A 54,331-nucleotide genomic window follows, 5' to 3' on the forward strand; every position below is an offset into this window, starting at 1 on the left:
AGGTCGCGCAGACGCTGATGGAGGTCGCCTCGGGCGTCGCCACGCGGGCGCGCCGGATCCTGCTGGCGGCGCGCGAAGGCCGGCCCCATGCGGCCGTCGCCTGCACGCGCAAGCACCTGCCCGGCACCAAGGACGTCATGCTCAAGGCCATCATGGCCGGCGGCTGCGCACCGCACCGCCTGGGGCTTTCGGACAGCGTCGTTGTCTTTCCCCAGCACCGCGCCTTCCTCGGCCGCAAGCCGCCCTATCTCTGGGTCGCAGACCTCCGCGCCAGCCAGCCGGAGCGCAAGATCACCGTCGAGGCCGAGAGCGTCGACGAGGTGACCTGGTTCGCCTCCGCCGGCGTGGATTGCGTGCAGGTGGACAAGCTCTCGCCCGAGCAGATCGCCGAGGCGGTCCGCGCCATGGCCGGCATGTCGAAGCGCCCGATGATCGCGGCGACGGGCGGCGTGAACGAGACCAACGCCCGGGCCTATGCCGAGGCTGGGGCGGATCTTCTGGTGACCTCAGCGCCCTATTCGGCGCCGCCGGCCGATATCTCGGTCCGGATGACCAGCGCCTGAAAGGGCCGGCTGGCTTCGGCTCATGCCGCAGCCAGCAGCTTCTCGATCTCCTGGCGCAGCTGCTCCGGCCGATAGGGCTTGATCAGGCGCGGCAGCTCGCTGTCGCCGCCGTCGGGCAGCTGGGAATAGCCGCTCGCGATCAGGACGGGCAGGCCGGGCCGCAGGGCGCGGGCGGCCTTCACCAGCTCGCCGCCCGTCATCCGGGGCATGCTGTAATCGGTGATGAGCAGGTCCACCGGCGTGTCGCTGGCCAGCACCTTCAGCGCCTGGCTGCCCGAGCCCACCTCGATGACCCGGTAGCCGAGGTCGGTGATCATCTCCCCCGCGATCATGGCGATGAGCACCTCGTCCTCGACGAAGAGGATGGTGCGCGGCCCGGAATCGGCCGCCGTCGTCTCCTGAGGGATGGGAACGGCGGCGGGCATCGGGTCTCGTGGGCTCCTGGGGCAGGGCGGAAGCGGCGGAGGCCAGGGTATGACGTCCCCCGATGCGGCTTTCAAGCCGCACCGGCCGCCCCGCCGAGGAAGGCCCCGGCGCTCCGGTAGAGGACATAGGCGGCCACGACGAAGATCACGCCCGCGAAGATACGGGTGAGCGCGTTCTTTCCCGCCGAGAGCCGGTTCGCCAGCCTCATTCCCAGCAGGCCGCCGATCACGCCGCCCGCGATGAACTGGAAGGCCACGGCCCAGTCGACCAGGCCGGAGGCCGCGTAGTTCAGGGCGGTGGCAAGCCCGAAGCTGCCGACGGCGAGCAGCGAGGAACCGATGGCCGAGATCATCGGCATCCCGGTCGCGAGGACCAGCCCCGGCACGATCAGAAAGCCGCCGCCGATGCCGAAGAAGCCTGAGGCCATGCCCGTCCCGAGGGCCACCGCCGCCGTGATCAGCCCGGTGCGCAGGTTCATCGGCCGCTCGACGGCTGCGAATTTGGGCTTCGGCCGTAGCATCACGACGCCGACGAGGATCATCACCAAGCCGAAGAGGAAGAGCAGCCGTTCCCCGTCCACGAGCTTGCCCAGGGTCGAGCCGGCCAGCGCGCCCAGCGTTCCCACGCCGGCGAAGATGAAGGCGCAGCGCCAGCGCACATTGCCGCTGCGCGCATGGCCCAGGAAATTGGCGAAGGCGTTCATCGAGACCGCCAGCGCGCCCGTGCCGATCGCGACATGCGGCTGCGGGACGCCGATGACATAGAGCAGCAGGGGCGTGGCGAGGATCGATCCGCCCCCGCCGATCAGGCCGAGCGAAAAGCCGACCAGCCCGCCCGACAGGAGCGCCGAGATCATGCGGGCTTCCCCGGCATGGCGAAAGGAATGTCCCGGCCGACGAGCATCCTCGCGCGCCCATCCGGCCCGCGGCGGCGCTGTTCCTCCTGGCCGGCAATGCGGGCACAATTCCGCGGGCGCGTATCGGCCGGCGCGGCGATGACGCCTCGGCGTGAGGGAACGGCCAATGCGCGGTCTCCTTTCCGGGCCGGGGCCGAAGGGCACCCGATCGGTCGGCGATCCACGCCCGCCACCTTAAGGCCAGCTTAAGGCCGGCGTTCCACCACCGCCGAAGAACCGAAGGATGGCGAGAGCGACATGAAGGTGCTGGTGGTCGAGGACGACGCGATCCTGCTGAACGGCCTGCAGGTCGGTCTCGGCCTGGCGGGCTTCGCGGTCGATGCCGTGGCGAGCCGCGCCGAGGCCTCCGCCGCCCTGCTCGCCTCGGCCTTCGACGCCGTGGTGCTGGACCTGATGTTGCCGGATGGCTCCGGCCTCGACCTGCTGGCCGAGTTGCGCGCCCGGCGGAGCCCGGTCCCCGTGCTGCTCCTGACCGCACGGGACAGCGTGGCCGATCGCATCGCGGGGCTGGATGCGGGCGCAGACGACTATCTCGGCAAGCCCTTCGACCTGGACGAGGTCGCGGCGCGGCTGCGGGCGCTGACCCGCCGCGCCGCCGGCCATGCGGGCGCGACCCTCTGCTGGCGCGACATCGTCCTGGATCCCGCCAGCATGGCGGTGACCCAGGGCGGCCGCCCCGCGCGCCTGTCGCGCCGCGAATTCTCGATCCTGCACGCGCTGATCGAGCGGCCGGGCCAGATCCTCTCAAAGTCGCAGCTCGAGGAGCGGCTCTACGGCTGGCAGGAGGATGTCGAGAGCAACACGATCGAGGTGCATGTCCACCACCTGCGCGGCAAGCTCGGCGCCGGTGTCATCGAGACGGTGCGGGGCGTGGGCTACCGCCTGCCGGAGGACGGCGCATGAGGTCGATCCGCGCGCGCCTTTTCCTGATCCTGATGGCCATCACCGGCATAGTCTGGCTGTCGGCGATCGGCTGGATCTATCTGAGCACGCGGGCCGAGGTCGAGCGCGCGTTGGATGCGCGGCTGACCGAGGCGGCGCGCATGGTGAACTCGCTGATCGCCAGCCAGGAGATCGACCCCGGCAGGACCGTGGCGATCCCCTCCGGCTCGCCTCCCCTCCACACGCCCTACGACCGGCAGCTCTCCTGCCAGATCTGGGCCCTGGATGGACGGCTGGTCGGCCGGTCCGAGGGGGCGCCCGGACAGCCCCTGACCGCGAGCCGGGCGGGCTTCTCCGAGACCGTGATCGAGGGCGAGACCTGGCGGGTCTATGCGGTGGAGAATGCGGCGCTGGGGATGCGCGTCCTCGTCGGCGACAACCTGCGGGTCCGCGACCGGCTGGTGGCCGACGTGATCCGCGGTCTGGCCCTTCCCGCCCTGCTCATCCTGCCCGCCCTTGCCGGGCTGATCTGGCTCAGCCTCCGCCAGGGACTGGCGCCGCTGAGCGCCATGGCGCGTGCCCTGGAGACACGGCCGGCCTCCGACCTCAGCCCGCTGCCGGAAGGCCGGGGGCCGTCGGAGATCAGGCCGATGGTCCGCTCCCTGAACGGGCTATTCGCCCGGGTGAATGCCGCGCGCGAGCGCGAGCGCGACTTCACGGCCTTCGCGGCGCATGAGCTCCGCACCCCCATCGCGGGCCTGAAGACGCAGGCCCAGGTGGCGCTGAGGCACACCGACGACGCCATCCGCGACAATGCCCTGCGCCAGATGGTCGTGGGGGTGGACCGGACGGCGCGGCTGGTACGGCAGCTCACCGATCTCACCAGCGCCGAAAGCGGCGAGCCCGCCCCCGATGAGCGAGAGGTCGATCTCGGCCGGCTCCTGCGTACCCTCGCCGAGGATATCCGGCAGCATCACCCCAGGGCGGCCGGCATCGACATCGGCAACGCGCTGGACGGCGCGGCGCTTCCCGTCAGCTCTTCGCTCTTCGCGCTCGCGGCACGGAACCTGCTGGAGAATGCGGTGCTGCATTCGCCGCCGGAACGGCCGGTCCAGTGCCGGCTCCGGCGGGAGCGGGACGCCATCGCCGTCGTGATCGAGGATGCGGGCCCGGGCATTCCCGAGAGCGAGCTGCCGAAGGTGCGCGACCGCTTCTTCCGCGGCAGCAACCGGACGACGGTCGGCAGCGGGCTGGGCTTGGCCATCGCGGATTTCGCCCTACGGCGGATGGAGGGCGAGCTGCGCCTGGCCAACCGCGCGGAAGGCGGGCTGCGGGCCGAGATGCGGTTTCCCTCCCCTTCGGCCTCCTGAGCGGCGAAGGATTCATCTCCTTCGGCGATCGGTTCGATCCGATTCATCCGTTGGACCGCGGCGGCCGATCGCCCGATCTATGACGCGACCAAGGAGCCACCCGTCATGGACCGCAGGACCCTGCTTCTCGCCGCCGGCATCATCGCCTCGGCCCAGGCCGCCTCCGCCGCCGAGCCGCTGAATGTCTACGGCCCCGGCGGGCCGCTGCCCGCGATGCGCGAGGCCGCGGCGGCCTTCGGGCGCGCCGAGGGGCTCGAGGTCCGCGTCACCGCCGGCCCCACCCCGGCCTGGATCGAGCGCGCCCGCGCCGATGCCGACCTCGTCTTCAGCGGATCCGAAGTGATGATGTCGGATTTCATCGCGGCCCTGCCCGAGATCGATCCGGCCAGCGTGGTGCCGCTCTACCTTCGCCCCTCGGCCATCCTCGTCCGCCCGGGCAATCCCGGCCGCATCGGCGGCGTCGCGGATCTGCTGCGGCCGGGGCATCGCATCCTGGTGGTGAACGGCGCCGGCCAGCAGGGCCTCTGGGAGGATGTGGCCGGCCGGCTGGGCGATATCGCCAGCGTCCGGGCCTTCCGCGCCAATATCGCGGTCTTCGCCCGCAACAGCGCCGAGGCACGCGACGCCTGGGTGCGGGATCCGAGCCTGGATGCCTGGCTGATCTGGAACATCTGGCAGGTCTCGAACCCCAGCCTGGCCGAGACCGTGCCGATCGAGCCCGAATACCGAATCCACCGCGACACCGGCATCGCCCTCACCCGCCGCGGCGCGGCACGGCCCGAGGCCAAGCGCTTCGCCGAGTTCCTCGCCGGGCCTGAGGGCGCGCGCATCTTCGCCCGCTGGGGCTGGATGACCGGCCCGTCACCCTAGGCCCCGACCTCCTTCCCCTCACCGCGAATACCCAGGCCGGCACCGCGCCGGCCCCGCAGACGCTCGTCCTCCGGACGGCCGAGGCCCTTGCCATGACCCATTCCCTTCCCCGTCTCACACGCCTCCTGCCAGGGCTGCTGCTGTGCCTGGCCGTTACCGCCGCCGCCATGGGCCTCGAGCACCTGGAGGCCGCGCTCTTCGGGCGCGCCTGGCTGGAGGCGCTGGTGCTGGCCATCCTGCTGGGCACCGCCGTCCGCACCGCCTGGACGCCCGGGGAGACGTGGCGCCCGGGCATCGCCTTCGGCGCGAAGTTCCTGCTGGAGGTCGCGGTGGTGCTGCTCGGCGCCTCCATCAGCGTGGCGGCGATGCTCGCCGTCGGGCCCGCGCTGCTGCTGGGCATCATGCTGCTGGTCGCCGTCGCGGTGAGCGGCGGCTACGCGCTTTGCCGCCTGCTGGGGCTGACGCCGCGTGCGGCGCTGCTGGTCTCCTGCGGTAATGCCATCTGCGGCAACTCCGCCATCGCCGCCGTCGCCCCGGTGATCGGCGCCGAGGGCGAGGAGGTCGCCTCGTCCATCGCCTTCACCGCGGTGCTGGGCGTGCTCGTGGTGCTCGCCCTGCCGCTGCTGGCGCCGCTGCTCGGCCTCTCCGCCCTGCAATTCGGCGCGCTGGCGGGCATGACGGTCTATGCCGTGCCGCAAGTCCTCGCCGCCACGGCCCCGGCCGGCGCCCTCGCGGTCCAGATCGGGACGGTGGTAAAGCTGGTCCGCGTGCTGATGCTGGGCCCGGTGGTGCTGGCGCTCTCGCTGCTGGCGCCGCGCCTCGGTGGTCACGCCGGGGGCGCCTCTTCTCAGGCGGCACCGAAGCGGCCGCCGCTGCATCGCCTCGTCCCCTGGTTCATCCTGGGCTTCCTCGCGCTGATGGCAGCGCGGTCGCTCGGCCTGCTGCCGCCGGCGATGCTGGAGCCGACACGCTCGGTCGCAACGGCGCTGACCGTCGTCTCCATGGCCGCGCTCGGCCTCGGCGTGGACATCCGCTCGGTGGCGCGGGCGGGCGGGCGCGTGACGCTGGCGGTCAGCCTCTCGCTGCTGGGCCTGGCCGCCTTCGGCCTCGCGCTGATCCTGGTGCTCGGGATCGCCTGAGCCTTAAAGCCCCGGCGGCCCGTCGATCAGCGCCAGCAGCGCCGCCGCCACGGGGCTGGGCACGCGATCGCGGTGATGCAGCACCTGGAAGGCCCGCTCCGGCAGCGGGAGCTTCACAAGATGAAGCAATCCGGCCTCCAGGCTCGGCGCCGCGACCGAGGCGGAGATCACCGTCGCGCCCAGCCCGGCCTCGACGGCGGCCCGCACCGCCTCGTTCGACGGCAGCTCCAGCACCTTGCGCAGATCACCGGGGCGGAGACCCTCCGCCAGGAGCACGGCCTCGAAGACTGATCGCGTTCCCGAGCCGGTCTCGCGCAGCACCCATTCGCCTTGGAGTGCGGCCTCGCGCAGGGTCGGCGCCTCGCCGCGGGCCCAGGGGTGGTCGGGCGCCACGACCAGCACGAGCTGATCCTTGGCCACCATGGCGCTGGCCAGGCGCTCATCCTCCACCGCGCCCTCGACGAAGCCGAGCTCCGCCAGCCCGTCATGCACCGCGGCCGCGACCTGGGCGGTATTGCCGATGGTCAGACGGATCTCGATGCCGGGACAGGCGCGCCGGAACGCCACGAGATGGCGCGGCAGCCAATAGCTCGCGATGGTCTGGCTGGCCTGCACCGCCAGCACGCCGCGCCGCCCGCCTGCCAGCTCCGTCAGAGCGAGGTCCGCTGCCGCGGCGCGCAGCAGCACGGCGCGTGCTTCCACGAGAAAATTCCGCCCCGCCTCGGTCAGCTCGATGCGGCGGCCGACACGGTTGAACAGATGGACGCCATAGGCGCCCTCCAGCGCGGCGATCGCGCTGCTCACCGCCGACTGCGCGAGATGCAGGGCTTCGGCCGCGCGCGTGACATGCTCGCGCTCGGCGACCTCCACGAAGACGCGGAGCTGTTCCAGGGTCATCTTCATCGTCATCGCGCGGCGGCGCTTCCCCGAACGTGCCCGCACGGGTCGCGCCGGCATCGGCCCACAGGATAGGCGGAAATCGCCACAGCGCGATCCGCGACGCGCGGCTGCGCTTATTGGCGGATAATTCCAATCATCGCGGATCGCCCGGCGACCTTTGGCATCATCTGCCCCGCCTCCCGCGCGACACTCCGGCCGATCGAACAGGAAGCGTCCCATGGACCCAAACCGCCCCGCCGGCTTTGCTACCCGCGCCATCCATCTCGGCTACGACCCGCAGGATCATGAGGGGGCGCTGACGCCCCCGCTGCACCTGACCTCCACCTTCGCCTTCGAGACGGCCGAGGCCGGCGCCGCCATCTTCGCGGGCGAGCGCCCCGGCCACTTCTATTCGCGCATCTCCAACCCGACGCTCGACCTACTGGAGCGCCGCTGCGCCGATCTGGAAGGTGCCGAGGCCGGCCTTGCTCTGGCTTCCGGCATGGGCGCCATCAGCTCGGTGCTCTGGACCTTCCTCGCCCCGGGCGACGAGATCGTCACGGACAAGACGCTCTATGGCTGCACCTTCGCCTTCATGCGCCACGGGCTGGCGAAGTTCGGCATCACCATCACCCATGCGGACATGACCGATGCGGCCGCGGTCGCGCAGGCGATGTCGGACAAGACCCGCATCGTCTATTTCGAGACGCCGGCCAATCCGAACATGCGGCTGGTGGACATCGCCGCCATCAGCGCCATCGCGCGGCAGCGGGGCGTGAAGGTCGTGGTGGACAACACCTATGCGACGCCTGTCCTGACCCGACCGATCGAGCTCGGCGCCGATATCGTCGTGCATTCGGCGACGAAGTACATGGGCGGCCATGGCGACCTGATCGGCGGCATCGCGGTCGGCCGCGCGGAGGACATGACGCAGGTCCGCCTCTTCGGCATGAAGGACATGACCGGCGCGGTCATGGCGCCCTTCAACGCCATGCTGGTGCTGCGCGGGCTCAAGACGCTGAAGCTCCGCATGGAGCGGCACTGCGCCAGCGCGATGGAGGTCGCGCACATGCTAGAGGCGCATCCCGCCGTGTCGCGGGTCCATTACCCGGGCCTGGAAAGCTTCCCGCAGCACGCGCTGGCGGCCCGGCAGATGCCGGGTTTCGGCGGCATGATCGCCTTCGAGCTGGAGGGCGGCCTGGCCGCCGGCGCGGCGATGATGAACCGCCTCCGGCTCATCCGCCGCGCGGTCTCCCTCGGCGATACCGAGAGCCTGATCCAGCACCCCGCCTCCATGACGCATTCGACCTACACGCCCGAGGAGCGCGCGGCGCATCACATCGCCGAAGGCCTGATCCGCCTCTCGGTCGGGCTCGAGGAGGTCGAGGATATCCTCGCCGACCTGGAGCAGGCGCTTCCCTCGCGGCTTTCCGCCGCCGCCTGATGGAAGGGGCTTCCGCGGATCGCCAGTCGGGCGATCCGCGGCGCCCTCACCCGCGTCGCAGCTTCGGGAAGACCGGCGACCGCTTGACGACGCCGTAGGCGAAGCTCGTGTCGATCGAGGCGATGCCCGGGATGGGATGCAGGCGCGAGCGCACGAACTGCTCGTAGTCCTGCAGGCTCTCCACCAGGACGCGCAGCAGGTAGTCGTCGCTGCCGGTCATCACATAGCAGTCGAGGATGGAATCGACCCGCTGGATGGCGGCCTCGAAGGCGGCGACGGCGTCGCTGCTGTGCTTCTGCAGCCGGACGCGCACGAAGGCCGTCACCGGGAGGCCATAGGCGCCCTCATCGATGATGGCGGTGTAGCCGCGGATGACATTGGCCTCTTCCAGCATCCGCAGGCGGCGCAGGCAGGGCGAGGGCGAAAGGTTGATCCGCTCGGCGAGGTCCTGATTGGTCAGCCGGCCATCGGCCTGCAGGGCCGCGATCAGCTGGCGGTCCTTCTCATCCATCCTGTGCGCCTTCCTGCGGGAAGCGCCAGCATGCCATCCCGCACGGCCTGTTCACAACGCGCCCCCTGCTACGGCACGATCGTCCGCACGAGGCTGGCGTCGAGCTCCTCGTACTTGTGGTAGCCGATGGTCTCGTAGAGCTCCGCGCGGGTCTGCATCCGGTCGACGGCGTTCTGCGCGCCGCCATCCTTGGCGATCTGCGTGTAGAGCTGCTCCCAGGCCTTGGCCGCCACGCGCAGGTGCGAAACCGGCCAAATCACCATGGAATAGCCCAGCGCCTGGAACTCCTCCGCCGTCAGGAAGGGCGTGCGGCCGAATTCCGTCATGTTCGCCAGCAGCTTCACGCCCGGCATGCGCGCGGCGAACTCCTTGAACATCTCGGGCGTCGTCAGCGCCTCGGGGAAGATCGCATCCGCTCCGGCCTCGAGGTAGCGCTTCGCGCGCGCCACGGCGCCGTCCATCCCCTCGCTGGCCGCCGCATCGGTGCGGGCGATGATGTAGAGGTGCCGGCGCGCCCGATGGGCGGCGGCGACCTTGGCGCACATCTCATCGGCCGAGGCGAGCTTCTTGTCGTTCAGGTGGCCGCACTTCTTGGGCAGCAGCTGGTCCTCGAGATGAACGGCGCCCGCGCCCGCATCCTCGAAGGAGCGGACCATGTGCATGACGTTCAGCGCCTCGCCGTAGCCCGTGTCGCCGTCCACCAGCAGCGACAGGCCGGTGGCGCGCGCCACCTGGCGGATGAAGAAGCAGACGTCCTCGATGGTGATCATGCCGAGGTCGGGCAGGCCCATCGTGGCCGACATGGCGGCGCCCGAGAGGTACAGCGCCTCGAAGCCCTGCTTCTTGGCCAGCAGCCCGGCAAGGCCGAGATGGGCACCCGGCATGCCCAGGATCTCGGGCCGGTCCAGCAGCGCGCGGAAGCGCTCGCCGGCGGGAGCGCTGGGGAGGTCGACACCGATCACGTAAGGCATCAGGCACTCTCCCCCTCGCGCTGCGTCAGCGCCACGAAGGGCCGCGGCTCCGGCCCCACATAGTTCGCGGTCGGGCGGATGATCTTGCCGTCCTGGCGCTGCTCGATGACATGCGCGCTCCATCCCGCCACGCGCGCGATGACGAAGATCGGCGTGAACATCGCCGTCGGGATGCCCATCATGTGGTAGGCGACGGCGCTGAACCAATCGAGGTTGGCGAACATCGACTTGGCGTCGGCCATCACCTCCTCGATGCGCTCGGCGATGCCGAACATCTTCATCGAGCCCGCTTCCCCGGACAGGTGGCGCGCGACCTCCCGGATCACCTCGTTGCGCGGATCGGCGATGGTATAGACCGGATGGCCGAAGCCGATCACGACCTCCTTCGCCGCGACGCGCCGGCGGATGTCCGCCTCCGCCTCGTCGGGCGTCGCGTAGCGCTTCTGCACTTCGAAGGCGACCTCGTTGGCCCCGCCATGCTTGGGCCCACGCAGCGCGCCTATGCCGCCGGCGATGGCCGAATGCATGTCCGACCCCGTGCCGGCGATGACGCGGCAGGTGAAGGTCGAGGCATTGAACTCGTGCTCCGCGTAGAGGATCAGCGAGGTGTGCATGGCGCGCACCCAGCTCTCGGCCGGTGCCGTGCCGTGCAGCAGGCGCAGGAAATGCCCGCCGACGGTCTCGTCGTCCGTCTCCACCGCGATCCGGCGGCCGTTCTGGCTGAAGTGGTGCCAGTAGAGCAGCATCGAGCCCAGCGAGGCGATCAGCCGGTCCGCGATGTCCCGCGCGCCGGCGGTGCTGTGGTCGTCCTTCTCCGGCAGGACGCAGCCCATCGCCGAGACGCCGCTGCGCATCACGTCCATCGGATGCGTCGCCGCAGGCAAGGCTTCCAGCACCTGTCGGACTGCCGCCGGCAGGCCGCGCAGGGACTTCAGCTTCGCCTTGTAGGCCGTGAGCTCCGCCGCGGAGGGCAGCTGACCATGCACGAGGAGATGGGCGATCTCCTCGAACTCGCAGCGCTCGGCGATCTCGAGGATGTCGTAGCCGCGGTAATGCAGGTCGTTGCCGCTGCGCCCGACGGTGCAGATCGCGGTATTGCCGGCCACGACGCCGGACAGCGCAACCGCCTTCTTCGGCTTCGGCGCGAGATGGGTGTCGTTCATGCGATCAGGCCTTCTCGTGGATCCGCCGGACAACCTCGCGATGGCGCTCGGCGGCGGCGTGATTGTTGGGACGCAGGCGGACCCGTTCGGCCAGCAGCAGACGCGCCTGGCCCAGGCGATCGGCGCGGATGCTCGCCTCGATCAGGTACTGGTCCACGATGTCCCGCTGCGCATGACTCGCGCCGATCGGCCCGTCGTCATTGTGCAGCGGCGCGAAGCTGTCGGCCGCCGCTGCGTAGTCTCCCTGCTCGAAGGCGAGGATGCCGCGGCAGAGCGGGAGCCCCAGCCTGCGGATGACCGAGGACGCGTCCGTCGTCTCGTCCATGGCGTAGTCCTCCATGGATTCCAGCAGGCGCTCCGCCGCGCCGAAGCGCCGCTGCCGGGCAAGCGCCATCATGTAGTGGAGGTCGGTGAAGATCAGCCCGTGATCGCCGATGCTCTTCTCCGCGAAATCGGCCAACGATTCCCACCGCGTCCCGACATCGACGCCCCGGAGATCGAGGCGCGCGAGAAGCGAGGCGGCGTTCTGGATGTCGAGATAGAAGGTCGAGCCGTCGTTCTGCACGGAGCGATCGTAGAGCGCGAGCACCTGGTCATACTGGCCGTTCTCCAGGTGGAAGAGCGCCAGGTGCCACCAGAGATGCCCCTTGAACGGATTGCGATCCGACCAGGCATCGGCAGGACGTGCCAGCCAGGCGATGCCCTCCTCCTGCCGGTCCTCCATCTCGAGCACATGGGCGACGGCGTGGATGGCCCAGAGGTCGTTCGGGTTCCGCTCGACAGCCATGCGGCCGAAGCGCTCGGCCTCCCGGTACTGGCCGCATTCCTCATGGCCGAAGGCCAGCATGCCGAGGACATTGCCGTAGCCCGGCACCTCCTCCGACCACGCCTCCAGCACCGCCGCCGCGCCGCCGCGCAGCGAATGCTGCCGGCCCGACCAGAAGCAGCTGAAGTGATGCAGGCGCAGCGCGACGATGTCGAGCGGACTGTCGGCGAGCAGCTGTTCCCACAGCGTGATGGCGCGGCCGACCCGGCCCTCCACCCAGGCGCGAAGGGCCGCGATGTGCTGCCTTTCGCGCGACGTCGCGCCGGCGGCATTCGCCTCCGCCGCCTCCAGCGCCGATCGGGCCGCCTTCAGCACGGAGAAGGAGCCGTACATCATGAACTGATAGCCGCGCAGGCAATGCCCGAGCGCGAAGGCGGGATCGGCCGCGATCACCTCCTTGATCGTCGCCATCGTGCTCAGGCGGTATTCGAGCAGGCTCTGCTGCGCGAGGTTGTAGAGCCTCGCCGCCTCTGTGCTCGACGTGGTCAGACGGTATCCCTGGGGATCCTGCATCCGGCTTTTCCTCCCGGCGACGCGACAGCCGGATCGCGGCGCATCATGTGTTCGATATCGGCCGCGCCACCCGGCGCGCGCCTCACTCGGCGGCGAGCTTGGCCGCCTGGCGCTGATAGCCGTCGCGCGCCTGCGGCAGCTTCCAACCGAGGAGCCGGCTCGCAATCTGCGTGCGCAGAACCTGCGCCGTGCCGCCGCCGATGGTGAACATGCGCGCGTCACGCGTCATGCGCTCCAGCGGCAGGTTCCGCGAATAGCCCCGCGCCCCGAAGACCTGCAGCGCATCGGTGGTGACCTTGATGGCCATCTCCGAGGCCAGCACCTTCGCCTGCGCGGCAAGCAGCGGATCGGGGAAGGGATCGGCGCTCGCCGCCGCGTTGTACAGCGCAAGGCGCGCGGCGCTGAGCTGCACCGACATGTCGGCCAGCATCCATTGCAGGCCCTGAAACTCGGCGATCGGGCGGCCGAACTGCTCACGCTGCTTCGCATAAGCAAGGGCATGCTCGAAGGCGCCCTGCGCGATGCCGAGCGCCACCGTGCCCGCGCCGACGCGCTGACTGTTATAGGCGTTCATCAGCTCCGCGAAGCCGCGGTGCCACCCGCCGGGCGGCTGCAGCGCCATGGCGGCGGGCACCTCATGGTTCTCCATGATGACCTCGCTCTCGGGAATGCCGCGCAGGCCCATGGTCGGCTCGCGCTTGCCGATGCGGAAGCCTCGCGCCTCCAGCGCCTTCTCGTCGTCGCGATGGACCAGGAAGCCGCCGATGCCCTGCTCCCGGCCTGCCTCGTCGAAGACGCGCGCGAAGACGAGATGCAGCTTCGAGACGCCAGCACCGGTGATCCAGTGCTTCTTGCCGTTGAGCACATAGACGTCGCCGCGCTTCACGGCGGAGGTCGTCATCTCGGTCGCGGCCGAGCCGGCCTCGGGCTCCGTGATGCAGATAGCGGGCTTGTCGCCGGCGAGGACGATCCCGGCGGCCATCTTCTTCTGCGCCTCGGTGCCGTAGCGCATGACGGCCGAGATGGCGCCCATATTGGCTTCCACCGCGATGCGACCGGTGACGCCGCAGACGCGCGCCATCTCCTCGATGATCAGCACGGCATCGAAGAAGCTGCCGCCGGCGCCGCCATATTCCTTGGGGATCGTGTAGCCGATCAGCCCCGCCTTGGTGAGCTCGCGGACATTGTCCCACGGATAGGCTTCCGAACGATCGGTCTCTGCGGCGCGGGCACTGACGAAGCCATCCGCGACTTCGCGGGCCAGCCCCTGCAGGCGGATCTGCTCCGGGGTGAGGTTGAACAACATGGCAGATCCCTCCTGAACTTGGCCCGGAAAATGAAGCTTCCCTTCAAAAGGTAAAGCGCTAAAATTTTGCAAAGATCATCATATTTTCTTATGATACCCCATGGCCATCCGACATCTGAAAACGCTGATCATGATCGCGGAATGCGGAGGATTCAGCGCCGCGGCGGAACGGCTCTTCATCACCCAATCCGCAGTCAGCATGCAGATGAAGGCGCTCGAGGAGGAATGGCGCGTCACGCTCTTCGACCGCTCCACGCGCCCGCCGGTCCTGAACCGGCACGGCTGGACGCTGCTGCCCCGCGCGAAGGAACTGGTCGACCAGTACGACGCCCTGAAATCCGCCGCGGGCGCGACGGCGCGGGAGCTCATCGGCTCGCTGCGGATCGGCGTGGTCCCGTCGGCCGCCACGACCCTCCTGCCCGAGGTGCTGTTGCGGCTGCGGCGTACGCATCCCGGCCTGGCGATCCGCGCGGAGAGCGGGCTTTCGGCCGATCTCCTCTTCAAGGTCTCCCAGGGCCGCCTTGAAGCAGCGGTAGTCACGGAGCCGGACCAGCTCGACGTCGGCATGACGGCCGAGACGGTGCGGGTCGAGGAGCTGAAGCTCTTCATCCGCAAGGACCTCGTCCTGCCCAGCATCGAGGAGATGCTGGCCGAGCGCCCCTTCATCCGCTTCAGCAGCGCCATGGGCGTGGGCCGCATCGTCGACGAGGCCCTTCGCGCGCGCGGGATCAAGGTGAACGCCGTGCTGGAACTTGATTCCATCGAGGCGATCCTCGGCATGGTGCAGCTGGGGCTCGGCATCTCCATCGTTCCCGAGCATTCGACGACGCGCCGCCTGGACCGGCGCCTGCGAGCGCTGTCCCTCACCCCGCCGGTGAAGCGGAACCTCGTGATGGTGACCCGGCGCGGCTACAGCGAGCTGCCGGCCGTGCGGATCCTCGTCGATACCTTCCGGGTCTCGGCCGGCGCCGGAATTCAGCCCGATCCCCGCCCCGCGAAGTAGCGTGCCGGCGGCTGGCCGAGGGCCTTCTTGAACATGGCGATGAAGGCTGTGACCGACTCGTAGCCCAGGTGCTCGGAGACGCGCTGCACCGTCATCCCGCCCGCGAGCTCGCGCAGCGCCACGATCAGGTGCAGCTGCTGGCGCCAGCGCCCGAAGGTCAGGCCCGTCTCCACCACCATCAGCCGCGAGAGCGAGCGCTCGCTGAGCGCCAGTCGTTCCGCCCATTGGGCCAGCGTGCTGCGATCGTCCGGGCGGGCCGTCAGCGCCCCGGCGATGCGGCGGATCTTCGGGTGATCGGAGACCGGGAGGTGCAGCTGTTCCCTCGGCATCCGCGCCAGCTCGTCGAGCAGGACGCGCAGCAGGCGCGCCATGTGGTCGTCGGGCGCGCCGTCCTGTGGCGCGGCGGCGACGTGCCGGATCATCTCGCGCAGCATCGGCGAGATGGAGAGCGTGCAGCACTCCTCCGGCAGTGCGGCGGCCTCCGGTTCGATGAAGAGGTAGGACAGGAGCGCATTGGCGGTCGCGCGATTGCTGTGCGGCACGCCGCCCGGAATCCACACGCCGCAATGCGGCGGCACCATCCAGAGCGAGCCGGACACCTGGCACGTCACCGCGCCATGCAGCGCGAGGACGAGCTGCCCCTTGCGGTGCCGGTGCATCGGCACCTCCGCCTCATAGGCCCCGAAGTCCAGATCGAAGGCGACCGCCGGCCGGTCGAGACCGTCCGGATCGAAGGCGCAGATGGCAGAGGGGCGCGGCATGCCTTGGCCAGATTCAGTGATTATTTGTCATGATAGCTGAATTCATGCGCCCCGCAATTCGGTAGAGCCCAGGCAGGACAGAACGGACTCCCGCCCGATGACTTCCACGCCGGCCCGCCGAGCGCTTCTGATCGCCGGCATCCTCCTGATCGCCGCCAATCTGCGCGCCCCGATCACCGCCATCGCGCCGGTGCTCGGCATGATCGGCGACGCCTTCGGGCTCGGCGCGGTCGAGGCCGGCGTGCTGACGACCCTGCCGCTCCTCGTTTTCGCGGTCGTCTCCCCCTTCAGCGCCCTGCTCGCCCGGGAATACGGGCTGGAGCGGAGCCTCTTCGCCGCCCTGCTGCTGATCGCGGGCGGCATCGTGCTGCGCTCCCTGGGCCCGGTCTGGTCGCTCTTCCTCGGAACGGCGGTGATCGGCGTGGGCATCGCCATCGCGAACGTGCTGCTGCCGAGCCTGCTCAAGCGCGACTTCCCCGACCGCATCGCCTCGCTGACCGGCGCCTATGCGCTGGCGGCCGGCGTGGTGGCGGCGTTGGCCTCCACCACGGCCGTGCCGATCGCCAACCTTCCGGGATCGGGCTGGAACTGGGCGCTGGGCGCCATGCTGGTGTTCCCGCTGGCAGCAATCGCCCTCTGGATCCCGCAGCTGGCGGGCCACACGCCGCCCGCCCGCGGCACCATGGCGCCGCCGCATGGCGGGCGCATCTGGCGCTCGGCGCTCGCCTGGCAGGTGACGATCTTCTTCGGGCTGAATTCGCTCATCTACTACGTCATCATCGCCTGGCTGCCGGCGATCCTGATGGAGGCCGGCTATTCGGCGGGGGCGGCCGGCTCGCTGCACGGCGTCTCCCAGCTCGCGACGGCCATTCCCGGCCTTCTCTTCGGCCCCCTGGTCACGCGCCTGAAGGACCAGAAAGCGATCGCCCTCGGCGTGACGGCCACCACCGCCGCGGCACTGCTCGGCCTGCTGCTGCTGCCGGGACAGGCGGCGCTCTGGACGGTCCTGTTCGGCTGCGGCTCGGGCGCGTCCTTCATCCTGGGCCTGGCCCTTATCAGCCTGCGGACCTCCAGCGCGCATCAGGCGGCGGCGCTTTCCGGGATGGCGCAATGCGTCGGCTATCTCGTCGCCAGCTCGGCGCCGCCCCTCGCCGGCTTCCTGCACGAGCGTACCGGCAGCTGGTCCACGCCGCTGGCGCTCTGCCTCGCCTTATGCGGCGTCATGGCCTTCTTCGGGTATCGCGCCGGGCGTCCCACCGGGCACGCGGGGAAAGGTGCCTGACGCCGCACTGACAGTGGCGGATGTCGTGGCGTATCGAAGGCAAAACCCTTTTTGGGATTTTGCCTTCTCGGTCACGACCCACGCCAACTGAAATTTATGCAGATGCAGACCCAGAAGAACTGAGGGAGTTTCATCAGAAGGTCACGCACAACCCTGCTGCCGCATGGCTAGAAGCCGCGCGGCAAAAAGGGAACTGGCATGGCGAGCGTCGACCTCATCGGCATCGGCAAGAAATTTGGGGCCACCGACGTCCTGCGCGATGTCACGCTGCGCGTGGCCGATGGCGAATTCCTGGCAATCCTTGGTGCGTCGGGCTGCGGCAAGTCCACGCTGCTGCGCATCCTCGCCGGGCTTGAAGGCACCGACCAGGGCGAAGTGCGGCTGGGCGGCATCGAGGTTGGGCATCTGCGCCCCAAGGCGCGCGACCTCGCCATGGTGTTCCAGAGCTACGCGCTCTACCCCTACATGACGGTCGGGCAGAACATCGCCCTGCCGCTGGAGATGCGCCGCCTCTCGGCCTGGCAGCGCCTCCCGCTCCTCGGCCGGCTGATGCCCGGCACGCGAGCAGCGCGCGAGAACATCGCCGAGGATGTCGCCAGCGTCGCGGGGCCGCTCCAGCTCGGGGCCCTGCTGGGGCGCAAGCCGGCGCAGCTTTCGGGCGGTCAGCGGCAGCGCGTGGCACTGGCCCGCGCCATGGTGCGCCAGCCCGCCGCCTTCCTGATGGATGAGCCCCTCTCCAACCTCGACGCCAAGCTGCGCATCGAGGCGCGGGCGGAGATCGTCGCGCTGCAGCGCCGCCTCGGCGCCACGATCCTCTACGTCACCCACGACCAGGAGGAGGCCATGGCGATGGCCGACCGCGTGGCGGTGATGCAGGGCGGCCGCGTGCTGCAGGTGGCGGCGCCGCAGTCGCTTTACGACGACCCCGTCAGCCTCGACGTCGCGCGCTTCGTCGGCAGTCCGCCAATGAATGTGTTTCCCGTCCGCCTGCATTCCTCGGGCGCGGTCGAGGCGCTGGGCACGGCGCTGCCCTTCCACGCCACGGGCACTGCGCGCGAGGGCATCGTGATGGGCGTGCGGCCCGAGGCGCTGCGCCCGGCGGAACAGGGCATCGCCGTCACCCTGGCGCGAATCGAGCGTCTGGGCGGCGAGGCGCTGCTCTACTGCACCGCGCCCGGCCTCGCGCAGCCGCTGGTCGCGCAGGTAGAGGCCGGCGAAGCCAATGATCACGCGATCGGCGCGCCGTTGCGGCTGATGCCGCGCCGCGCGCTGCTCTTCGATGGGGACGGGAAGCGCATGGTCTGCCGTGCCGGGAGCGTGGGGGCCATGGCACTGGCATCCGCCCATGGCTGAGGCACGCGCCGGCAAATGGCCGGGGGGACGGGCCGAGGCCCTCGCGGCCTGGGCGCTGGCCCTGCCGGCCCTCATTCTGATGATCCTCATGCTGCTCGGGCCGGTGGTGGCGGTGCTGCTGCTCTCCTTCACCGGCTGGAGCCTCGGCGACGCCGAGATGGAGTGGATCGGCCTCGGCAATTACGAACAGCTCGCCGCCGATCCGGTGTTCTGGACCTCGCTGCGCAACACGCTGATCTATGTCGGCGTCTCGGTGCCCGCGACGGTGGGGCTCGGCCTGGGAGCGGCGCTGCTGGTGGAGAGCGTGGGGCGCTTCCGCAGCTTCTACCGCGCCGCCTATTTCCTGCCCGTGGCCTCCACCCTGCTCGCCATGGCGCTGGTGTGGGAGTTCATGTTCCACCCGACGGTGGGCTTCGTGAACCAGGCCCTGCGCACGCTCGGCCTGCCGGTGACGGACTGGCTGAACAATCCCGACGTCGCGCTGCTGGCGATCGCGGTCATCGGCGTGTGGCAGAATCTCGGCCTCGCCATGGTGCTCTTCGTCGCGGGGCTGCAGGGCGTCCCGAAGGATCTCTACGAGGCGCTGGCGCTGGACGGCGCGGACGGCGCCTGGGAACGCTTCCGCCGCGTCACCTGGCCGATGCTCGGGCCCGCGCTGGTCTTCGTCGTCGCCATCACCGCCATCCGCAGCTTCCAGGTCTTCGACACGGTCGCGGTGCTGACCGAGGGCGGGCCCAACAAGTCCACCGAGGTGCTGCTCTACACCATGGTGCAGGAGGGCTTCCGCTTCCTGCGCACCGCCTACGGCGCGGCGATCACCGTGGTGTTCCTGGTCTTCACCCTGGCGATCACCGTCGCGCAGACCGTGATCCTGGACCGGAGGGCGCATTATGGTTGATCGCCTCGGCCCTCTGTTCCGCCACGCCGTGCTGCTGCTCGGCGCCGCGGTGATGCTCGCGCCCTTCGTGCTCATGCTGTCGCTTTCGGTGAAGCCGGCGGCGGAGATCTTCGCGCCCCAGTTCCGGCTGCTGCCGGAGCAGTGGAGCGCCTGGGAGAACTACAGCGCCGCCTTCACCAAGGTGCCGCTGGCGCGCTTCCTGATGAACGGCTTCATCGTCACCTTCTGCATCTTCGCGGCGCAGGCGGTGACGGCGCTGCCCATGGCCTATGCGCTGGCCAAGCTGCGCTGGCGCGGACGCGACACCGTCTTCGGCCTGGTGCTGCTGGCGCTGCTCGTCCCGCCGCAGGTGCCCGCCATCCCGCTCTATATCGGGCTGTGGCAGCTCGGCCTGCTCGACACCTACGCCGCCATCATCCTGCCCTCCACCGTCAGCGTCTTCGGCATCTTCCTCATGCGGCAGTTCTTCCGCACCGTGCCGAACGACCTGATCGCGGCGGCGCGGATGGACGGGCTGTCGGAGCTCGGCATCGTCTGGCGCATCATGCTGCCCACGGCGGCGCCGGCGCTCGCGGCCTTCGGCTGCCTCTCGTTCATCTGGAACTGGAACGAGTTCTTCTGGCCGTACATCGCGGTCCAGAGCGAGCATCTCATGACGCCGCCGCTCGGCATCGCCTTCTTCAGCGACACCGAGTCCGGCACCAGCTGGGGCCCGCTGATGGCCGCGGCCACGGTGACCACCGCCCCTCTCGCCCTCGCCTTCCTGCTTGCGCAGCGCGCCTTCGTGCGCGGCGTGACCATGAGCGGCGTGAAGTAACCACCCCCAGGAGATCATCTCATCATGACACCGACCCGTCGCGGCCTTCTCGGCACGACCGGCCTTGCCGCCGCCGCCCTCGCCCTGCCTCTCTATGCCCGCGCTCAGTCGCGCGAGATCGAGCTCAGCGTCCAGTACGGCAACGCGGCCACGGTGCGCGGCCTGATGGAGGAGGTCGCGACCGTCTTCATGCGCCAGAACCCCGGCATCCGCGTGACCTATCGCGCACCGGAGGCCGACTATGAATCTATCCTGCAGCGCAACCTGCGCGACGCCATCACGCGCAACCTGCCCGACGTCGCCTTCCACGGCCTCAACCGCCAGCGCACCCTGCTCGAGCGCGACATCCCCGTCGACCTGCGCCCCTTCATGCAGGCCGATCCCGAGACGCCGTCGCTCGGCTATTCGGAGAGCCTGCTGAGCCTCGGCCAGGTCGGCGGCAAGCAGATCGGCATCGGCTTCGCGCTCTCCACGCCGGTCGTCTACTACAATGTCGATCTGCTGCGCCGCGCCGGCGGCGACCCCGACAAGCTGCCCACGAGCTGGGAGGAGGTCGCGGCCCTGGCGCGCGCCATCCATGGCAGCCAGGAGGGGATCAGCGGCCTCTTCTTCGACTGGACGATCACCGGCAACTGGTCGTGGCAGTCGCTGGTCTTCAGCCGCGGCGGCAGCATGCTGAACGCGGACGAGACGCAGGTGGCCTTCGCCGATGCGCCGGGCCGGGCGGCGGCCCGTGACCTCGGCACCATGCTGACCGAGGGCCGCATGCCTGACGGCCGTTCCAATGCGATGATGGGCGAGTTCGTCGCGGGCCGCATGGGCATCGTCATGAACTCGACGGCGCAGCTCGGCCGCTTCAACCGCGAGATCGGCGGGCGCTTCCCGCTGAAGACCGGGCGCTTCCCCATCCCAGGCCCCAATCCGCGCCTGCCGGCGGGCGGCAACGTGGCGATGATGTTCGCGCGCGACGCGGCGAAGCAGCAGGCGGCGTGGAAGTTCATCAAGTTCGCCACGGGGCCGGTCGGCGGCACCATGATGGTGAACCACACGGGCTACATGCCCGCCACCACCATCCCCGCCGCGCGCGAGGACCTGCTGGGCCGCTTCTACCGCGAGAACCCGAACCACCTCACCGCCATCAGCCAGCAGAATGTCATCACCGGCTGGTACGCCTTCCCCGGCCAGAACGCGCTGAAGATCACCGACGTCATCAACGACCAGATGCAGGCCATCGTGGCCCAGCGCAGCACGCCGGAGGCCGGGCTCGACCGCATGGCCACCGAGGTGCAGGCCCTGCTGCCCCGGCGGAGGAGCTGAGCATGGCGCCGCGCGTCGCCCTGATCTCCGACCTCCATCTCAGCCGGGCCAAGCCCTATTTCCACGCCAATTGGGAGCTCCTCCTGCGCGCCCTGGCGGAGGAGAAGCCGGACCTGGTGCTGGTGGGCGGTGACCTCGCGCTCGACGGGCCGCATCGCGAGGACGACCTAGCCTTCGCCCGCGCCGAGCTCGACCGGCTGCCCGCGCCCTGGCGCGCCGTGCCGGGCAACCACGATGTCGGCAACTGCATCCCGGACCTGCGCGGCGAGGCGGTGGTGACGGAGGCCCGGCAGGCCGCCTGGCTGCGGCATTTCGGCGAGGATCGCTGGACGCTGGACATCGGCGCGTGGCGGATCATCGGGCTCAACTGCCTGGTCTGCGGCTCGGGCCTCGCGGTCGAGGCGGAGCAGGAGGCCTTCCTGGAGGAGGCCGTGGCGAGCGCCGGCGGCCGGCCGGTCGGGCTTCTCTTCCACAAGCCGCTCTGCAACGCCGATCCGCTGGACACGGCGGTCAGCCAGTCCTTCTGGTACCCTGAGAGGCGCGAGCCGATCGCGCGGCTGCTGCGCGAGCGTGCGGTGCGGCTGCTGATCTCGGGCCACCTGCATGAGTCGCGGGACCGGGTGATCGGGGGCGCGCGCCATGTCTGGGTGCCGGGCGCGGCCTTCGTGCAGGACATTGCCGGCGAATGGCTGCCGGAGCGCGGCGGGCGCCGCCGCGTGGGCTACATGATGCTCGAACTGGCCGAGGAGCCGCGCGTGACGCTGCGCGAGCCCGCGGCCATGATCAACATCGACATCGGCAACTGGCTGCGCGGCGGCATCGGCCATTACGGCGATCTGGCGGGCGGCGCTCCTTTCCTGGGCCTCGCCCCGGCGACGGTGGACAAGGCGGCCTGAGGTAAGGTTCCGTGACAGCCGGCGTGGGGGACCACGCCGGCTGCACGACAGTCCCGACTTGATCAGCGCACCGCGAAGCGGGCCAGTTTCCTGCCCGCCACCTATGAAAGAACCGCCAGCCGGCCTGCTTCCGCCGCCTAGTAGCGCTTCAGCGACAATGCCTCCGAGGTGAGGCGCAGCGCGGAGAGGGACGCCTCGCCGCCTTCCAGCGCCAGGCAGCTGACCAGCGCATCCACCACCGCGAGCTGGGCAATGCGGCTCGTCATGGCCTCGGTACGGAACCGCGTCTCCCGCGCCGCCGTGTGCAGCACGATATCGGCGTGAGCCTGGAGCGGATTCCGTCCGACATTGGTGATGACCACCGTCGTGGCCCCGGCCTCCCGGGCGAGCTTGGTCGCGGTTACCGTCTCCATCGAGCTCCCAGAATGGGAGATGGTGAGCGTCACGACCCCGGGGCCTGCCTGCGTCGCGCTGATCGCCTGCACGTGGCTATCCACCACAAGCCGGCAATCCAGGCCAACGCGCAGCAGGCGGATATAGGCATCCTCCGCCACCGGGGCGGCGCTGCCGATGCCGTAGATCTCGATGCGCCGGGCCTTCCGAAAGGTGGCGACGGCCCGCTCCAGCGCAGCCGCATCCAACACGGCCAGCGTCTCCTGCAGAGCCTGGGTACCGGCGGCGAAGACCTTGCGGATTACCGTACCGGCATCGTCCCGCGGCTCCAGGTCCTCATGGATTGCCTGCTCCGGCCGTACGAGGCTCCGCGCGAGCTCGATCTTGAGGTGCTGGAAGCCGCGCGCGCCGAGTTGCCGGCAGAGGGCGACGACGCTGCCTTCACTGGCCCCTGCCCGCTCTGCCACCTCGGTCACCGACATGTGGATCACCTCCGCCGGCAGCCGCAGGACCACGTCCGCGATGCGCGCCGCGGTCGGCGGCAGGCCCGGCCGAAGAGCCTGGAGGCGCTGAAGGGCAGCAAAGGGGAAGTCGGCCATTCCTGGATGAGTAAGCGACATGTCTAAGCCCGACTAGGTCGGAAATCCGCAATCTGGAAAAGACGGAGGCATGGGGCATCGAGCGAGGAAAGCCGCGATGGTTTTGCCCCCGAGTACCGTTGTGACGTGAGGCAGTTCGATCCTCCAACGGGAGAGGCGGCACCCGTCACCGCCTCCATCCAGACGGACGCCAGAAAATCCAAATCGTCGAGAAGGCCACGTTCCGCCAGCGGGTTCACCCGCCGTCAGACGAAGCCCACCACGGCGTGCGGGACATAGGGCTCCTCGAGCGCCGCGATATCCTCCGGCGAGAGCTTCAGTTCCAGCGCCTTCAGCGCTTCTTCCAGATGGTGCGGCTTCGTGGCGCCCACGATCGGCGCCGTCACGCCCGGCCTGGCCAAGACCCAGGCCAGCGCCACCTGCGCCCGGGACCGGCCGAGGCGCGCCGCGACCTCCGCCACGCGCTCGACCACCTTGCGGTCGGCCTCGGCAGTCTTGGCATAGAGCCGCTTGCCGACCTCGTCGGTCTCGATGCGCGCGCTGTTCGTGTCCCAGTCGCGGGTGAGGCGGCCGCGCGCCAGCGGGCTCCAGGGGATCACGCCGATCCCCTCGGCGCGGCAGAGCGGCAGCATCTCCCGCTCCTCCTCGCGGTAGAGCAGGTTCACGTAGTTCTGCATGCTGACGAAGCGCGTCCAGCCATGGCGTTCAGCCGTGGCCAGTGCCTTGGCGAACTGCCACGCATACATCGAGGAGGCGCCGATGTAGCGCGCCTTGCCGGCCTTCACGACGTCGTGCAGCGCCTCCAGCGTCTCCTCGATCGGCGTCTCGTAGTCCCAGCGATGGATCTGGTAGAGGTCCACATGATCGGTGCCGAGGCGGCGGAGGCTGGCGTCGATCTCGGTCATGATGGCGCGGCGCGAAAGCCCGCCGCCATTCGGCCCCGGCCGCATGCGGCCATGCACCTTGGTCGCGATCACGACCTCCTCGCGCCGGGTGAAGTCCTTCAGCGCGCGGCCCAGGATCTCCTCGCTCGTGCCGTCGGAATAGACGTTCGCGGTGTCGAAGAAGTTGATGCCGGCCTCCAGCGCGCGCTGAATGAAGGGCCGGCTCTCGGCCTCGCCGATCGTCCAGGCGTGGTTGCCGCGATCGGAGATACCGAAGCTCATGCAGCCCAGGCAGAGACGCGAGACATCGAGGCCAGTGCGGCCGAGCTTGATGTATTGCATGGGGAAACCTCCGGAACGGAACGGCGGCCGCGTGCGCGGCGGGACATGCGTTATAACATTTGAAATATAGCGCTCGCCCGACGGCGACGTCGAGGACCCGGCGGTACGCTCAGCCAGGGGTGTTCGGCTGGCGCTTCCTTCAAGGGGTGCCCCGGACGTTATATTTCGCGGTGTATAGCGTTACCGTTCCGGGCACGGTGCCGAAGTTGCGGACAAGAAGTCCCACCCGGGAGACCGACATGCTCACGAAACGACGTGCCCTCGCGGGCGGTGCGGCCGCCCTGGCCGCGATCGCCGGCCTGCCCTGGCTCCCCCCCTCCCGGGCCGCCGGTAATTTCGAGGTGACGCGCACCGAGGCCGAATGGCGCCGCCGGCTGACCGCCGCGCAATTCGCGGTGCTGCGTCAGAGCGCAACCGAGCGCCCCTATACCAGCCCGCTCAATGGCGAGCACCGGCGCGGCACCTTCACCTGCGCCGGCTGCGACCGCGACCTCTTCTCCTCGACCACCAAGTTCGAGAGCCGCACCGGCTGGCCGAGCTTCTGGGAACCGCTGGCCGACGCCATCGGCACGGAGAGCGACAACTCCTTCGGCACAACGCGGACCGCGGTGCATTGCGCGCGATGCGGCGGCCATCTCGGCCATGTCTTCGACGACGGGCCGCGGCCGACCGGGCTGCGCTACTGCATGAATGGCGTCGCCATGAACTTCAGGGCGGTGCCGGCCTGATGACCCTCCTCATCCTCGCCTATCTCGGTGGCGTGCTGACGATCCTCAGCCCCTGCATCCTGCCGGTGCTGCCCTTCGTCTTCGCGCGCTCCGACCAGCCATTCCTGCGCAGCGGATTGCCGATGCTGCTCGGCATGGCCGTGACCTTCGCCATCGTCGCCAGCCTCGCGGCGGTGGTGGGCGGCTGGGCGGTGGCCGCCAATGAATACGGGCGACTCGCGGCCATGGTGCTGCTGGCGTTCTTCGGCCTGGCGCTGCTCTTTCCCTCGATCTCGGAGCGGCTGACGCGGCCGGCGGTGCAGCTCGGCGCGCGGCTCTCGCAAGCGGGCGATGCGCGGCCCTCCATCGCGGCTTCTGCCCTGCTGGGCGTGGCGACGGGGCTGCTCTGGGCGCCCTGCGCGGGGCCGATCCTCGGGCTGGTGCTGACCGGCGCCGCGCTGCAGGGCGCGAATTGGCAGACGAGCACGCTGCTGCTGGCCTATGCGGCGGGTGCGGCGACCTCGCTGGGCCTCGCGATCCTGGTCGGCGGGCGGCTCTTCAAGGCGATGAAGCGCTCGCTCGGCGCCGGCGAATGGATCCGGCGTGGGCTGGGCGTAGCGGTGCTGGCAGGCGTGGCCGCCATCGCGCTCGGGCTCGATACCGGGCTGCTCTCCCGGCTTTCCACCGCCAGCACGACGGCGATCGAGCAGGGGCTGCTGAACCGCCTTTCTCCCGAGTCCGATCCGCACCAACCCACGGCCATGTCGGGCGGCCCGGCGATGATGTCTGGCGGACCCGCCATGATGTCCGGTGGACCCGCAATGATGTCAGGTGGCCCCGCCATGACGGGCAGCGCGCCGGCGGCGCCCGCCGTCACCCCGGCCGGCCCGCCCGGGGAGAGCCGCCTCGCCGTCCTGTCCGACGCTGTCGAATGGATCAACTCGCCGCCGCTCACCGCCGAGGCGCTGCGGGGCAAGGTCGTCCTCATCGATTTCTGGACCTATTCCTGCATCAACTGCCTGCGGACGATCCCCTATACCCGCGCCTGGGCCGAGAAGTACCGCGACCAGGGGCTGGTGGTGATCGGCGTCCACACGCCGGAATTCGCCTTCGAGCGGAACGTCGCCAATGTCCGGCGCGCCGTGACCGAGCTCGGCATCGGCTATCCCGTCGCCATCGACAACAGCTACGCGATCTGGCGCAGCTTCCTGAACCGCTACTGGCCGGCGCACTACTTCATCGACGCCAATGGCCGCATCCGCCACCACCATTTCGGCGAGGGCGGGTACGAGGAATCCGAGCGCGTGATCCAGCAGCTGCTGGCCGAGGCCGGCGCCGCGGCGGTACCGACCGGCACGGTGGCGGTGAGCGCGGCCGGCGCCGGCGCGGCCTCGGACGAGGCGAATGTCCGCTCGCCGGAGACCTATATCGGCTACCAGCGCGCCGAGAACTTCATCTCGCCCGGTGGAGCGGCCGAGGACACGCGCCGCAGCTACACGCCCGGCACGCCGCGGCTCAACGAGTGGGGGCTTTCGGGCGACTGGACGATCGGCGCCGAGAACGCCGTGTTGAACGGGCCCGAGGGCGGCATCACCTATCGCTTCCACGCAAGGGATCTGCACCTCGTGCTGGGACCCATGCCCGATGGGCAGCCGGTGCGCTTCCGCGTCACCCTCGACGGCATGCCCCCGGGCGAGAGCCGCGGCACGGATATTGATGCGGAGGGCAACGGCATCGTGTCCGAACAACGTCTCTACCAACTGCTGCGCCAGCCCGGCGCGATCGGCGACCGCACCTTCGAGATCCGTTTTCTGAATCCCGGAGTGCAGGCCTATGCGTTCACCTTCGGCTGAAAAGGGCCAGATCATGGACCATGTGACCAAGACCCCGATGCGGCGACGCGGCCTCCTGCTGGCCGGGGGCGCGCTGGCGCTGGCCGCTGCCGGAACAGGATGGGCGGCCGGTCGGTCAGGCGCCGCCGCGCCCGTGCTGCCCGATCCGGCGCTGGAGAACTCGGCCCCCGCCACGGCCGTTTCCGAGACCGCCGTGCTCGCGGGCGGCTGCTTCTGGGGCGTGCAGGGCGTGTTCCAGCACCTCGAGGGCGTGAGTGCCGCCATCTCCGGCTATGCGGGCGGCGAGGCCGATACCGCGAATTACCGCCGCGTGTCGGGCGGCGCCTCCGGCCATGCGGAAGTCGTGCGCGTGACCTTCGATCCGCGCGTCGTGAGCTTCGGGCGGATCCTGCAGGTCTTCTTCTCGGTCGCGCATGATCCGACGCAGCTCAACCGTCAGGGCCCCGATGTCGGCACGCAGTACCGCTCCGCCATCTTCCCGCAGAGCCCGGAGCAGGCGCGGGTCGCGCGGGCCTATATCGCCCAGCTCAATGCAGCGCGGATCTTCGACGCCGCGATCGTGACGCGGCTGGAGGCGGATCGGCCCTTCTACCCGGCCGAGGACTATCATCAGGACTACATGACCCGGAACCCGACGCAGCCCTACATCGCGATCCACGACCTGCCGAAGATCGGCGAGCTGCGGCGCGTTTTTCCGGATCGGTTCAGGGCGGCTCCGATCCTGGTTTCGGCCCGGTGAACCGGGCAACGAAGCTCCCGACCAAAGCCCTTTAGCCTCCCCGAGCGCGCGAAGCGCGAGCTCGGGGCTGCCGGGCCGTCATTGCCGGGCTGACATCCTCCGCCAGCGCGCCCCGGATCCAGGCGACGAAGGCTCGCGCAGCCGGCGACGCCGCGTGCTCGGAGGCGGGAATGGCCGCCAGCCCATCGGCGAAAGGCGTGAAGCCGCAGGGCGCCACCAGCCGTCCGGCCGCAAGGTCGTCGCGCACGATGCGCTGCTCGACCAGCGCGACGCCGAGGCCCGACAGCGCCGCCTCCAGGCAGAGATGCGTGTGCGGGAAACGCAGCTCCGCCTCGTGCACGACGGCGAGGCCGCTGCCGGCCTGCCAGATGTTCCAGGATTCGCCCGTATGCTCATGCGCGATGCGCGTCGTGCAGCGCAGCGCCTTTCCCTTCACGGAGGCCTTGTAGCCGGGCGCGCAGACGGGACCGAAGGCGACCTCGGCCAGGCGTATGGCCCGCTCCCGATCGCGTGCCGGATAGGAGCGCCGGTCCCAGGCGATGACGAGGTCGGCGCCCTGGTGCCGCAGCTCCTGCGCCGTGGTCATGGAAAGCCGCACCTTCATCTCCGGATGGCGGCGGTAGAAGCCCGGCAGGTGCGGCACCAGCCAGCGCATGGCGAAGGTGGCGCTGCAGGCGACATGGACGCTGGGGCCACGCGCCTCGTCCAGCACGCGGGCCCAGCCCTGCTCCAGCGTTTCGAGCGCCCCCGCGACGACTTGGCGCAGCGCCTCGCCATGGGCGTTGAGGCGAAGCCCGGTGCCGGCCTTGTCGAGGAAGGCCAGGCCCGCATGCTCCTGCAGCGCGCGCAATTGCCGGCTGACGGCACTGTGCGTGCGGCCAAGCTCCTCGCCCGCGCGCGTGACCGAGCCGAGGCGCGCGACAGCCTCGAAGGCGCGCAAGGCGGAAAGGGGAGGAAGGCGTCGGGCCAAGGTGTCCTCTGTGCGTTTTACGCACGGATACGGGAGATTTAGGCGCTGTTCTACCTTCGATAGACGGCCCTAAGGATGGAGACAACGTGCATTTGGCGCACGATCCGAAGGAGCAGCCCATGATCACCCGGAAGGCCGACGGCAGCGCCGGCGACGCGAATTACGGCGCCATCGGCCTGGGCTACACCGCCTATCGGCAGCCCGAGCCGGCCATCGCCACGCAGATCGAGCGCGCCCTTTGCGGCGCCAGGACGGTGCTCAATGTCGGCGCCGGCGCCGGCTCCTACGAACCGCTGGACCGGGCGGTAACGGCGGTCGAGCCTTCGGCCTCGATGCGCGCGCAACGGCCGGCGCATCTGGTCCCTGCCATCGACGCCACCGCGGAAAATCTCCCCTTCGCGGATGGCGAGTTCGAGGCCGCCATGGCGACCTTCACCGTGCATCAATGGGCCAACCTGAAGGCCGGCCTCGCCGAGATGCGGCGCGTGACGCGCGGGCCGGTGCTGATCCTCTCCTGCGACCCCGACCTCGTGCAGCGCTTCTGGCTGAACGATTATGCGCCGGAGGTCCTGGCCACCGAGGCGCGCCGCTATCCCGCCCTCACCTCGATCGGCGCCGGGCTCGGCGGGCGGCTGAGCGTGCTCTCCGTCGAGATCCCGCTGCAATGCCGGGACGGGTTCAACGAGGCCTATTACGGCCGCCCGGAAAAGCTGCTGGAGGAAGGCGCGCGCCGCGCCAACTCGGCTTGGAGCTTCGTGCCGGAGGCCACCGCCTCCGGCTATGTGGATCACCTGCGCCGGGACCTCGCCGACGGCAGCTGGGATCGCCGGCATGGCGCCCTCCGCAGGCAGCCGGAATATGACGGCTCGCTACGGCTGGTGGTGTCGAAGGCCTGACGCGCCCCTCGATCCGTCAGCCCTGACCCGCGCCGTAGCGCGAGAGATCCGGCCGCGGCCGGCCGAAGCCCGGCCGCGTGCCCAGCGCCTCCTCGAGCGCCAGCGCGATCTCCAGCAGCCGCACGTCGCCGCGGTGGCGGCCGATCAGGTTGATGCCGAAGGGCATGCCATTCGCCCCGCGCCCGGTGGGGATGGTCGCCACCGGATGCGCCGTCCAGGTCAGCGGCGTGTTGATGCTGGCCGAAGGCAGGCGCGAGAAGTCGTAGTCGCGCGGGCCGAAGCGGGCATTGTCGGCCCGCAGCGCGGCGTCCTTCCGCTCGATCTCGGCGAGGCTCGACAGCGGCTGCGACGCGCCCGGCGTGATCAGCACGTCCCAGTCCTGCAGGAACGTCGCGAGGTTGCGGTAGGCCTGGGTCTGGTCGCGCTGCGCCTCTGCGATCATGGCGGCGGTGGTCGCATGGCCCCGCCGCATGTCGACGTTCTTCTCGGGCGTCAGCCGCTCGGGCGCCGTGTCGTGGATCTCGCCGAAGGCCACCAGGTAGGAGAGCGGGCGCAGGACATAGAAGGCCCGCACGATGGGGCCGAGATCGGGCGTCGCCCATTCCAGCTGGCCGACCTCGGGCGCGATGGCCGCGACGACCTCCTCGAAGCGGGCGCGGATGCCGGCCTCCACCTCGACGCAGCCGAGATCGGCGGAGACGGCGACGCGCAGGCCCTTCAGGCCGGCCGGGCGCGGCGCCAGCAGCGGCGCGGCCTCGGCCTCCCAGCTCAGCGGGTCCAGGTGGCTCGGGCCCATCATGCCGGCCGTCAGCAGCATCAGGTCGCGCACCGAGCGCGCCATGGGGCCGGTGACCGAGGCGACCTCGAAGCCGATCGGGCTGCTTTCGCGCGCAACGAGGCCGGGGCTCGGCCGCAGCCCCACCGTGCCGTTGCCGGCCGAGGGGCCGCGGATGCTGCCGCCCATGTCCGAGCCCGTGGCGAGCGGCACCATGTCGGCCGAGAGCGCCACCGCGCTGCCGCCCGAGGAGCCGAGGCAGGAGAGCTCCGGGTCATGCGCGTTGCGGGTGAGGCCGTAGAGCGTATTGCGCGAAGTGAGGCCCTGCAGCAGCTCCGGCACATTGGTCTTGCCGATGACGAGCGCGCCGGCGCGGCGGAGCGCGGCGACGCCGGCGGCATCCTTCGCGGCGACGTTGTCGGCGTAGATCTCGCTGCCCTGGGTGGTGTGCAGCCCCGCGACGTCGGTCGATTCCTTGATGCCGACCGGCAGGCCCAGCAGCGGCGGCAATTCGCCCCCGCGGGCGGCCAGTGCCTCGGCGGCGCGGGCCTCGGCCTCGGCCTGCTCCCAGCGCATCTCGACGAAGGCGTTGAGATGCGGGTTCAGCCAGTCGATCCGGCTGCGCACGGCGCCCAGCACCTCGACGGGCGAGAGGTCGCGACGCGCGATCCGGTCGCGCAGCTCGATGGCCGAAAGGCCGGTGATGTCGGTCATGGGCGTTTCCAGGGCGGGCAGGGAAAGGCCCGCCCGGACGACGGGTCCGGGCGGGCGCGGGCTCAGTCGATACTGATATTGGCCTGGCGGGCGATCACCGCGTTGCGCTCGTTCTCGCTGCGCAGCATGGCGGCCGTCGAGGCCAGCGTGCCGCCGCCGAGCATGAAGCCGGCCTCGCGCAGGCGCTGGGCGATCTCGGGCGTGGCGAGCGCCGCGTTCAGCGCGGTGGCCCAGCGCTCCGCGATCGGCGCGGGCAGGCCGGCCGGGCCCACGATCATGTACCAGACCTTGCGGTCGAAGCCCGGGAAGCCGGACTCGGCCACCGTCGGCACATCCGGCAGCCACTCCACGCGCTCGGGCGTGGTGACCGCCAGCGCGCGCAGCTTGCCCGCGCGGATATGCGGCAGGTTGGTCGGCAGCGTGTCGACGTTGAGGTCCACCTGCCCGGCCATCAGGTCGGCCAGGGCCTGGCCGCTGCCGCGATAGGGGACATGCGTCATCTCGACGCCCGCCGAGCGCGCCAGCAGCTCGCCCGCCAGATGCTGTGAGGTCGCGATGCCGGAGGAGGCGAAGTTCAGCTTGCCCGGATTGGCCTTGGCATGCTCGAGCAGCGCGCCCAGCGTGCGGAAGGGCGAGTTCTCGTTCACGACCACGACCTGCGGCACGGAAGCGACCGTCAGGATGGGCGTGATGTCCGTCAGCGGGTTGTACGGCTTGCGGACCATCACCTGCGGCAGCACGGAGAGCGAGCTGATGGTGCCGATGGCCAGCGTATAGCCATCCGCGCGGGCGCGGAGCACGCCGGCCACGCCCAGCGTGCCGCTGGCGCCCGGGCGGTTCTCGACCACCACCGGCTGGCCGAGCTCAGCCTGCAGCCGCGTCGCCAGCAGGCGCGCGACGATGTCGCTGCCGCCGCCGGGGACGAAGCCGTCGACCAGGGTGATCGGGCGATCCGGATAGCCGGCCTGGGCCTGGGCGCCGGCGGGGGCGAAGGCGGCGGCAAGGGCGGCTGGCACGGCGGCAAGCGCCTGGCGGCGCGACGGACGGAAGTTCTTCATACTCTCTCCTGGCGGCAGGCCGCCCCTGGCTCCGGCCCGCACCATGCTTCGCCCGCTCTCGCTCGCCGAAGCCGGTCCGTGCCGATGTTCACGCGCCTGTTCCGAAACGAGGTGCGGGGGCGCCCCAAAGCGCATAAGCGGTCGCCGACACCCGGCAGGCATCGGCCGACAGCCCCTTCATCCATTTCTTCCGGCGTTTCCCGAGCGTACCAAGATATTATAATAAGTACCATGGTTCGGCCGATGCCGTAGCATCGCGCGGGCGCGGCCCGGCATGGTGGCGCATCATTAGCGAGCCGCCCGATGCCAGGATCCGACACCACCGCCTCCCCTTCCGTCCTCCCCGCGGCCCGGCCGGCGCGCTTCTTCGGCTGGCGCGTGGCCTGGGCGGCCTTCACAGTGGCGGTCTTCGGCTGGGGCATCGGCTTCTACGGCCCGCCCGTCTTCCTCTTCGCGGTGCATGAGGCGCGCGGCTGGCCGATCTGGCTGGTCTCCTCTGCGGTGACCTGCCACTTCCTGCTCGGCGCCTTCTTCGTCGCGAACCTGCCGGCGCTGCACCGGCGCTTCGGCGTCGCCGCCGTCACGCGGGCGGGCGGCGTGCTCTCCCTCGTCGGCATGCTGGGCTGGGCGCTGGCCCAGGCGCCCTGGCAGCTCTTCCTCGCCACCGCCGTCAGCGGCGCGGGATGGGCCATGACGGGCGCGGCCGCCATCAATGCGATGGTCTCGCCCTGGTTCGCCCGCCTGCGGCCGGCCGCACTCAGTACCGCCTATAACGGCGCCTCGGTCGGCGGCATCATCCTCTCTCCCCTCTGGGTCTTCGCGATCGGCGCGCTGGGCTTCCCGCTCTCCGCGGCGCTGATCGGCGGGCTGATGGCGGTGACGCTGTGGCTGCTGGCCGGCCGCTACTTCCGGCCGACCCCGGCCGAGCTCGGCCAGGCGCCGGACGGCGATGCGGTGGGCGCGGCGCCGTCCCGGCCCGTCTCCCGCCACACGCCCCTGCCCGGCCGCGCGCTGTGGCACAACCGGCGCTTCGTCACGCTGGTGCTGGCGAGCTCGCTCGGCCTCTTCGCGCAGATCGGGCTGATCGCGCATATGTTCTCGCTGATGGCGGGCCCGATGGGGCCGCGGATGGCCGGCCTGGCCGCCGGCCTCGCGACGGTCTGCGCCATCATCGGGCGGACCGCGCTGGGCTGGCTGCTCAGCCCCACGGCCGACCGGCGGGTCGCGGCCGCGGGCAATCACGGCCTCCAGGTGGTGGGCTCGCTGGTGCTGCTGGCCTCGGGCGGGACCGACGTGGTCCTGCTGCTGGCCGGCATCATGCTGTTCGGGTTGGGGCTGGGGAATGCGACCTCGCTGCCGCCGCTCATCGCCCAGCAGGACTTCTCGGCCGAGGACACGGCGCGGGCGGTGGCGCTGGTGACGGCCTGCGGCCAGGCCTCCTACGCCTTCGCGCCGGCCGTCTTCGGGCTGCTGCGCGAGTTCTCCGCGAATACCAACGCCTTCTTCCTCACGGCGGGGGCGATCCAGGTGCTGGCCGCGCTCGCCATGCTGACAGGCCGTCAGCCCTCGAGGTGAGGCCGTTGCCGGTGGCGGGCCAGCAGCCCGTCCACCGGCCCCAGGATCAGCGACACGATCCAGAGCGCGGCGGCGGCGAGCACGATCGCCGGGCCGCTCGGCAGGTCGGCATGGTAGGAAGCGAGCAGGCCGATCAGCGTGGCCGCGAGCGCCAGCCCGACCGAGGCGGAGACGAGGCCACCGACCTCGCGCGACCAGTGCCGCGCGCCGATGGCCGGCAGCATCATCAGCCCCACCGCCATCAGGCTCCCCACCGCCTGGAAGGCGGCGACGAGGTTGATCACCACCAGCGCCAGCAGCCCCAGATGCCAGACGCTGCCGCGCACGCCCACGGCCTGGGCGAAGGAGGGATCGAAGCATTCCAGGATCAGCGGCCGCCAGGCGACGGCGAGGAACAGCAGCGTCGCCGTCGCCGCGCCGCCCATCAGCAACAGCGCCGCGTCGTCCACGCCCAGCACCGAGCCGAAGAGCAGCTGCGTCAGCTCCACCGCGGAGCCTTTCCACGAGATGAGGGCGACGCCGGCGGCCAGCGCCGTCAGGTAGAGGCCCGCCAGCGCGGCGTCCTCGCGCCCGCCGGTGGCGCGGGCGATGGCGCCCGAGCCCAGCGCCACGATCAGCCCCGCGATCAGGCCGCCGAGCGCGAGTGCCGGCATCCAGAGGCCCGCGACCACGAAGCCCAGCGCGACCCCGGGCAGGATCCCGTGGGCCAGCACGTCGCCGGTCAGGCTCATGCGGCGCAGCATCAGGAAGACACCGAGCGGCGGCGCCGAGAGGCTGAGCGCCAGGCAGCCGATGAGCGCCCGGCGCAGGAAGCCGAACTCCGCGAAGGGGGCGATGAAGAGGTCCCAGATCATGCGATGCCTTCGGGAGAGGGCGGCGAGGCGGCGGCCGCGCTCAGGCCGCGCAGGCCTCGGCGCCTTCCGTCCAGGCCTCGGACATCATCCGCGCGCGCAGGCGATTCTCGGCCGAGAGGGCGGCCTCGGTCGGGCCTACGGCGATGCATTCGCGGGCGAGCAGCAGCGTCTCGGGGAATTCGCGGCGGACGAGGTCGAGGTCGTGCAGGACGGCGAGGATGCTGCGCCCCTCCCCGTGCCAGCGGCGCATCACGGCCAGTAGGTCGGTGGCGGTGCGGGCGTCGAGCGCGTTGAAGGGCTCGTCGAGCAGGATGATGGGCGCGTCCTGCAGCAGCAGCCGGGCGAAGAGCAGGCGCTGGAACTGGCCGGAGGAAAGGCTGCCCACCGGGCGACGGGCGAAGCCGTGCAGCCCCACCGCATCCAGCGCGGAATCGACGCGCTCGGGCCGCGGGGTCGCGCGGAAGGCGCCGCTCTCGGCCCAGAGCCCGAAGAGCACGGCATCCCGGCAGGTCAGGGGGAAGCTGCGGTCGAGCGCCGCCTGCTGCGGCAGCAGGCCGATCTGGCCGCGCGCCACGCCTTCGATCCGGCCGGAGGCCGGGGCGTGCAGGCCGGCGATGGCGCGCAGCAACGTCGACTTGCCGGCGCCGTTCGGCCCGACCACGGCCATCATGGCACCGGGCTTCAGCGCGAAGGAGACATGGTGCACGGCCGGCCGGCGGCCATGGGCCACGGTGAGGTCGCGGATGCGCAGCTCGGCGGGGTTCATGCGGCCAGCGCCCAGGCAATGGCCGCCCACAGCGCCGCGAGCAGCGCCGCCGCGAGGACGAGCCGCGACGCGATGCCGCTCGCCAGATCGAGGGGGTGGGACCATGTCGACATGATGTTATCCCGTAACATGGGTGCCTCGGGTCGCCAAGCAAGCCGGTGACGGGTTAGGATGCCGTCCATGTCCTCTCCTGACGACGCGCTGCGCGCGGCCCTGGCGCGGCACCGCGCCATTGCGACCTTCCTCCTTGTGGTCATGGGCGCCCTCACCTTCCTGGCCTATCGGCTGCCGCCCAACTTCTGGACCGAGCTCCTGGCGGCCTCCGCCAAGGCGGGCGTGGTGGGCGGCCTCGCCGACTGGTTCGCGGTGACGGCGCTGTTCCGGCGGCCCCTCGGCCTGCCCATCCCGCACACGGCCATCATCCCGCGGCAGAAGGAACGGCTGGGCCAGGGGCTCGGCCGCTTCGTCGCCAACCAGGTCTTCACCGAGGCCGAGCTGCGGCGCGTGATCGCGCGGCTGGATATCGGCGGCATCCTGGCGGGCTTCCTCGCCGATCCCAAGGCCTCGCGCCCCGCCGCCCAGGCGCTGGCCGCCGCGGTGCCGCGGCTGCTGCGCACGCTGGAGGACGGGCGGGCCCTGCGCCTCTCCGCCCGGCTGCTTCCCCGCGTCGCGGGCGGCCCCGGCGCCGCGAAGATCGTCGCGAAGGCCCTGCGCGCGCTCATGGCCGGCGGCCAGCACCAGGCGGTGTTCGACGTCGCCCTCGCCCAGCTCAAGATCGTGCTGGCGGCCAAGCAGGACGAGCTGCGCGACGCCATCAAGCGCCGCGTGCGCGAGCAGGGCGGCAAGCTGATGGGCTGGGCCGCCGGTGCGTATGTCGCGGACAAGGTCCTGGCCGTGCTGAATTCGGAGCTCGAGAAGGTGGAGCCGGGCGAATCCGACCTCCGCCTCGCCTTCGAGACCTGGATCGAGAGCGAGATCACTCGGCTGGAGAACGACCCCGAGCGCGCCGCCGCCCTCGGCCGCTCCCTCCGCGCGGCGCTGTCGCATCCCTCGGTCGCGGAATGGCTCGGCGACGTCTGGGTCCGGCTGCGCGACGCGATCGCGGCCGATGCGGCCGATCCGGAGGGCCGCACCATCGGCTTCCTACAGACCGCGCTGGTCAATACCGGCACCTTCCTGGCCGAGGACGAGGCGGCGCGCGCCCGTCTGAACGGCGCCGTGGAGGCCGCCTTCGCGACGCTGGTCCCCTCCGCCCAGGCACGCCTCGCCGAGTTCATCGCCGGCGTCGTGAAGAGCTGGGATACCGCCGAGGTGACGGAGAAGATCGAGCTCCGCGTCGGCAAGGACCTGCAATACGTCCGCATCAACGGGACCGTCGTGGGCTTCCTGGCGGGCGGCGCGCTCTATCTGCTCATCTTCGCGCTGAACGACGGGAGGGTGATCCACTGATGCTGACGCCGCTGAGCTCCTTCGACGAACTGTCCCTCGGGCAGGACTTCGCCTTCGGCTCCTTCGCCCTGAGCCAGGAAGAGATCATCGCCTATGCCGAGAAGTTCGACCCGCAGCCCTTCCACCTCGACCCCGAGGCCGCGAAGGCCGCGCCGCTCTTCGGCGGCCTGGTGGCGAGCGGGCTGCACACCATGGGCGCCTGCTTCGGCCTGATCATGGGCAGCGGCCTCTGGCGCGCCATCAGCCTGGGCGGCAGCCAGATCGACACGAAATGGCCGGCGCCGCTGCGCCCGGACGAGACGGTCGCCGTCACGGGGGTGGTGGAGACGCTGAAGCCCTCGAAGTCCAAGCCCGAGCTCGGCGTCGCCACCATGCGCTACACGGGCACGCGCCTCGCGGACCAGAAGCCCGTCATCGAGATGATCGCGACGCATTTCCTGCGTCGCTGAGGCGCGGTAACCGGGATGACCGTGCGGATGCCGCCGGTCATTCCATCGAAAGGTTGAGCGCCCGCACGAGCGGCACCCAGCGCTCCCGGTCGCGATCCATATAGGCATCGACGGCCGCCCCCTCCCGCGGCGGGAGAAGGAGGAGGCCCGTCGGCTCGAAGCGGGCACGCAGCTCGCCCTGGGCAAGGATCCGGTTCGTCGCTTCCCGCAGCCTTCCGACGACAGGGGCCGGCGTCGCCCGCGGCAGGGCCAACCCGTACCAGCCCAGCGCCTGGAAATCGGGAAAGCCGCTCTCCGCCACCGTCGGCACGTCCGGCAGCACGGAGACGCGCGCCTCCGAGGTGACGGCCAGGGGGACGACACGGCCGGCCTGGATATTGGGCACGGCGCCGGAGATGACCTCGGACATCATCTGCACGTCTCCGCCGATGACCGAGAGCATGGCCGCCGCGCTGCCCGGATAGGGCACGTGAACCAGCTGGATGCCCGCCGCCTTGGCGAACATCTCCCCCGCCAGGTGCAGCGAGGTGGCGATGCCGGAGGAGGAGAAGTTCACCCGGCCCGGATGGCTGCGCGCGTAGCTCACCAGCTCCGCCAGGCTGCGCGCGGGGAACTGCGTGTTCACGACGAAGACGACCGGCACCTCGGCCATGATGGAAACCATCGTGAAGTCCCGCACCGGATCGTAGGGCAGGTTCCGCTGGAGGCTCGGATTCAGGACGAAGGTCGTGCCGGTGCCGAGCAGCATGGTGTAGCCGTCGGGCCGCGCCGTGGCGACGGCCTGCGCCCCGATCGCGGTGCCGGCGCCGCCGCGGTTCTCCACGATGACCGGCTGCCCGAACTCGCGGGAAAGCTGTTCCGCAAAGGCGCGTCCGAGGAGGTCATTCGTCGCGCCGGGCGGATAGGGCACCACCAGGCGCAGCGGGTGATCCGGATATTGCGCGGAGGCCTTGAAGGGCAGGACGAGCGCGCAGGCGGCGGCGAGCGCGTAGACGAAGGAATGTAGGCGCATGAAGGCGTCTCTCTCCGAGATCGGTTCTTGTTCCTGGACGTCCTGGCGGGCCTGGATCAGGCGGCGGCGGCCCGATCCAGCTCGGTCGCGCCGGCCTTCAGCATGGGGATCAGCTCGCGGCCGAACTCGGTGGTATCGGCCACCGGATCGAAGCCGCGGATGAGGAAGGAGCCGACGCCCAGCTCGTAGTATTTGAGCATCGCATCCGCCACCTGCCGAGGCGTTCCCACAAGGCAGGAGGTGTTGCCCTTGGCGCCGGTCGCCTTGGCGATGGGGAGCCAGAGGCGTTCGTCATGCACGTCGCCGCGCGCGGCGATGGCGAGCATCCGCTCCGCCGACTTGTCCTGGGCATGCCGCGGCAGGCCGGCGTTCTCGAGGTCCTGCAGCATCTTTCGGGCCTTGTCCCAGGCCTGCCCCTCGGTGGGCGCGATGATGGGGCGGAAGGAGATGTTGAAGCCCGGGGCACGGCCGAATTTTGCGGCACGTCGGCGGAAATCCGCCATGCGCTCGGCGGTCTCCTTCAGCGGCTCGCCATAGAGGGCGTAGCAATCGCAGTGCTCGGCGCCCATCTCGATGGCCGCTTCGGAGGAGCCGCCGAAGAACAGCTTGGGATAGGGCTGCTGCAACGGCTTCACCGCGCTCCAGGCACCGTTGAACCTGTAGTAGCGGCCCGCATGGTCGAAGGGTGTGCTCGAGGTCCAGAGCTTGCGGATGACGCCCAGATACTCGGCGGCCCGCGCGTAGCGGTCGTCCTTCGACAGGAAATCGCCTTCGCTCTCCTGCTCCTTGTCGGTCACGCCGGCGATGATGTGCATCGACAGGCGGCCATTGGAGAGATGGTCGAAGGTCGCGGCCGCGCGCGCGGCCAGGGTCGGCGAGACGATGCCGGGGCGATGGGCGATCAGATAGGACAACGTCTTCGTATGGGCCGCGGCATAGGAGGCAACATTGAAACCCTCGGCCGACGACGAATAATACCCGACCAGAACCTGATCAAATCCCGCATTCTCGTGGGTCTGGGCGAATTCCTTCAGGAAAGAAGGCGATACGCCGCCGGCAATGACATGCAGGGTTGTTCCCTTCGGGGGCTCGACCCCGATCATTCCGATAACTCTCACCGACATGCGGATGCTTCCTCTATATTTTTATGATTCATCATTCTGCTCCACGCTCGATGAATTGGAGCACGGAAGGCGCAGATCAAATTCTTGGACGACCCATCCTTGTCCGAACGGACACCTCGGACAAACAAATATTTTAGATATGTTTTGGATCGAATTTTTCGATACGATGGGCTGCCCGAGAGAGATCAAAGCCGTCGATGAACATCAAACAGCTTGAGGCCTTCCTCGCGATCGCCCGACACGGAAGCTTCGTGGAGGCGGCCGAAAGGCTCAACCTGACGCAGTCGACCGTTTCCGCCCGGATCAAGGAGCTGGAGCAGGACCTCGCCGTTCCCCTGTTCGATCGAACGCGGCGCCAGATCCAGTTGACGCCTAAGGGCCGCGAGCTGCTGGACTATGCGGATCGCGCCCTGGCGCTGCAGCAGGAAATCAAGCGCCGCATCGGCTCGCCGGAGGCACTGGCCGGCGTGGTGCGCATCGGTGTCGCGGAGCTCATCGCCGTGACCTGGCTGCCGCGCTTCACCGCGATGGTGCGTGAGCGCTATCCCGCCGTCACCCTGCAATTCGAAGTGGCGATGAACCCGTCCATGCTCAACGGCGTGCGATCCGGGGATCTCGACATCGGGCTCATCATCCAGCCGGAGCGGCAGACGGAGCTGGAGATGCGGCACCTCGGCACCGTCCCCTTCGCCTGGATGGCCGGCACCAGCTTTGAGTTGCCCGAGCGCGCCGTGACGGCCGAGGACCTGCGGCGCTGGCCGATCATCTATCAGAGCGCCGATTCCTACATGAACCAGCTGATGAACTCGATCCTGTACCCCGGGGGCGGAGGGCGCCGGAGCGGGACCTCCTGCAACAGCCTGGCGGCGCGCATCTCGCTGACCGCCGCGGGCCTCGGCGTCAGCCTCATGCCGCTGACGACACTAGGACGGGACATCCAGGAGGGACGCCTCCGCATTCTGCCGATCGAGCCGCGCCATGTGGAGGTCAGCTACAGCGCGGTATGCGCGATCTCGGACAGCGCGCCGGGCTTCCGCCTGCTCATGGACCTGGCGGTGGCGGCCAGTTCATTCCAGGGCGTCGCGGAGGTTTCCACGCCCCCCGCTCCGCTGGCATCCGGCGAAGCCTTTCCAGGCGAAAGCGGCGGCCCTCCATAGCCTTGTGGGCCGTGCGACACCGTCGGCGCCCAAAAACGAAAAAGGCGGGCCCGGTTGCCCGGGCCCGCCCTTCACGGCGCGTCGGCGATCAGCCGGCGGCCTTCATGATCTCGTCGGCCACGTTGCGCGGCACGGGATCGTAGTGGTGGAACTGCATGGAGAAGGACGCGCGGCCCTTCGTCATGCCACGCAGGTTGGAGATGTAGCCGAACATCTCCTTCAGCGGCACGTGCGCCCGGACGATGACCGAGGTGCCGGCCATGTCCTGGTTCTGGATCACGCCACGGCGGCGGTTGAGATCGCCCACCACGTCACCGACGTGATCCTGCGGCGTCGTGACCTCGACGTCCATGATCGGCTCGAGGATGACCGGGCCGGCCTTCTTCATGCCCTCACGGAAGCAGGCCTTGCCGGCGATTTCGAAGGCCAGGGCCGACGAGTCGACGTCATGGTACTTGCCGTCCACCAGGCTGAACTTGAAGTCCACCGTGGGGAAGCCAGCGAGCACGCCCGTATCGGCCTGCACCTTGATGCCCTTGTCGACCGCCGGGATGTACTCCTTCGGCACCGAACCACCGACGATCGCGTTCACGAACTCGATGCCCGAATTCCGCTCCATCGGCTCGAAGGTGATCTTCACCTCGGCGTACTGGCCCGAACCGCCCGACTGCTTCTTGTGGGTGTAGGTCTCGGTGTGCGGCTTGGTGATCGTCTCGCGATAGGCAACCTGCGGCGCGCCGATGTTGCAGTCCACGCCATACTCGCGGCGCAGGCGGTCCACGATGATGTCGAGGTGCAGCTCGCCCATGCCGGAGAGGATGGTCTGGCCCGTCTCCTGATCGGTCTTCACGCGCAGCGAGGGATCCTCGCCGGCCAGCTTCTGCAGGCCGAGCGTCATCTTCTCGACGGCTTCCTTGGTCTTCGGCTCGACCGAGATGTCGATGACGGGGACCGGGAAGGCCATGCGCTCGAGCACCACGGGATCCTCGGCCGAGGCCAGGGTGTCACCCGTCTGCGTGTCCTTCAGGCCGACGAAGGCGGCGATGTCGCCGGCGACGACTTCCTTGATCTCCTCACGCTTATCGGCGTGCATCTGGAACATGCGGCCGATGCGCTCCTTGTGACCCTTGGCCGTGTTCAGGACCGTGTCACCCTGGCGGAGAATGCCGGAATAGACGCGCACGAAGGTGAGGTTGCCGTACTTGTCGTTGATGATCTTGAAGGCCAGACCGGCGAAGGGGCCATCCGCCTTGACGGGGATGACGCGGCGCTCGGCGTTCTCGTCCTCGCCCTCCTCGGGGGCCACCTTGATGCCCTCGACGTCGACCGGGCTCGGCAGGTAGTCGACCACGGCGTCGAGCAGGGGCTGCACGCCCTTGTTCTTGAAGGACGAGCCGCAGACCACGGGGCGGAACTCGCCCGAGATCGTGCCCTTCTTGATGCAGCGCTTCAGGGTCTCGATCGAGACGTCGCCCTTGTCGAAATACTCTTCCATCGCCGTCTCATCGACGCCGACGACGGTGTCGAGCAGCTTCTGGCGGTACTCGGCGGCCTTGTCGGCGAGATCGGCGGGGATGTCGACGACGTTGAACTTCGCGCCGAGCTCGTCGCCCTCCCAGATCAGGGCCTTCATCTGGACCAGGTCAACGATGCCCTGGAGGTTGTCCTCGATGCCGACGGGAATCTGGAGCGCGACCCAGTTGATGCCGAGCTTCTCGGTGAGCGTCGCGGCGGCCTTGTAGAAGTCGGCGCCGGTGCGGTCGAGCTTGTTGACGTAGATGATGCGCGGCACGTTGTAGCGGTCGGCCAGGCGCCAGTTGGTCTCGGACTGCGGCTGCACGCCGGCCACGCCCTCGATGACGAAGACCGCGCCGTCGAGCACGCGCAGCGAGCGGTTCACCTCGATGTTGAAGTCGATATGGCCCGGGGTGTCGATGACGTTGATGCGGTGGCCGTTCCACTCGGCGGTCACGGCCGCGGAGGTGATCGTGATTCCGCGCTCGCGCTCCTGCGCCATGTAGTCGGTCGTGGTGTTGCCGTCATGCACCTCGCCGAGCTTGTGGCTCTTGCCGGTGTAGTAGAGGATCCGCTCGGTCGTCGTCGTCTTCCCCGCATCGATATGCGCGGTAATCCCGATATTGCGAATCTTGTCGAGCGGAGCGTGAGCCACTTTAGGCCTCCATGCGGCAAGGCAGGACAGCGCCTCTCGGCACCGCCTGCCCCATCTCTTACGGTCAAATATGTACAGTGCCGGGGAAATGCCCTCTCCAGACCGGATTTGCAAGACATGACTTGCAGATCGGCCCAGCGACCCCACCCGGGATTGCTTCTTGTAGCACGGGACGGCGCGGCAAGGCGAGGTTATCGCGAAAGCGGGCACCAAGGCGGGCCGGATCGGATGTCTCCGCCGGCCCGGGGGCCGCGGCCTCCGAAGAGGCCGCGGAAGTGGTTCAGCGCAGCCCGGCGCAGAACTTCTGGATGCGCTTGCAGGCTTCCGTCAGCAGCTCGTCGCTGGTGGCGTAGCTGATGCGGAAATGGCCGGGGAACATGAAGGCCGAGCCGTGCACGGCGGCCACGCCGGCCTCGTCCAGCAGCGCGATCACGAAGTCCTCGTCCGTCTCGATCTTCTTGCCGCCGGCGCTGGTCTTGCCGAGGCAGCCGTTCACCGAGGGGAAGACGTAGAAGGCGCCCTCGGGGTTGATGCAGCGGATGCCCGGGGCCTCGTTGAGCATGCCGACCACGAGGTCGCGACGGCGCTCATAGACCACGCGCATCGCCTCCACGCTCTCCTGCGGGCCGTTCAGCGCGGCGACGGCGGCGGCCTGGCTGATGGAGCTGGTGCTGCTGGTGGACTGGCTCTGCAGCTTGTCCATCGCCTTGGTCAGCGACAGGGGCGCGCCGGCGAAGCCGATGCGCCAGCCGGTCATCGCGAAGGCCTTGGAGCAGCCGTTCATGGTGACCGTGCGCTCGTAGAGCTTCGGCTCCACCGCGGCGATGGTCGAGCCCTGGAAGCCGCCATAGACCAGCTTCTCGTAGATGTCGTCGGTGAAGACCCAGACATTGGGGTGGCGCAGCAGCACCTCGGCCAGGGCCTTCAGCTCGGCCTTGGAATAGGCGGCGCCCGTGGGGTTCGAGGGGTTGTTGAGGATCAGCCACTTGGTCTTGGGCGTGATCGCGGCCTCGAGCTGCTCGGGCGTCAGCTTGAAGCCCTGGTTCTGCCCGGCGGAGACGATCACGGGCTTGCCGCCGGCGAGCGCCACGATGTCCGGGTAGGAGACCCAGCACGGGGCGGGGATGATCGCCTCGTCACCCTCGTTCAGGGTGGCGAGCATGGCGTTGAAGATCACCTGCTTGCCGCCGGTGGAGACGATGATCTGCTCCGGCTTGTAGTCCAGCCCGTGCTCGCGCTTGAAGTAGCCGGCGGCGGCCTGGCGCAGCGCCGGCGTGCCCGCGACGTCCGTGTAGCGCGTGTCGCCGGCCTGGATGGCGGCGATGGCGGCGTCCTTGATGTGCTGCGGCGTCTCGAAGTCCGGCTCGCCGGCCGAGAGGCCGATCACGTCTTTCCCCGCTGCCTTCAGCTCGCGCGCCTTCGTGGAAATCGCGATGGTCTGGGAGGCGGAGATGCGGTTGAGCCGTTCGGCGATCAGGTTCATGACGGATCCTACGGGAGGCACGCGGAATTTCGCGGCGGCGGACCCTAAGCCCACCGCGCGCGCCGTTCAACCCGCGCGCCCGCGAATCGCCCATGCAACGGCGCCGGCCAGGCTCGCGAACCCCAGCAGGACGACGGCCAGGGCATTGGCCTCCGGCGTCATGCCGAGGCGCAGCTGCGAGAAGAGGTAGACGGGCAGCGTCGTCGCCCCCGGCCCGGAGACGAAGCTCGCCACCACCACGTCGTCCAGCGAAAGCGTGAAGGCCAGCAGCCAGCCGGCCGCGAGGCTCGGCCAGATCAGCGGCAGCGTGACGGTGCGGAAAGTGACGAAGGACGTCGCCCCGAGGTCGGCCGCGGCCTCCTCCAACCGGGGATCGAGCGCGGCCAGCCGCGCCTGCACCAGCACCGCCACATAGGCCATGCCCAGCGCCGAATGGGCGAGCCAGACCGTCACCGCGCCGCGCTGGGAGGGCCAGCCCGTCAGCGCTTGGAGGCCCACGAAGAGCAGCAGCAGCGCGAGACCGGTCACCACCTCAGGCAGGACCAGGGGCGCGCCGGCCAGGGCGCCGAAGACCGGCCGACCGACGAAGGGACCGTGCCGCGCCAGGACCCAGCCCAGCGCCAGGCCCAGCAGCGTCGCGAGGCTCGCGGCCGCCATGCCCACGCGCAGCGAGAGCCAGGCGGCCTCCAGGATGCGCTCGTTGCGGGCCAGGGCGCCGAACCAGCGCAGCGAGAAGCCGCCCCATTCGAAGGGGGTGCGGCTGTCCGAGAAGGCATAGGCCGCCAGCAGCAGGACCGGCGCCCAGAGGAAGAGGAGGCCGAGGGTGAGGAGCGCCCGCCTCATTTCGCCACCGACAGCCGCTGGTAGAGGGCGATGGGCACCAGCAGCAGGGCCAGCAGCGCCGTCGAAAGCGCCGCCGCCGCCGGCCAGTCGCGCGTCTGGAAGAACTCGCCCCAGATGGCGCGGCCGATGAGCATGGAATCGGGCGCGCCCAGCATCTCGGGGATCACCACCTCCCCCGCCGCCGGGATGAAGACCAGCAGGAAGGCCGCCGCCGCGGCCGGGGCGGCGAGCGGCAAGGTGACGGTGGCGAAGACGGTGGCCGGCCGCGCGCCGAGATCGGCCGCCGCCTCTTCCAGGGAAAGGTCGCGCTTGGCCAGCGCGGCGGTCAGCGGCAGCACGGCGAAGGGAAGATACGAATGCACCATGCCGAGCAGCAGCGCGCCATCCGAATAGAGCAGCGGCAGGGGCTCGGCGATGACACCCAGCTGCATGAGCACGCCGTTGATCCAGCCATTGTCGCGCAGCAGCCCGACCCAGGCGGTCAGGCGCAGTACGAAGCCCGTCCAGAAGGGCAGCAGCACCAGGGCCAGCAGCAGGGGCTGGCGGCCGGGCGGGGCGCTGGCGATGCCCATCGCCATGGCGAAGCCCAGCACGAGGCAAAGCGCGGCCGTCACGCTGGCCAGACGCAGCGAGCGCAGGAAGGTGTCGAGGTAGAAGCTGTCCTCGAAGATCAGCCCCCAGGCCTCCAGGCTGCCCTGCCAGCCGTCGCGGCCGATCGGCGGGATGACGGGCGGCACCCCGCTGTCGGGCGTGCCGAAGCCCATGCCGATCACGATGGCGAGGGGCGTGGCGACGAGGCCCAGCAGCGCCAGCCAGGCGAGGCCGCGCGTCATGCAGCAAGCGGCGCGAGGGCCGCGGCATCCCAGGCGAGATGGAGGCTCGCCCCCGGCTCGGGCAGCGGCGCGCCGGCCGGCAGGATGACGCGCAGCAGCGGCCCGCCCTCCACCTGCGCGAGCAGCACGGCGTCGCCGCCGCGGAAAGCCAGGTCGGCGACGCGGGCGGTGACACCGTTGGCCTCAGGCGGATGATCCACGCGGCGGATACGCTCCGGCCGCAGCGCATAGGCCGGCGCCGGCGTCTCGGCCCGCAGCGGCAGCGTGCCGGCCTCGATGACATTCGCCGCCCCCAGGAAACGCGCGATGGAGCGCGTCGCCGGCCGCTCGTAGAGCTCGCGGGGCGCGGCCACCTGGGCAATGCGGCCCTGTTCCAGCACCGCCACGCGATCGGCCAGGGCCAGCGCCTCGGCCTGGTCATGCGTCACCATCACGAAACTCGCACCGAGGCGCCGCTGCAGCGCGCGCAGCTCCAGCCCCGTGCGCTCGCGCAGGCCGGAATCGAGCGCGCCCAGCGGCTCGTCCAGCAGGATCAGCGAGGGGCGGCGCGCCAGCGCGCGGGCCAGCGCCACACGCTGTTGCTGCCCGCCCGAGAGCTGGCGCGGCCGGCGCGCCTCCATGCCCGCGAGGCCGACCAGCGCCACCAGCTCCGCCACCCGGGCCGCGATGGCCGCCCTGCCCTCGCCCGCGCGCCGCAGCCCATAGGCGATGTTGTCGGCGACGCTGAGATGCGGGAACAGCGCGTAGGACTGGAACATCATCGCGACGTCGCGCGCCGGCGGCGGGTCGCGCGTGATATCGGCGCCGCGCAGCAGCACGCGCCCGGCATCCGGGGGCTCGAAACCCGCCACGACGCGCAGCAGCGTGGACTTGCCCGAGCCGGAGCCGCCGAGCAGGGCGAAGAACTCGCCCGCGCCGATCTCCAGCGAGAGGTTGTCCAGCGCGGCGACCGCGCCGAAGCGCCGGGTCACCCCTTCCAGGGCGAGTAGGCTCACCGGCCGGCCTTGAAGCGCGCCCAGAGGCGCGACCGCGCCCGCTCGCCGGCCTGGGCCGGCGTCCCCGCCACGAAGCCGCGCGCCAGCACGGCCGGGTCGGGGAAGAGGATCGGATCGTCCCGCATCTCGGGCGGCAGCAGCGCGCGCGAGGCGGGCACCGCGTTCGGGAAGCGCACCTGGCGGGTGATCCCGGCCATGACGTCGGGCTGCAGCAGGAAGTTGATGAAGGCATGCGCGGCCGCGGGGTTGGGCGCATCCGCCGGGATGGCCAGCATGTCGAACCAGAGCTGCGCGCCCTCGCGCGGCATCACGTAGCTCACCTCGTGCGACCGCCCGGCCGCCCGCGCCCGGCCCATCGCCTGGATCACGTCGCCGGAATAGGAGAAAGCGAGGCAGATCTCGCCCTGCGCCAGCGCGTCGATGATGGCGGGCGGCGAAGGGATCGAGCGCAGATGGGGCCGGATCGCCAGCAGCGCGCGCTGCGCCCGGTCGAGATCGGCCGATGCCGTGCTGTCCGGATCGGCGCCGACATGGCGGAGCACGGAGGGCAGCACGTCGATCGCGCTGTCCATCACGGCGATGCCGCAGCGCGCGATGCGGCGCGCATGCTCGGGGTTCAGCAGCAGCTCCAGGCTGTCCAGGGGCGCGTCGGGCGCGACCTCGCGGATGCGGGCCGCGTTCATGCCGAGGCCGACGGTGCCCCAGAGGTAGATCGCGCCATGGCGGTTCCCCTCATCCACGGCGGCGACGCGGGCCATCATCGCCGGGTCGAGATTGGCGAAGTTGGGCAGCAGCGCGCGGTCGAGCGGACGGAGCGCGCCGGTCCGCACCAGGCGGTTGAAGGCGGGCTCGCTGGTCGGGACCACGATGTCGTAGCCCGAACGCCCGGCGGAGAGCTTTCCTTCGAGCGTCTCCAGCGTGTCGTAGACGTCGTAGCGGACGCGGATGCCCGTCTCGCGCTGGAAGCGCTCGATGGCTGCGGAGTCGATGTAGTCGGCCCAGTTGTAGATGTTCAGCACGGGCTGGGCCTGCGCGCGCGCAGGCGGCACGAAGGCGGCGGGGGCGAGCAGGAGCGCGAGGCTCAGCAGCAGACGGCGCATGGGGAGTCTCCGGAGCCGGGGCCTCCCGGCTATGCGGCAGGACGGCCGGTTTCACAATATCGCCGTGGCCCGGCGGTTTCTTCTTGAAGTTCTTATTTTGTTCTTTTAGAGAAGCCGGGCCAAGGGGCGTATTGCGCCCGGCGCCTCGCCGCCCCCTCCCCAGCTTCGCTTTTCCCATTCTGGCCGCCTTCCGCGGCCCCAGGAGACGCATGCCCATGCCCTCCCTCGCGACCGACCTCATGCCGCGCATCCAGTCCGCGCGATTCAACCTCTGGGCACTACCGGAGCGCGGATCCGAAGGCGGCGATCATGGCCGATGGCTATTTCGCTCCCGCCACCGGAAGGCTGCGCGCGGGCGATGTGATGATCGTGGAGGCCTCCGACGCCCTGAGCCTGCTGCCGGTGCGCGGCCAGGCCGCCCTCGGCACGGGCTTCGCGTTCGATGGCGCGGTGACGCCTCTCGCCCTGACCGTAAGCCCCAGCCAGACGCTGCGCCTGGTCCAGACGGCGGGCGCGACCTTCGCCAGCCTCCTGCTCACGCCGCTGGTGGCGGGCGCGCTCCTCGCCCTTCCCGTCGCCGCGCGGGCCGATTCCCTGCCCTGGCCCGCCGCGAAGACCTTGTCCTGCCCGGGCCAGAAGACCCCCGCGCCGCCCGTCACGGCGACCGCCTGAACCAGCAGAAGGAATCCTCCATGAGCTCCCTCACCGATCATGCCGGGAATATCCTCGCCCGCGCGCTGTGGGGCGTTCGCCCATGCTGCCGGGTGCCGTCTATCTCAAGCTCGGCACCGGCGGTGGCGCCGCCGCCGGCCTCTTCGACGTGCCCTCGGGCGGGAATGCGCTCACCTGGTCGGCGCTGGCCACGCCCGTCGCGGTGACGCGCAGCGGCACGGTCACAATCGCCGCCGGCGCTGCGGATCGCGGACGAATAGGTCCCGGGCGCGCGGCGCCCGCTCTCAGCGAGGCGCCCGCGCGCCCCACTTGATCAGCCGGATCGCAGGAAATACCCAGATAAACCCAGTAAGCGCGTAATAAACGACCTGTATCGTCCAGTGCAGATTCACAAAAAAATCGCCCACCGCCACAACGACCGCGATATAGACGATGAAACCAACGATACCGGCGAGCAGCGCGATCTTGCCTCGTGACATGGTAATGACAGAACCTTTTCGAGAAACTTCACGGGCACCGCGCGGGGGAACCTTGCGGATGATTGAGGGCCGGCGCTAGTTTCCGCGCGGGACCATGCCTCGGCGCCTCCGCGCCGCCCCCTCCATGCGAAGAAAGCCGTGACCGAGCAAGAACTCAAGGGCCACATCCGTGGCATTCCGGATTTCCCGAAGCCGGGGATCCTCTTCTACGACATCTCCACTCTGCTCCGGCACGGCCCCGCCTGGAAGGCGGCGATGGCGGCCATGGCCGCCCGCGTGACGCCCTACAAGCCCGACCTGCTGGCGGGAATCGAGAGCCGCGGCTTCCTGCTCGCGGCCCCCCTCGCCCTCGAGCTCGGCCTCGGCTTCATCATGCTGCGCAAGCCCCGCAAGCTGCCGGGCCCCACCGTGGGCTACGACTACGCGCTCGAGTACGGCACCGACCGCATCGAGATGCAGGCGGACGCCGTGGCGCCCGGCCAGCGCGTGGTGCTGCTGGACGACCTGCTGGCCACCGGCGGGACGATGGCGGCGGGCGTGGCGCTGCTGAAGCAGGCGGGCGCCGTCGTGCCGGCCGTGGCGGCGCTGATCGAGCTCTCCTTCCTTGAGGGCCGCAAGCGCCTGGACGTCCCGACCGAGACGCTGCTCGCCTACAACGACTGAGCCCATCGGGGCGGCGCGAGCCGCCCCAACTCAGAGGTGCCGCATCTCCTCGGCAATCGCCTCGAGCTCGGCCAGGACCTCCGCCAGCGCATTCTCCGGCGGGGCTTCCCCCATCTGCTGCTCCGGCTCGCCCTCGCCCAGCAGGCGCTGCACGCCCTTGATCGTGTAACCCTGCGTGTAGAGCAGGTCGGATATCCGCTTCAGGAGGGCGAGATCCTCCGGGCGGTAGTAGCGCCGCCCGCCACCGCGCTTCAGCGGCTTCAGCTGCGGGAACTTCGTCTCCCAGAATCGAAGGACGTGCTGGGGCACGTTGAGCTGGTCCGCCGCCTCGCTGATGGTGCGGAAGGCCTGGGCCGATTTGCGCAGCCGGGGCCGATCCTCTAGATCAGGCGACCCACTCACGCGCCGCGAGCCTTCATGCCCTCGGCCTTCGGCTCGGTGGCAGGCAGACTGTCGCCGTTGATTCGTGCCTTGAGCACCTGGCTGGGCCGGAAGGTCAGCACGCGACGCGGGAGAATGGGGACTTCAACGCCCGTCTTGGGATTGCGGCCGATCCGCTCTCCCTTCTGCCGAATGAGAAAGGTGCCGAACCCGGAAATCTTCACGGAATCACCCGTTTCCAGCACGGTGGCGACGCGTTCGAGCACCGCCTCCAGCAGGGCGGCCGATTCGTTGCGGGACAGCCCCACCGCCACATAGATGGCTTCGGCGAGTCCCGAGCGCGTCAACGTCTCCATGGCGTCACTCAACCCTGCAAGTGCTTGAAGCGGCAGGAAAGCCGGTAAGCGGCCCTCACGTCAACCTTGTTTCGCAATCGGCGGATGGCGGGCGGTGCGCCCGGCCTTCGCCCCTCCCCGGTGAGCCTAGTCCTTCACCGATCATTCACCAGGGCCCTGCCAAGGAAGCGGCAGGCCCCAGGAAGGAGTCACGACCGCCATGATCCCGCTCCGCCGGAATCTCGCCGCTTCCCTCTTCGCCTCCCTGGCGCTGGCCTTTGTCGCCACCCCGGCCGCCGCCACGCCCGCCGCCGTCTCCGCCGAGACCAGCTGCCCGGACATTCTCCTCGGCGACAGCCTCGCCGTCGGCATGGGCCCCTATGCCCAGGCGCTCGGCTTCGAGGTCATTGCCCAGGGTGGCGCCGCCCTCAACTGGCTCCGCGCCCAGGAGCCGCGCTGCGCCCGGCGGCTGGTCCTGGTCTTCGGCACCAACGATCTGCGCGGCATGAGCGCGGCCGAGGTGCAGGCCTATCCCACCCGGATCGCCGAGATCATGGCGCGCTGGAACGCGGAGCAGGTGATCTGGGCCACGCCTGGCTGCTTCTCGCAGGACAGCGTGCTGGAGCGTGGCAGCGTGGCGCTGGACCGCGCGCTGGCACAGGCGCAGCGGCAGGCTTCCGACCAGCTGCGCGACCTTCCCGCCATCAATTCCGGCCGGCAAATGCGCTGCAGCTTCCCCTCGCGCGACGGCATCCATCCGGCGACCGGGACGGCCTATCAGGCCTGGTGGACCGGCCTTACGCAGATCCTCGGGCGCTACCCGGTCAGCGGCGCCTGATTTAGCGTCCCGTCGCCAGCACTTCCCTGACGGCCTTCAGCGCCTGCGGGAGGCCGATGGCGGAAAGGGCGTCGTTCCAGCCCTCGGCGACGGCGATCAGCGCCTCCGTCCCGGGCAGGACCGGCAGACCATAGGCGGCGTCCACGATCGCTTCCGACCGGCCCGCCAGCAGGATCAGCCAGACCAGCACCAGCGCCAGCAGCGCCCCGCGCCAGGGCATGGTGGCCGTGGCGGGCGAGAAGTCGTCCGGCGCGCGGCGCGAAGGCTCCGTGCCGGGAGGGTTGAGCCAGGGTTGCTGCATCCTCTCCCCCTCAGAACTGGAAGTAGATGAAGGGCGCCACGCCCTCGGGCCCGGCCAGCAGGATCGCCAGCAAGGCGAGGCCCAGCGCCGCGCCCAGGACCGGCGCCGGCAGCGGCCGCAGCCGGTCCTCGATCCGCTCGCGCAGGTCGGGCGGCAGGAAGTGGATCGCGAGGCCGAGCGCGGCCAGCGCCGCGAGGCGCCAGGTGACGGCCTCGCTCGGCAGCCCGTCCACCAGGCCCGCCGCCAGCGCCGCGACGGTGCCGAGATCCGGCGCGCGGAACAGGACGAAGGCCAGCATCACCACGTGGAAGGTGATCAGCCAGCGCAGCAATATCGCGCCCTTGCCCACCGGCCGGGCGCGGCCGCCCAGTGCACGCTCCACCGCCAGGGCCGCCCCATGGATCGCGCCCCAGAGGAGGAAGGTCCAGTTGGCGCCGTGCCAGATGCCGCCGAGGACCATGGTGGCCATCAGGTTGAAGCGCGTGCGCGCCTCGCTGCCGCGGTTGCCGCCGAGCGTGCGGATATAGAGGTAGTCGCGCAGCCAGGTGGAGAGCGAGATGTGCCAGCGCCGCCAGAACTCGGAGAGCGAGACGGCGCGGAAGGGCTGGTCGAAGTTCTTCGGGAAGTGGAAGCCGAGCAGCGCCGCGAAGCCGATCGCCATGTCGGAATAGGCCGAGAAGTCGCAGAAGATCTGGATCGTATAGCCGTAGCAGGCCAGCACGATGTCCCAGGCGCCATAGGCCGTGGGATCGCGGAAGACGGGATCGACGATGCCGGTCGCGAGCTCGTTCGCGATCACCATCTTCTTGAGCAGCCCGCCCAGGATGAGGATCCCCGCCATCGCGACGGGAATGCGGTAGCGATCCGGCGGCACCCGCAGCTGCGGCAGGAAGTGCGCGGCCCGCACGATCGGCCCGGCCGCGAGATGCGGGAAGAAGGTCAGGTAGACCAGCACGTTCAGCGGGTTGGTCTCCACCTCCGCATCGCCGTCATGGACGTCGACCATGTAGGAGATGGCCTGGAAGCAGTAGAAGGAGATGCCGACGGGCAGCACCACATCGAGGATCGGTGCGGGAAAGCCGAGCCGGGCGACGATCTCCTGCAGGAAGAAATTCGCGTACTTGAAGTAGAAGAGCCAGCCGAGCGTGCCGGCGACGCCGATCCAGAGCGCGACGCGCGATCTCCCCTTCGCCGAGATCAGCCCCACCCCCCAGGTCCAAAGCCCGACGGCGATCAGCGCCGCGCAGAACTCCACGCTCCAGAAGGCGTAGAAGGCGAGGTTCGCCCCCAGCAGGAACCAGCGGTCGAGCGACGGCCGGACGCGCACCAGCGTCCAATGCCCCAGGAAAACGACCGCGAAGAAGAGCGCGAAGATACCGGTCGGGAAAAGCACCGGTCAGGCGTTCGATCGCTGGGGGCGGAGGCCGGCGCCGTGCAGGATATGCGCGTAGAGCTTCTCGGCGGTGAGACGGTAGCCGTCCGGCGTGAAATGCACGAAGTCGCCGCGCATGAGCGGCGCCTCGCCGCTCGCGAGGGCCTGCAGGCGGCAAGGGCTGTGCGTCACCTCGGCGCTCCAGTCGAAGAAGGCGACCCGCTGGCTCTGGGCCACGGCGCGCTGCACGGCACGGACCTGCGAGATGGAGACCAGGGGCCGGGCGGCGGCGCAGCCGATCGGCTGGCGCTGCTCCACGAGGCGCCGGCCGCGGCGGATCGGCGGCAGGCGGACCGGCCGGGCGGCATCGGGCACGCCCATCAGCATGATGCCGCTGCGGGGCAGGATCTGTCGCAGGCGCTGGATTTGCTGCGTGAGCGCCGCCGCATAGGCGTCGCCGTCGAAATCCGGGTCGGTCGCCTCGTTGGTGCCGAATTCCAGCACGAGCAGCGCCGGCGGCCGGGCCACGAGCTCCCGGCGCATGATCTCGGGATCGCGATTCTCCAGCGAGGACAGCGTGGCGCCGTTGATGCCGAAGGCCTCGACCATGACGCCGCGGGTCCGGCGCTCGATGCCCCAGCCCAGCATCTCCACCACGCCGTCGCCGGTGAGCTCCAGCGCGATCTCGCGGCTGCCGGCCGGCACGTCCAGGAGCATCGGCCGGAACTCCGGCCTCGACGACTTCAGCGTCGCGGGGCCGATCCAGTTGTCGTCCACCCGCAGCCGGAAGCTGCCGGCCTCGGGCCCGGCGAGCATGGCCAGGTGAACACGGTCGAAGCCCTCGGCCTCGTTGGAGCGCAGGGTCACGGTATCGCCCGCGCCCGATCCGCTGAGACGGTAGCCCGTGATGCCGAAGGGCCCGGGCGAGGAGGAGCGCAGCGCGCTGCGCGCCGTCCATTCGCCGGACTGGCCGAGCGTGACATAGGAAGGATTGAAGAAGCGCTGCGCCTTGCCCGGCGCGAGCCGCCCGACGCCCGCCGCCCCGAAGCGCGACTGGAAGAGGCCGCGCAGATGCTCGACCATCACGGGGCCGGCGGAATGGCTGTCCCCCATGATCGTCACCAGCGCCCGCGCCTCGCGATTCCCGCGCTCGATGCCGCGCAGCGCAGCCCCCAGCGGCGCGAAGGAATCGCCCCCCGTGCTGGCCGGCAGGACCGATGCCATCGATGGATCGGGCCCCGTCTCCGCGACGAAGATCGGATCCCGCCCGGGCGGCAGATCGCCTGCTCCGCGGGGGATGGAGGCACCGCCCTGGCAGCCGGCGAGGCCGACGCCCATGACAGAGAAAAAACCTCGGCGCTTCAGCATTTCATCGGGCTCGGCACTTCATCATGGCCATGCCCGTGATATAGCTGGCCCCTGCTGGTCTGTCCCCTCGGAGAAC

54 protein-coding genes and 1 pseudogene (1 of these 55 only partly in view) are annotated in these 54,331 nt (G+C 70.1%); 25 read left to right on the forward strand and 30 right to left on the reverse strand.

Annotated elements, in window-relative coordinates; translation table 11 throughout:
• A protein-coding gene (modD, locus tag KHU32_RS19260) for a ModD protein (protein ID WP_213671792.1) crosses the window boundary here: on the forward strand, positions 1–563 show its 3' portion. It extends 286 nt beyond the left edge of the window; only the last 563 of its 849 coding nucleotides appear in the window; the start codon falls outside the window, past its left edge; its stop codon occupies positions 561–563.
• 20 nt (positions 564–583) lie between these two features.
• Here modD and KHU32_RS19265 read toward each other — a convergent pair whose 3' ends face one another.
• A complete protein-coding gene (locus KHU32_RS19265; protein ID WP_213671793.1) occupies positions 584–988 on the reverse strand; it encodes a response regulator in 405 nt (134 codons plus the stop codon).
• 71 nt (positions 989–1,059) lie between these two features.
• Positions 1,060–1,845, reverse strand: coding sequence for a sulfite exporter TauE/SafE family protein (locus tag KHU32_RS19270; RefSeq protein WP_213671794.1), 786 nt, complete (start codon positions 1,843–1,845; stop codon positions 1,060–1,062).
• A gap of 297 nt (positions 1,846–2,142) precedes the next feature.
• Between KHU32_RS19270 and KHU32_RS19275 the strand changes: the two genes are divergently transcribed.
• The 4 genes from KHU32_RS19275 to KHU32_RS19290 all read left to right on the forward strand — a co-directional run bounded on the left by KHU32_RS19275 (position 2,143) and on the right by KHU32_RS19290 (position 6,166).
• A complete protein-coding gene (locus KHU32_RS19275) occupies positions 2,143–2,808 on the forward strand; it encodes a response regulator (protein ID WP_213671795.1) in 666 nt (221 codons plus the stop codon).
• Positions 2,805–4,157, forward strand: coding sequence for an ATP-binding protein (locus tag KHU32_RS19280; protein WP_213671796.1), 1,353 nt, complete (start codon positions 2,805–2,807; stop codon positions 4,155–4,157). The genes KHU32_RS19275 and KHU32_RS19280 overlap by 4 nt, the downstream gene beginning before the upstream one ends.
• Positions 4,158–4,262: 105 nt before the next feature.
• Positions 4,263–5,027, forward strand: a complete 765-nt coding sequence (locus KHU32_RS19285; RefSeq protein WP_213671797.1) for a substrate-binding domain-containing protein — start codon at positions 4,263–4,265, stop codon at positions 5,025–5,027.
• A gap of 92 nt (positions 5,028–5,119) precedes the next feature.
• The gene (locus KHU32_RS19290) at positions 5,120–6,166 is read left to right on the forward strand and encodes a YeiH family protein (protein ID WP_213671798.1); all 1,047 of its coding nucleotides are present in this window, start codon (positions 5,120–5,122) and stop codon (positions 6,164–6,166) included.
• Positions 6,167–6,169: 3 nt separating this feature from the next.
• On the opposite strand, the gene KHU32_RS19295 is transcribed toward KHU32_RS19290, so the two are convergent.
• The gene (locus KHU32_RS19295; protein WP_213672085.1) at positions 6,170–7,063 is read right to left on the reverse strand and encodes a LysR family transcriptional regulator; all 894 of its coding nucleotides are present in this window, start codon (positions 7,061–7,063) and stop codon (positions 6,170–6,172) included.
• A gap of 220 nt (positions 7,064–7,283) precedes the next feature.
• Between KHU32_RS19295 and KHU32_RS19300 the strand changes: the two genes are divergently transcribed.
• Positions 7,284–8,489: a methionine gamma-lyase gene (locus KHU32_RS19300; protein ID WP_213671799.1), complete on the forward strand. Its 1,206-nt coding sequence runs from the start codon at positions 7,284–7,286 to the stop codon at positions 8,487–8,489.
• A gap of 46 nt (positions 8,490–8,535) precedes the next feature.
• Here KHU32_RS19300 and KHU32_RS19305 read toward each other — a convergent pair whose 3' ends face one another.
• From KHU32_RS19305 to acdA, 5 genes are all read right to left on the reverse strand, one after another.
• Positions 8,536–9,000, reverse strand: a complete 465-nt coding sequence (locus KHU32_RS19305) for an Lrp/AsnC family transcriptional regulator (RefSeq protein WP_213671800.1) — start codon at positions 8,998–9,000, stop codon at positions 8,536–8,538.
• Between the two features lie 68 nt (positions 9,001–9,068).
• Complete coding sequence (prpB, locus tag KHU32_RS19310) at positions 9,069–9,971, reverse strand: methylisocitrate lyase (protein WP_213671801.1); 903 nt, start codon at positions 9,969–9,971, stop codon at positions 9,069–9,071.
• Positions 9,971–11,134: a bifunctional 2-methylcitrate synthase/citrate synthase gene (prpC, locus tag KHU32_RS19315; protein ID WP_213671802.1), complete on the reverse strand. Its 1,164-nt coding sequence runs from the start codon at positions 11,132–11,134 to the stop codon at positions 9,971–9,973. Before prpC ends, prpB begins: the two co-directional genes overlap by 1 nt.
• Before the next feature lie 4 nt (positions 11,135–11,138).
• Complete coding sequence (locus KHU32_RS19320; RefSeq protein WP_213671803.1) at positions 11,139–12,473, reverse strand: tetratricopeptide repeat protein; 1,335 nt, start codon at positions 12,471–12,473, stop codon at positions 11,139–11,141.
• An 82-nt stretch (positions 12,474–12,555) separates the two neighbouring features.
• Positions 12,556–13,779 (reverse strand): 3-sulfinopropanoyl-CoA desulfinase, encoded by a 1,224-nt coding sequence (gene acdA / locus KHU32_RS19325; protein WP_213671804.1) that lies wholly within the window; start codon positions 13,777–13,779, stop codon positions 12,556–12,558.
• Between the two features lie 100 nt (positions 13,780–13,879).
• Between acdA and KHU32_RS19330 the strand changes: the two genes are divergently transcribed.
• Entirely contained in the window at positions 13,880–14,782 is a 903-nt protein-coding gene (locus KHU32_RS19330; RefSeq protein WP_213671805.1) for a LysR family transcriptional regulator, read from the forward strand.
• On the opposite strand, the gene KHU32_RS19335 is transcribed toward KHU32_RS19330, so the two are convergent.
• On the reverse strand, positions 14,755–15,543 hold the full coding sequence (locus KHU32_RS19335) for an AraC family transcriptional regulator (RefSeq protein WP_213671806.1): 789 nt from the start codon (positions 15,541–15,543) through the stop codon (positions 14,755–14,757). The two genes, KHU32_RS19330 and KHU32_RS19335, sit on opposite strands and share 28 nt — an antisense overlap.
• Positions 15,544–15,640: 97 nt before the next feature.
• Here KHU32_RS19335 and KHU32_RS19340 point away from each other — a divergent pair, with 97 nt between their 5' ends.
• The 6 genes from KHU32_RS19340 to KHU32_RS19365 all read left to right on the forward strand — a co-directional run bounded on the left by KHU32_RS19340 (position 15,641) and on the right by KHU32_RS19365 (position 22,106).
• Complete coding sequence (locus KHU32_RS19340) at positions 15,641–16,825, forward strand: MFS transporter (protein WP_213671807.1); 1,185 nt, start codon at positions 15,641–15,643, stop codon at positions 16,823–16,825.
• Positions 16,826–17,023: 198 nt separating this feature from the next.
• Entirely contained in the window at positions 17,024–18,178 is a 1,155-nt protein-coding gene (locus KHU32_RS19345; RefSeq protein ID WP_213671808.1) for an ABC transporter ATP-binding protein, read from the forward strand.
• Positions 18,171–19,076, forward strand: coding sequence for a carbohydrate ABC transporter permease (locus KHU32_RS19350; RefSeq protein ID WP_213671809.1), 906 nt, complete (start codon positions 18,171–18,173; stop codon positions 19,074–19,076). The genes KHU32_RS19345 and KHU32_RS19350 overlap by 8 nt, the downstream gene beginning before the upstream one ends.
• Positions 19,069–19,893: a carbohydrate ABC transporter permease gene (locus tag KHU32_RS19355; RefSeq protein WP_213671810.1), complete on the forward strand. Its 825-nt coding sequence runs from the start codon at positions 19,069–19,071 to the stop codon at positions 19,891–19,893. Before KHU32_RS19350 ends, KHU32_RS19355 begins: the two co-directional genes overlap by 8 nt.
• Before the next feature lie 24 nt (positions 19,894–19,917).
• On the forward strand, positions 19,918–21,210 hold the full coding sequence (locus KHU32_RS19360; RefSeq protein WP_213671811.1) for an ABC transporter substrate-binding protein: 1,293 nt from the start codon (positions 19,918–19,920) through the stop codon (positions 21,208–21,210).
• Between the two features lie 2 nt (positions 21,211–21,212).
• A complete protein-coding gene (locus KHU32_RS19365) occupies positions 21,213–22,106 on the forward strand; it encodes a metallophosphoesterase family protein (RefSeq protein ID WP_213671812.1) in 894 nt (297 codons plus the stop codon).
• A gap of 137 nt (positions 22,107–22,243) precedes the next feature.
• Here KHU32_RS19365 and KHU32_RS19370 read toward each other — a convergent pair whose 3' ends face one another.
• Complete coding sequence (locus KHU32_RS19370) at positions 22,244–23,098, reverse strand: MurR/RpiR family transcriptional regulator (RefSeq protein ID WP_213671813.1); 855 nt, start codon at positions 23,096–23,098, stop codon at positions 22,244–22,246.
• 245 nt (positions 23,099–23,343) lie between these two features.
• Entirely contained in the window at positions 23,344–24,324 is a 981-nt protein-coding gene (locus tag KHU32_RS19375) for an aldo/keto reductase (protein ID WP_213671814.1), read from the reverse strand.
• 239 nt (positions 24,325–24,563) lie between these two features.
• Between KHU32_RS19375 and msrB the strand changes: the two genes are divergently transcribed.
• The 3 genes from msrB to msrA are packed head-to-tail and all read left to right on the forward strand — an operon-like array spanning position 24,564 to position 27,623.
• Complete coding sequence (gene msrB / locus KHU32_RS19380) at positions 24,564–25,052, forward strand: peptide-methionine (R)-S-oxide reductase MsrB (protein WP_213671815.1); 489 nt, start codon at positions 24,564–24,566, stop codon at positions 25,050–25,052.
• Positions 25,052–26,884: a cytochrome c biogenesis protein DipZ gene (locus KHU32_RS19385; protein WP_213671816.1), complete on the forward strand. Its 1,833-nt coding sequence runs from the start codon at positions 25,052–25,054 to the stop codon at positions 26,882–26,884. The genes msrB and KHU32_RS19385 overlap by 1 nt, the downstream gene beginning before the upstream one ends.
• A 13-nt stretch (positions 26,885–26,897) precedes the next feature.
• Positions 26,898–27,623 (forward strand): peptide-methionine (S)-S-oxide reductase MsrA, encoded by a 726-nt coding sequence (msrA, locus tag KHU32_RS19390; RefSeq protein ID WP_249681408.1) that lies wholly within the window; start codon positions 26,898–26,900, stop codon positions 27,621–27,623.
• Between the two features lie 31 nt (positions 27,624–27,654).
• On the opposite strand, the gene KHU32_RS19395 is transcribed toward msrA, so the two are convergent.
• Positions 27,655–28,593 (reverse strand): LysR substrate-binding domain-containing protein, encoded by a 939-nt coding sequence (locus KHU32_RS19395; protein WP_213671817.1) that lies wholly within the window; start codon positions 28,591–28,593, stop codon positions 27,655–27,657.
• Positions 28,594–28,712: 119 nt separating this feature from the next.
• On the opposite strand from KHU32_RS19395, the gene KHU32_RS19400 reads away from it, so the two are divergent.
• Positions 28,713–29,489, forward strand: coding sequence for a class I SAM-dependent methyltransferase (locus KHU32_RS19400; protein ID WP_213671818.1), 777 nt, complete (start codon positions 28,713–28,715; stop codon positions 29,487–29,489).
• A 16-nt stretch (positions 29,490–29,505) separates the two neighbouring features.
• Here KHU32_RS19400 and KHU32_RS19405 read toward each other — a convergent pair whose 3' ends face one another.
• Complete coding sequence (locus tag KHU32_RS19405; protein ID WP_213671819.1) at positions 29,506–30,978, reverse strand: amidase; 1,473 nt, start codon at positions 30,976–30,978, stop codon at positions 29,506–29,508.
• A 62-nt stretch (positions 30,979–31,040) separates the two neighbouring features.
• Positions 31,041–32,036 (reverse strand): Bug family tripartite tricarboxylate transporter substrate binding protein, encoded by a 996-nt coding sequence (locus tag KHU32_RS19410; RefSeq protein WP_213671820.1) that lies wholly within the window; start codon positions 32,034–32,036, stop codon positions 31,041–31,043.
• 303 nt (positions 32,037–32,339) lie between these two features.
• Between KHU32_RS19410 and KHU32_RS19415 the strand changes: the two genes are divergently transcribed.
• Positions 32,340–33,611 (forward strand): MFS transporter, encoded by a 1,272-nt coding sequence (locus KHU32_RS19415; RefSeq protein ID WP_213671821.1) that lies wholly within the window; start codon positions 32,340–32,342, stop codon positions 33,609–33,611.
• Here the strand turns inward: KHU32_RS19415 and KHU32_RS19420 are convergent.
• A complete protein-coding gene (locus KHU32_RS19420) occupies positions 33,596–34,465 on the reverse strand; it encodes a metal ABC transporter permease (protein WP_213671822.1) in 870 nt (289 codons plus the stop codon). The two genes, KHU32_RS19415 and KHU32_RS19420, sit on opposite strands and share 16 nt — an antisense overlap.
• A 40-nt stretch (positions 34,466–34,505) precedes the next feature.
• Positions 34,506–35,231 carry a metal ABC transporter ATP-binding protein gene (locus KHU32_RS19425; protein ID WP_213671823.1) on the reverse strand — a complete coding sequence of 242 codons (726 nt, stop codon included), beginning with the start codon at positions 35,229–35,231 and terminating at the stop codon, positions 34,506–34,508.
• Positions 35,232–35,411: 180 nt separating this feature from the next.
• Between KHU32_RS19425 and KHU32_RS19430 the strand changes: the two genes are divergently transcribed.
• Both KHU32_RS19430 and KHU32_RS19435 read left to right on the forward strand, forming a co-directional pair.
• Positions 35,412–36,680 (forward strand): DUF445 domain-containing protein, encoded by a 1,269-nt coding sequence (locus KHU32_RS19430; protein ID WP_249681410.1) that lies wholly within the window; start codon positions 35,412–35,414, stop codon positions 36,678–36,680.
• The gene (locus KHU32_RS19435) at positions 36,680–37,129 is read left to right on the forward strand and encodes a MaoC/PaaZ C-terminal domain-containing protein (RefSeq protein ID WP_213671825.1); all 450 of its coding nucleotides are present in this window, start codon (positions 36,680–36,682) and stop codon (positions 37,127–37,129) included. The genes KHU32_RS19430 and KHU32_RS19435 overlap by 1 nt, the downstream gene beginning before the upstream one ends.
• A 37-nt stretch (positions 37,130–37,166) precedes the next feature.
• Here KHU32_RS19435 and KHU32_RS19440 read toward each other — a convergent pair whose 3' ends face one another.
• Together KHU32_RS19440 and KHU32_RS19445 are read right to left on the reverse strand one after the other, a co-directional pair.
• The gene (locus KHU32_RS19440) at positions 37,167–38,141 is read right to left on the reverse strand and encodes a Bug family tripartite tricarboxylate transporter substrate binding protein (protein WP_213671826.1); all 975 of its coding nucleotides are present in this window, start codon (positions 38,139–38,141) and stop codon (positions 37,167–37,169) included.
• A gap of 56 nt (positions 38,142–38,197) precedes the next feature.
• The gene (locus KHU32_RS19445) at positions 38,198–39,265 is read right to left on the reverse strand and encodes an LLM class flavin-dependent oxidoreductase (protein WP_213671827.1); all 1,068 of its coding nucleotides are present in this window, start codon (positions 39,263–39,265) and stop codon (positions 38,198–38,200) included.
• Between the two features lie 197 nt (positions 39,266–39,462).
• On the opposite strand from KHU32_RS19445, the gene KHU32_RS19450 reads away from it, so the two are divergent.
• Entirely contained in the window at positions 39,463–40,422 is a 960-nt protein-coding gene (locus KHU32_RS19450) for a LysR family transcriptional regulator (RefSeq protein WP_213671828.1), read from the forward strand.
• Between the two features lie 88 nt (positions 40,423–40,510).
• On the opposite strand, the gene fusA is transcribed toward KHU32_RS19450, so the two are convergent.
• From fusA to KHU32_RS19480, 6 genes are all read right to left on the reverse strand, one after another.
• A complete protein-coding gene (gene fusA, locus KHU32_RS19455; protein WP_213671829.1) occupies positions 40,511–42,592 on the reverse strand; it encodes an elongation factor G in 2,082 nt (693 codons plus the stop codon).
• Positions 42,593–42,872: 280 nt separating this feature from the next.
• Positions 42,873–44,075, reverse strand: coding sequence for a pyridoxal phosphate-dependent aminotransferase (locus KHU32_RS19460; RefSeq protein WP_213671830.1), 1,203 nt, complete (start codon positions 44,073–44,075; stop codon positions 42,873–42,875).
• Positions 44,076–44,141: 66 nt separating this feature from the next.
• The gene (locus KHU32_RS19465; protein ID WP_213671831.1) at positions 44,142–44,918 is read right to left on the reverse strand and encodes an ABC transporter permease; all 777 of its coding nucleotides are present in this window, start codon (positions 44,916–44,918) and stop codon (positions 44,142–44,144) included.
• Positions 44,915–45,751: an ABC transporter permease gene (locus KHU32_RS19470; RefSeq protein ID WP_213671832.1), complete on the reverse strand. Its 837-nt coding sequence runs from the start codon at positions 45,749–45,751 to the stop codon at positions 44,915–44,917. Before KHU32_RS19470 ends, KHU32_RS19465 begins: the two co-directional genes overlap by 4 nt.
• Positions 45,748–46,746 (reverse strand): ABC transporter ATP-binding protein, encoded by a 999-nt coding sequence (locus tag KHU32_RS19475; RefSeq protein WP_213671833.1) that lies wholly within the window; start codon positions 46,744–46,746, stop codon positions 45,748–45,750. The genes KHU32_RS19470 and KHU32_RS19475 overlap by 4 nt, the downstream gene beginning before the upstream one ends.
• A complete protein-coding gene (locus tag KHU32_RS19480) occupies positions 46,743–47,846 on the reverse strand; it encodes an extracellular solute-binding protein (RefSeq protein WP_213671834.1) in 1,104 nt (367 codons plus the stop codon). Before KHU32_RS19480 ends, KHU32_RS19475 begins: the two co-directional genes overlap by 4 nt.
• Positions 47,847–48,155: 309 nt before the next feature.
• Between KHU32_RS19480 and KHU32_RS19485 the strand changes: the two genes are divergently transcribed.
• The gene (locus KHU32_RS19485) at positions 48,156–48,518 is read left to right on the forward strand and encodes a hypothetical protein (RefSeq protein WP_213671835.1); all 363 of its coding nucleotides are present in this window, start codon (positions 48,156–48,158) and stop codon (positions 48,516–48,518) included.
• Positions 48,519–48,600: 82 nt separating this feature from the next.
• Positions 48,601–48,831: a hypothetical protein gene (locus tag KHU32_RS19490; protein WP_213671836.1), complete on the forward strand. Its 231-nt coding sequence runs from the start codon at positions 48,601–48,603 to the stop codon at positions 48,829–48,831.
• Here the strand turns inward: KHU32_RS19490 and KHU32_RS19495 are convergent.
• Positions 48,803–48,997 (reverse strand): DUF2842 domain-containing protein, encoded by a 195-nt coding sequence (locus tag KHU32_RS19495; RefSeq protein WP_213671837.1) that lies wholly within the window; start codon positions 48,995–48,997, stop codon positions 48,803–48,805. The genes KHU32_RS19490 and KHU32_RS19495 overlap by 29 nt on opposite strands.
• A 138-nt stretch (positions 48,998–49,135) precedes the next feature.
• Here KHU32_RS19495 and KHU32_RS19500 point away from each other — a divergent pair, with 138 nt between their 5' ends.
• The gene (locus KHU32_RS19500; protein ID WP_213671838.1) at positions 49,136–49,660 is read left to right on the forward strand and encodes an adenine phosphoribosyltransferase; all 525 of its coding nucleotides are present in this window, start codon (positions 49,136–49,138) and stop codon (positions 49,658–49,660) included.
• A gap of 123 nt (positions 49,661–49,783) precedes the next feature.
• Here the strand turns inward: KHU32_RS19500 and KHU32_RS19505 are convergent.
• Positions 49,784–50,062 (reverse strand): annotated as a pseudogene (locus KHU32_RS19505) (MerR family transcriptional regulator); the annotation flags it as partial.
• A complete protein-coding gene (locus KHU32_RS19510; protein WP_213671840.1) occupies positions 50,059–50,397 on the reverse strand; it encodes an integration host factor subunit alpha in 339 nt (112 codons plus the stop codon). The pseudogene KHU32_RS19505 and the gene KHU32_RS19510, both read right to left, overlap by 4 nt.
• A gap of 199 nt (positions 50,398–50,596) precedes the next feature.
• On the opposite strand from KHU32_RS19510, the gene KHU32_RS19515 reads away from it, so the two are divergent.
• Positions 50,597–51,214: an SGNH/GDSL hydrolase family protein gene (locus tag KHU32_RS19515; protein ID WP_213671841.1), complete on the forward strand. Its 618-nt coding sequence runs from the start codon at positions 50,597–50,599 to the stop codon at positions 51,212–51,214.
• 1 nt (position 51,215) lies between these two features.
• Here KHU32_RS19515 and KHU32_RS19520 read toward each other — a convergent pair whose 3' ends face one another.
• The 3 genes from KHU32_RS19520 to KHU32_RS19530 are packed head-to-tail and all read right to left on the reverse strand — an operon-like array spanning position 51,216 to position 54,225.
• The gene (locus KHU32_RS19520; protein ID WP_213671842.1) at positions 51,216–51,515 is read right to left on the reverse strand and encodes a hypothetical protein; all 300 of its coding nucleotides are present in this window, start codon (positions 51,513–51,515) and stop codon (positions 51,216–51,218) included.
• Positions 51,516–51,525: 10 nt separating this feature from the next.
• Positions 51,526–52,908 (reverse strand): MBOAT family O-acyltransferase, encoded by a 1,383-nt coding sequence (locus tag KHU32_RS19525; protein WP_213671843.1) that lies wholly within the window; start codon positions 52,906–52,908, stop codon positions 51,526–51,528.
• Between the two features lie 3 nt (positions 52,909–52,911).
• Positions 52,912–54,225, reverse strand: a complete 1,314-nt coding sequence (locus KHU32_RS19530; protein ID WP_213671844.1) for a GDSL-type esterase/lipase family protein — start codon at positions 54,223–54,225, stop codon at positions 52,912–52,914.
• Positions 54,226–54,331: the final 106 nt, after the last annotated feature.

This window comes from Roseococcus pinisoli (genome assembly GCF_018413645.1).
Lineage (GTDB): Bacteria > Pseudomonadota > Alphaproteobacteria > Acetobacterales > Acetobacteraceae > Roseococcus > Roseococcus pinisoli.

Coding starts and splice junctions, on each gene's coding strand:
- KHU32_RS19320 (WP_213671803.1), bottom strand. CDS start 12,473: ATGCAGGATCCCCAGGGATACCGTCTGACCACGTCGAGCACAGAGGCG.
- KHU32_RS19405 (WP_213671819.1), bottom strand. CDS start 30,978: ATGACCGACATCACCGGCCTTTCGGCCATCGAGCTGCGCGACCGGATC.
- KHU32_RS19375 (WP_213671814.1), bottom strand. CDS start 24,324: ATGCAATACATCAAGCTCGGCCGCACTGGCCTCGATGTCTCGCGTCTC.
- KHU32_RS19265 (WP_213671793.1), bottom strand. CDS start 988: ATGCCCGCCGCCGTTCCCATCCCTCAGGAGACGACGGCGGCCGATTCC.
- KHU32_RS19450 (WP_213671828.1), top strand. CDS start 39,463: ATGAACATCAAACAGCTTGAGGCCTTCCTCGCGATCGCCCGACACGGA.
- prpB (WP_213671801.1), bottom strand. CDS start 9,971: ATGCCTTACGTGATCGGTGTCGACCTCCCCAGCGCTCCCGCCGGCGAG.
- KHU32_RS19335 (WP_213671806.1), bottom strand. CDS start 15,543: ATGCCGCGCCCCTCTGCCATCTGCGCCTTCGATCCGGACGGTCTCGAC.
- KHU32_RS19300 (WP_213671799.1), top strand. CDS start 7,284: ATGGACCCAAACCGCCCCGCCGGCTTTGCTACCCGCGCCATCCATCTC.
- KHU32_RS19485 (WP_213671835.1), top strand. CDS start 48,156: ATGGCCGATGGCTATTTCGCTCCCGCCACCGGAAGGCTGCGCGCGGGC.
- KHU32_RS19285 (WP_213671797.1), top strand. CDS start 4,263: ATGGACCGCAGGACCCTGCTTCTCGCCGCCGGCATCATCGCCTCGGCC.
- KHU32_RS19430 (WP_249681410.1), top strand. CDS start 35,412: ATGTCCTCTCCTGACGACGCGCTGCGCGCGGCCCTGGCGCGGCACCGC.
- KHU32_RS19495 (WP_213671837.1), bottom strand. CDS start 48,997: ATGTCACGAGGCAAGATCGCGCTGCTCGCCGGTATCGTTGGTTTCATC.
- KHU32_RS19270 (WP_213671794.1), bottom strand. CDS start 1,845: ATGATCTCGGCGCTCCTGTCGGGCGGGCTGGTCGGCTTTTCGCTCGGC.
- KHU32_RS19490 (WP_213671836.1), top strand. CDS start 48,601: ATGCTGCCGGGTGCCGTCTATCTCAAGCTCGGCACCGGCGGTGGCGCC.
- KHU32_RS19355 (WP_213671810.1), top strand. CDS start 19,069: ATGGTTGATCGCCTCGGCCCTCTGTTCCGCCACGCCGTGCTGCTGCTC.
- KHU32_RS19515 (WP_213671841.1), top strand. CDS start 50,597: ATGATCCCGCTCCGCCGGAATCTCGCCGCTTCCCTCTTCGCCTCCCTG.
- KHU32_RS19290 (WP_213671798.1), top strand. CDS start 5,120: ATGACCCATTCCCTTCCCCGTCTCACACGCCTCCTGCCAGGGCTGCTG.
- KHU32_RS19360 (WP_213671811.1), top strand. CDS start 19,918: ATGACACCGACCCGTCGCGGCCTTCTCGGCACGACCGGCCTTGCCGCC.
- KHU32_RS19465 (WP_213671831.1), bottom strand. CDS start 44,918: ATGAGGCGGGCGCTCCTCACCCTCGGCCTCCTCTTCCTCTGGGCGCCG.
- KHU32_RS19440 (WP_213671826.1), bottom strand. CDS start 38,141: ATGCGCCTACATTCCTTCGTCTACGCGCTCGCCGCCGCCTGCGCGCTC.
- acdA (WP_213671804.1), bottom strand. CDS start 13,779: ATGTTGTTCAACCTCACCCCGGAGCAGATCCGCCTGCAGGGGCTGGCC.
- KHU32_RS19345 (WP_213671808.1), top strand. CDS start 17,024: ATGGCGAGCGTCGACCTCATCGGCATCGGCAAGAAATTTGGGGCCACC.
- KHU32_RS19420 (WP_213671822.1), bottom strand. CDS start 34,465: ATGATCTGGGACCTCTTCATCGCCCCCTTCGCGGAGTTCGGCTTCCTG.
- KHU32_RS19305 (WP_213671800.1), bottom strand. CDS start 9,000: ATGGATGAGAAGGACCGCCAGCTGATCGCGGCCCTGCAGGCCGATGGC.
- KHU32_RS19445 (WP_213671827.1), bottom strand. CDS start 39,265: ATGTCGGTGAGAGTTATCGGAATGATCGGGGTCGAGCCCCCGAAGGGA.
- KHU32_RS19370 (WP_213671813.1), bottom strand. CDS start 23,098: ATGGCCGACTTCCCCTTTGCTGCCCTTCAGCGCCTCCAGGCTCTTCGG.
- msrA (WP_249681408.1), top strand. CDS start 26,898: ATGGACCATGTGACCAAGACCCCGATGCGGCGACGCGGCCTCCTGCTG.
- KHU32_RS19340 (WP_213671807.1), top strand. CDS start 15,641: ATGACTTCCACGCCGGCCCGCCGAGCGCTTCTGATCGCCGGCATCCTC.
- KHU32_RS19520 (WP_213671842.1), bottom strand. CDS start 51,515: ATGCAGCAACCCTGGCTCAACCCTCCCGGCACGGAGCCTTCGCGCCGC.
- KHU32_RS19480 (WP_213671834.1), bottom strand. CDS start 47,846: ATGCGCCGTCTGCTGCTGAGCCTCGCGCTCCTGCTCGCCCCCGCCGCC.
- KHU32_RS19365 (WP_213671812.1), top strand. CDS start 21,213: ATGGCGCCGCGCGTCGCCCTGATCTCCGACCTCCATCTCAGCCGGGCC.
- KHU32_RS19425 (WP_213671823.1), bottom strand. CDS start 35,231: ATGAACCCCGCCGAGCTGCGCATCCGCGACCTCACCGTGGCCCATGGC.
- KHU32_RS19460 (WP_213671830.1), bottom strand. CDS start 44,075: ATGAACCTGATCGCCGAACGGCTCAACCGCATCTCCGCCTCCCAGACC.
- KHU32_RS19280 (WP_213671796.1), top strand. CDS start 2,805: ATGAGGTCGATCCGCGCGCGCCTTTTCCTGATCCTGATGGCCATCACC.
- KHU32_RS19350 (WP_213671809.1), top strand. CDS start 18,171: ATGGCTGAGGCACGCGCCGGCAAATGGCCGGGGGGACGGGCCGAGGCC.
- msrB (WP_213671815.1), top strand. CDS start 24,564: ATGCTCACGAAACGACGTGCCCTCGCGGGCGGTGCGGCCGCCCTGGCC.
- KHU32_RS19510 (WP_213671840.1), bottom strand. CDS start 50,397: ATGGAGACGTTGACGCGCTCGGGACTCGCCGAAGCCATCTATGTGGCG.
- KHU32_RS19470 (WP_213671832.1), bottom strand. CDS start 45,751: ATGACGCGCGGCCTCGCCTGGCTGGCGCTGCTGGGCCTCGTCGCCACG.
- KHU32_RS19400 (WP_213671818.1), top strand. CDS start 28,713: ATGATCACCCGGAAGGCCGACGGCAGCGCCGGCGACGCGAATTACGGC.
- KHU32_RS19530 (WP_213671844.1), bottom strand. CDS start 54,225: ATGGGCGTCGGCCTCGCCGGCTGCCAGGGCGGTGCCTCCATCCCCCGC.
- prpC (WP_213671802.1), bottom strand. CDS start 11,134: ATGAACGACACCCATCTCGCGCCGAAGCCGAAGAAGGCGGTTGCGCTG.
- KHU32_RS19415 (WP_213671821.1), top strand. CDS start 32,340: ATGCCAGGATCCGACACCACCGCCTCCCCTTCCGTCCTCCCCGCGGCC.
- KHU32_RS19330 (WP_213671805.1), top strand. CDS start 13,880: ATGGCCATCCGACATCTGAAAACGCTGATCATGATCGCGGAATGCGGA.
- KHU32_RS19385 (WP_213671816.1), top strand. CDS start 25,052: ATGACCCTCCTCATCCTCGCCTATCTCGGTGGCGTGCTGACGATCCTC.
- KHU32_RS19410 (WP_213671820.1), bottom strand. CDS start 32,036: ATGAAGAACTTCCGTCCGTCGCGCCGCCAGGCGCTTGCCGCCGTGCCA.
- KHU32_RS19275 (WP_213671795.1), top strand. CDS start 2,143: ATGAAGGTGCTGGTGGTCGAGGACGACGCGATCCTGCTGAACGGCCTG.
- KHU32_RS19295 (WP_213672085.1), bottom strand. CDS start 7,063: ATGACCCTGGAACAGCTCCGCGTCTTCGTGGAGGTCGCCGAGCGCGAG.
- KHU32_RS19435 (WP_213671825.1), top strand. CDS start 36,680: ATGCTGACGCCGCTGAGCTCCTTCGACGAACTGTCCCTCGGGCAGGAC.